A 55,056-nucleotide genomic window follows, 5' to 3' on the forward strand; every position below is an offset into this window, starting at 1 on the left:
AGGTCCGCGCGTTCTCGGGCGACCTGCACAACGTGCTCCTCGCCGGCAAAAAGTAAACAGCTGGAACGGAGTTCGTCATGTCGATGACCGTAGGCGCCGCCGACGAAGGCGAAGAGCAGATGAACTCCAGCATCAACACCATCCCGCTTGTGGATGCTTCGCGCGTTGACCGGCGCAGGCGCTGCTGCAGCAAGGCCAGCGCGAGGCCGGTGTGGCTGCTCTGAAGACGCTGCAGGGCAGCGATTGTGCGGCCGACTTGGCGGGGTTGTGGCCGCTGGCGGTGCGCTGAGCGAGCGTCAGGCCAGCATGACCAACTCGGAATACGGTGCCAGCATGGCATCGGCGGTCAGCAAGTGCAGCGGCTCGGCCATCGCCTGAGCCACCAGCAGCCGGTCGAACGGATCGTTGTGATGCAGCGGCAACTGGCCAACGCCGGCTGCATGCGAAGCTCGCACCGGCAATTCGGAGAAGCCGCTGCCAGAGATGGCGGCGGCGAGCGCTGGCGGATCGGCCTGCAGCTTTCCGAGCCTGGCCTTGATGGCAATTTCCCAGATCGACGCGGCCGAGACAAAGACCTCATCGGCAGATTCGATGAGACGCCGTGTGGCCGGCTTCAGCGAAGGCGAGTCGGTAACGGCCCACAGGTAGATGTGGGTGTCCAGCAGGAGCCGCATCAGCGGCCTTCGAAGCCGGCCAACACCTCATCGGGCAGCGGCGCGTCAAAGTCGGCGGCGACCTTGACCTTGCCTTTTAGCAAGCCGAACCTGATCTTGCCCTTGGTGCTCGACAGCTGGGTGATGCGCGCAATCGGTTTGCCGTGGCGACTCACGACCACGTCTTCGCCAGAAGCCGCCTGGTCCACCAACTGGGACAGGCGGGTCTTCGCGTCGTAGATGTTGACTGGGTTCATGGCTGGGCGACTCGGGAGGAATTCAGACCAAGTCTAGTCTATTTGGCCTGCCTCTCGCCACCGCCATGGGTTCAGATCGTCACCACCCATCCCCGCCGTTGCATCAGCTTCGCGACGGCCCACCACAGCGCCACGCCGGCCAGCGCCCACAGGTGAGACGGCCACAGCGGGCCGGTCCAGGGAGTCATCCAGGCGAAGCCGCTGGTGTACAGCCTGGCGCCCCAGCCGTTGCAGCGCGGGCATGCTCCAGCGGCCACCACACATGGCTCCAGTCACCGGGGTTGTTGACCAGGATCATCGCGGCAACGGCGCAGCCTCGGAGGGCGTCAATGGAGGCGAGGCGAGGATTGGGTCTTTGCATCGGTTGGTGCGAGATCAGGCCGCCGGGGTGTGTTGTTCCGCTCATGTCCTCCGGCCTGCGGCCTCCCCCTTTACTTCGCTACACAACACACCCCACCGCCCTGATCGGGTGCGCGTCTTGGCTGTTCAACAGTCGCGGTAAGACGCGGTTTCCAGCGCGGGTGTCGGGTGGTCGACGCAGTGAAGTAAAGGAGGAGCCGAAGGCGGGGGACATGAACGGAGTCGACTACCCGGCGACCGCGGCGCGCACGAACCTTAGCGAGTGCTTCAGATGTTGCAAGGACTGCTCAACGCAGGTTCAGGTGCAGGTACCTGATCCAGATGACTCACGCCCTCGCTTCTCAGCCGACGCACTTCGGCTTCGACCTGCGCTGGGCTCAGTTGCTCGTCCTTCGCATGGAGCACCCAGTCCACCTGCTGGCGCCAGATGCGCATGCCAGCGCTCGCTGGCAGCAGGCCCTCGGGTGAGAACCAGAGGTTGAAGCTGATGGCCATGGGCTGCACCGGGTGGTTGCGGCCGCCGTGGGTGGCGAGGGGCTGGCCGTCGAGGAAGAGGCGGGTGTTGGTGGCGTCCACCTGCATCATCAGCGTGTGCCAGCCGTCCAGCGCAGCGAAGTGTTCGTGGGCCTGGTTGTACGCGGCCCAGGGTTCGATGCGCACGGTCTGCCAGGCGATGCCGTAGAGCCGCGTCTTCTCGCTGCCCCAGCCGCCGTTGGCGAGGTATTCCCAGTCGAGTTCGCTGAACTCGGGGTCGAAGTCGAAGCGCAGCGGGGCGACGGCGTAGAAGGTCTGGATGACGGGGTCGCCGTCCGGGCCGCGCTCGGGCGTATCGTGGAAGCGGATGCGGGCGGCGTAGGTGCCGCGCAGGAACTTGCGCTGCTGGCAGAGCTGGGCTTGCGCGCTGTTGGCGGGCGTGCCGTCGGTGCGGGCTTCGAGTTCGAGCAGGCGACCACCGGTGGTGTCGGGGTCGGCCACCAGGCGCAAGGTGTGCGGGCCCCAGGCGGCGCCGGCGATGCCGGGATGGCCGGGTTCGTTGCGCACGACCCAACCGTTTTGGGTCAGGGCTTCGAGCGTGGGTTGGCTGAAGTCGTCGAAGAAGAGTTCGGTGGCTTGCGTGCTGCGGCAGGCGAGCAGCGCGGCGATCAGCAGCAGCGGCTTCATGCGGGAGAGCCTTCTGCGGCCGGCGTGGCCTGGCCGGCCGGCGCACCTTCGCGGCCCGGCAGCCTGACCCAGATCAGCAGCACCAGCGCCGGCACACCGCAGGCAATCGTCCAGTAGAAGAAGTGCTCGTAGCCCAGGGCGGCCTGCAGGTCGCCGCTGATGGTCTTGGAGAAGATGAAGCCCAGCTGCATCACGCCGGAACCCAGCGCGTAGTGGGCCGTCTGGAACGGGCCGGGCGCGACGGCCTGCATGATGTACAGGATCATGCCGACGAAGCCGAAACCGTAGCCGAACATCTCGATCGTCACGGCCATTGCGATGTCGCTCAGCGTGCTCGGCATGCCCGGCAGCGAGGCCAGCAGCGTTGGCAGCGCGATGCCGCTGTCCACTGCCGGGCGCACATGCGCAAGCCACGCGAAAGTCATGTTGGGCACGGCCATCGCGATGATGAGCAGCGGCATCGCGCGCTTCAGGCCCAGCCTGGAAGCGAACAGGCCGCCCAGGATGCTGCCGACCAGGAAGGCCGCGGTGCCGATGCCGCCGTAGATCGCGCCGATCTGCTCCGTCAGCAGGCCCAGCCCGCCGGCTTCGCGCTTTTCCAGCAGGAACAGCGGGCCAATGGTCTGCACCTGGCCCTCGGCAAAGCGGAACAGCACGATGAACAGGATGGCCAGCCAGATGCCGGGCTTGCGGAAAAACGCGACGATGACTTCCCGCAGCGTCTGCCACACGGCCTGCGCGCTGCGCGGCGCGTTTGCAGCCGAGGCCGGCGAGGGCAGGGCCCAGGCGTTGTAGCTGGCCAGCAGCGCCAGCAACACGGCCAGGCCACAGAAGATGGTGGACCAGGCGTTGAACACGCCGACCGACTTTTCCAGGTGCCCGGCCCACACGATCAGCGCGCCCAGCGTGAGGAACTTCGAGGCGTTGAAAAACGCGCCTTGCCAGCCGGCATAGGCAGCCTGCTGCGGCGCGCTGAGCGAGGCCATGTACAGGCCGTCGCAGGCAATGTCGTGCGTGGCAGAGGCGTAGGCCAGCAGGCACAGCACCGCGATGGTCAGCGCGAAGAAGGCGGGCGACTGCAGCGCCAGCGCCACCGCGCCCAGGCACACCGCGCCGGTGAACTGCATCGCCACGACGATGCGCTTCTTGCTGCGGAACAGTTCGAGGAACGGGCTCCACAGCGGCTTGATGGCCCAGGCCAGGCCCAGCACGCCGGTCCAGCGCGCAATCTCCTGGTTGCTCACGCCCATGTTCTTGAACATCAGCCCGGCGATCAGCATCACCACCCAGAACTGCATGCCCTGCACGAAGTACAGGCTGGGCACCCAGCGCATTGGCGAACTGCCAGCGCGAGAGGAAGAGGGGGCGTCAGACATCGCGGGCTCCGGGCAGGCGGTTCAGGGCAACAGGGGAAGGTCTCAGCGGATCGTTGGTTGCAGCTCCACCGGTGGCACGCCAGTCGCTTGCAAGCGGCCGGCCAGCCAGTCGGTGACGGCTTCCAGTGCGCCTTCTGCGTGGCCCCAGCTGACCAGCGACGGTGCGGGCACGTCCAGCACCTGGAAGGGGTTCCACAGCGCGATGTGCAGCGCGGGCTGCCACGTGGCGGCTGCGGCGGGGTAGCGCTTGCGATGGTTGGACACCAGCACCAGCGTGCGGCCATCGTCCGGCAGCGTGCCGAAGTCGAAGCTGGGCAGGTCCTCGACCAGCAGCATCGCCACGTCCGCGTCCAGCGCGAACAGTGCGCGCACCGCGGCGCCTGCCAGGCCGGCTTCGGAGACGCCGTCGCAGTCCACGCGAGCCTGGGTCAGCACGCGCAGCCGGGTGCCAGTGGCAGGCGGCAACGCACCGGCCAAGGCGGTCAGGCCACGGCGCCAGCCATCGCGGGCCAAGGCTTCGTCGGCGGCGCGTTGCTCGGGTGCGTAAGGGCGGGGTGTGGCCGGAAAACGGGCGGCCAATGCGTCCAGCCGCGCGGCGGAGCGTTGCAACTGTTCGGGCAGCAACTCGTCCTCGCGCAGCGCGAGTTCAATCGCCTGCACTGCGGCGGCCTGTTCCTGCGGCAGGCCTTGCGCCAGCGGCATGTCGGCACCGGCCTGCAGCGTGAGCACCGCGGCGCGGGCATGGCCGTAGCGCTCGTGGATGGCCTTCATCATCAGCGCGTCGGTCAGCACCACGCCGCCATGGCCCATGTCCTGCCGCAGCAGGCCGGTCAGGATGCGGTGCGACAGCGTGGCCGGGTGCTGGGCGTCCAGCTGCGGGTAGACGATGTGGGCGGTCATCACCGAAGGCGCATGCGGGGTCAATGCGCGAAACGGGATCAGCTCCAGCGCTTCGAGTTCTGCGAGCGACTTGTCCACCGTCGGCAGCGCGTGGTGCGAATCCACGTGCGTGTCGCCATGGCCAGGGAAGTGCTTGAGGCAGCAGGCCACGCCTTCGCTCAGCGAGCCGCGCATCCAGGCGGCCGTCAGCCGCGCCACGCGATGCGGGTCGGAGCCGAAGCTGCGTTCGCCGATCACCGGGTTGGCCGGGTTGTTGTTCACGTCCAGCACCGGGGCCAGGTTCCAGTTGATGCCCAGGCTGATCAGGCCGCGCGCCACGGCAGCGCCGGTGGCTTCGGCCAGGGCCTCGGCTTGGTCCGTGTCGGCAATCGCGCCAATTGCCATCGCGCCCGTCGCATGCGGCAAGGCGGTGAAGCGGTTCACCGAGCCGCCTTCCTGGTCGATGGCGATCAAGGCCCTGGGCCCCAGCACCTCGCGCAGTTCCGCGCAGAGCTTGCGCACCTCGGCCTCGGTGCCCAGGTTGCGGCGGAACAGGCAGACTGCGCGGATGCGGTGCCGGCGCAGGAACGCGGCCGTCTCCTCCGACAAAGAGGTGCCTTCAATGTCGACCATCACCAGATGGCCCGGGTGGAACTCGGCGTGCATGGGCTGGCGGGCTACAGGGTCTGGGTGACCTTGTTGAGGTGGCGCGGCTGGTCCGGGTTGGCGCCGCGGGCACGGGCCAGCGCTTCGACCATCGGGTAGAAGCTCTGGATCGCGGCGATCGGGTCCAGGTCCTCGTTCGCCGTGGGCGCCAGCGGCAGCTCGGCGCCGGGCGTGCCGGCGGGTGCGGCCAGCAGCACGCGGCCGCCGCGCTCGCGCATCTCGGCGGCCAGCGCCAGCAGGCCTTGCTGCGCCGGGCCGCGAGGCGCGAAGACCAGCAGCGGGTAGCCTTCGTCCACCAGCGCCATCGGCCCGTGCTTCACCTCGGCGCCGGAGAAGGCCTCGGCCTGGATGCCGCAGGTCTCCTTGAACTTCAGTGCGGCTTCCATCGCCACCGCCAGGCCGGTGCCGCGGCTGATGACAAACAGCTTGTCGGCGCCGGTCAGCGCCTCGACGGCCGGCGTCCAGTCCAGCGCCACGGCTTGCGACAGCGCTTCGGGCAACGCGTCCAGCGCGTGCAGCAGCGCGGCGTCCTGCTGCCAGTTGGCGACCAGGCGCGCGCCGGCCACCAGTTGGGCGATGTAGCTCTTGGTCGCGGCCACGCTGTTCTCGGGGCCGGCGTGCAGCGGCAGCACCCATTCGGCGGCCTGGCCCAGCGGCGAGTCGACCTGGTTGACCACCGCCACGGTGCGCGCGCCGCCAGCGCGGAAGAAGCGCGTGGGCGCGACCAGGTCAGGGCTCTGGCCGGACTGCGAAAACGCCAGCGACATCAGGCCCTCGCAGTGCAGCGAGGACTGATAGAGCGTCAGCAGCGACATCGGCAGCGAGGTCACCAGCCGGCCCATGCGGGCCATGGCCAGGTAGGCCATGTAATGAGCCGCATGGTCCGAGCTGCCACGCGCCACCGTCAGCAGGCCTTGCAGCGGTTGATCCCGCAGGCTGCGGGCCAGGGCTGCGTAGGTGTCGGCGTCGGCCGCCATCTGGCGGGCCACGGCGGCCGGGGCTTCGCGGGTCTCTTCAAGCATCCTGGAGTTCAATCGGCTCTCCTTCCACGACCACGCGCCGCAGGCTCAGCGCAGGGTCCAGCATCACGAGGTCGGCCATCGCGCCGGCCACCAGGCGGCCACGTTCGGCCAGGCCCAGGTAGTCGGCAGCGAAGGTCGAGGTGCGGGCCGAAGCCTCGGCCAGGTCCAGGCCCAGGCTGACGAAATTGCGCAGTGCCTGGTCCATCGTCAAGGCGCTGCCGGCCAGCGTGCCGTCGGCCAGGCGCACGCCGCCCAGGCACTTGAAGACCTTGTGCCGGCCCAGGTGGTACTCGCCATCGGGCATGCCGGCGGCGGCCGTCGAGTCGGTCACGCAGTACAGGCGCGGGATGGTGCGCAGCGCGACCTTCAGCGCTCCTGGGTGCACATGCAGCAGGTCCGGAATGATCTCGGCGTAATGCGCATGCGCCAGCGCCGCGCCCACCATGCCTGGCTCGCGGTGGTGCATGCCGGTCATCGCATTGAACAGGTGGGTGAAGCCACCGGCACCGGCCGCCAGCGCGGCCACGCCGTCTTCATAACAACCGGCCGTGTGGCCGACCTGCACGCGGAAACCTTCCGCCACCATCTGGCCGATCAGCTGCAGGTGACCGGGCAGTTCGGGGGCGACGGTGATGAGCCGGATCGGCGCCAGCGCATGCAGCCGGCGCACTTCGCTGATGGACGCTTCGCGGGCGAAATCCGGTTGCGCGCCCAGCTTGCCGGGGTTGATGTACGGGCCCTCCAGGTGCACGCCCAGCACACGCGCGCTGCCGCCCTGGCGCGCGGCGCAGATCGGCCCCATGGCCCGGAACGCGGCCTCGATCTCGTTGGCCGGCGCCGTCATGGTCGTGGCCAGCAGCGAAGTCGTGCCGTGGCGGGCGTGGGCGCGGGCGATGTGCAGCGCGGCGTCACCCGCGTCCATCGTGTCGTGCCCGCCGCCGCCATGCACGTGCAGGTCGATGAAGCCGGGCAGGATCAGGGGCTCGCCGCTGGCGCGTGCTTCGCGCTCGCTGACCGGCCGGCCGCTGATGGCCTGGATGCGGCCCTGCGCATGGCGCAGCTCGCCATGCACAAAGCCTTCGGGCGTGAGGATGTGGCCGTGCAGCGTGCCGTAGGGCTCGCCGTGGGCGTTGATGGTGGCGGCAATCGGCGCGTTCATGCCGCGGTCCTTTGCGTCAGGCCCAATGCGCGGCGGGCAAGGTGCAGCGCGCCGTCCGCGGCGTCGCCCTGGGGCGCCCTGCAGCGGCGGCGCAGCATCGGCGGCAGGTAGGGCAGCAGGCGCTGGGCGATGCTGCCGCTGCAGACCACCGGCAGTTCGCCGGCCGGGTCCAGCGCGCGCACCATGTCGCTCAAGGCGGTGGCGGCGTCGCGCAGCAGCGCGGCGGCCATGGGGTCGGCGGCTTCGTGTTCAAAGACCAGTGGCGCCAGCGCGGCATAGGCGCGCTGGCCTGCCTGCGCGCACCAGGCGCGCATCGCAGGAACGTCGGCGCCGGTGGCAGCCAGGATGGCCTTGGCCAGCGCACCGGCGGCCACCTGGCCGTCCAGCACGTGGTGTGCATGGCGCACGGCCTGCAGGCCCAGCCAGGCGCCGCTGCCTTCGTCGCCCACGCCAAAGCCCCAGCCGCCCACGGTGCGGTGGTGGCCGTCGGCCCACAAGGCTTCGGCCACGCTGCCGGTGCCTGCGACCAGCACCAGCCCGGGCTGGCCGCCGTGCGCGCCCAGCAGTGCGGCCAGCGCGTCGCTTTCCAGCGCCAGCGCTTGCAGGCCGGGGGCGTGCTCGGTCTGGGTCGCAATGAAGGCTTCGCGCAGCGCCGGCACATGCTCGCCGGCCAGGCCTGCGCCCAGCGCGCAGTCGGTCCACGGTGCATCCGGCGAACCCGCAGCGGCCAGCGCGGCGCGGCTGGCCAGCAGCACATGGCGCCAGGCCTGTTCCACGCCTTGTGACAGGCCGGACGGGCCTGCTTCGCCGAAACCCAGCACGCGGCCCTCGGGCGAGCAGACGCGGGCCCGGGTGCCGGTGCCGCCGCCGTCCACGCCAATGATGAAGCGCAAGCTCAACGCAATGCCCCTGTGTGCGGGGAAGCGGGGTCGGGCGCTGTCGCCTTGTCCACCCCGCTTCCGGTGTCGATCTTTTTGATACCAATATAGTACCAGAAGAAGACCAGCGTCAACGTGAACCAGGGTGAAGCAGGGTAAACCCAGCGCTTCTGCGGGGTCGTTTTCAGCGCGTCATGCGGTTGTGAGTTAGTACCAATATAGAACCAGGCGGGTGCTGGTCTACCGTCGCTCAGGTCGACCAGATCCGCGGTGGCGCGCCTTCCAGGCCCCACTGCAGTGTGCGCCAGCGCGCGCGCACCTGGCGCCACAGCCCGAACAGCGGCTCGACCCGCGGGGCCAGCGCGCGGCAGACCAGCACCTGCGCGTCCGGCGAGGTGGCGCCGGCAAAGCTGGCCAGCGGGTGGCCGGCAAAGACCTCGCGGGCCGCGTCGAGCAGGGCATTGCGTTGGGCGTTGGCAATCGGCGAGCCCGAAGCCAGCCAGAGCGTGCCCAGCACGCGCCGGCCGGCCATGCCCAGCGGCGAGTCCAGCAGCAAGGTGTCGCTGGCGTCCAGCCGGGCACGCTCCAGCCAAACACCGGGCAGTTCCATCTGCTGGGTGATGCGGCCGGCGTCGAAGGCCTGGTTGGCCGCCGGCAGGCCCAGCGCCAGCATGTCCCAGCCCATCATTTCGGCGCCGGGCGCCAGTTCGAAGCGCAGCCGGTTTTCGGCCAGGCAGCCGCGGTAGGCAATGGTTTCCAGCGGCAGCCATTCCAGCCGTGCGCCGGGTGCCAGCTGCGCATGCACCGTCTGCGTGGCGAGTTCGCCGGCGCTGCGGTAGAAGCGCGTGGCGCCCGGCGTGGTGATGACGGCGTGCGTACCCTCGGCCTGCTGGACCTCGATCTTCAGCTCGTCCCCGCCGACGATGCCGCCCGGCGGGTGCACCAGCACGTGGTGGCAGATGCCGGGGCCTTCGGGGTAGAGCCGCTGCAGCACGCGCAGCGGGCCCAGGTGGCGGTCCAGCGCGATGGTGCGTTCGCCATCGCGGGTGTAGTGCAGGTGCAGGTGGCCTTGCCAGCCCATGAGGTGAAACGCGGAGGAAGCGCGGAAATGCAGGAAGCGGCAGTGTAGAAGCTGCGCCGCCCGGCCTCTGTCAGCGTGCAGGAACTGTGGTGTGGTGCCTGCGAGCTGGAAACTCCAGAAGCCGGTCAGGCCGCACTGTGGCCTCGTGGCTTACGCTTGACTGGTTGTGTTGCCAGCCATTCTTTGAGTGCGGCGTTTACCCTTGTTTGCCAGCCAGAACCGCTGGCCCGAAGGGCGCTGACGACATCTTGATCCAGGCGAATGGCGACCTGCTCTTTCGCAGGCTTCTTGTTCGGGCCACGTGTTTTTCGCAGCGCGGCAATTGTTGCGCTCACGCCGCCACCAGGCGTGGCGACTGCGGCACTCCAGTCGACTTTGGTTTTCCCCGAAGGCTGAGAGACGGAATTTGCCTTTGCGGCGGCGATCTCGGCCGGGCTAAAGTGAGATGAAGTAGTCGTCGGTTTCTTTGCGGTCGGCATAGCGGCAGGAGATGAGATGCGCGGTGTCATCACCACGCGGGGTCCAGACCAGGAAAACGACGCTGCCTTGCCACATGCCCAAGCTTTGCAGCCGAAGTTCACCGTAGCGTTCGCGATCGTCTTCCACCGAGATCATCGGATGGTCGAAAACGGTTTCCAACTCAGCAAGATCAATCTTGTGCTTGCGGATGTTTTCCCGTCGCTTCGGCTCATCCCAGCTGACCATATGCAGAATGTATATGCAATCTAATGATCGGTCAATCAAACTGTAGATGCAGATTGAGAGATGCCAGTGCGCTGGACTGCCGATTCAAGCAGCGAATGCAGTGACCCAGCTTGAAGCGACACTGTGGGAACTTCAGCGCGTGTGCCAGAAACGCCGGTGCGGGGCGAGCAGTTCGTCGCGCAGCTCGGCCACCGGTCCGATCACTTCGACGGCCTTCTGCCCGCGCGCGAACAGCTCGCGGCAGGGCAGGTCCAGCGTGGGATTTTCGGCGTGGTTGCCGGTGAGGGCCAGAAGGTCTGCCTCGCTGGCGCCGTAGACCAGGCGGCCGATGTTGGCCCAGTACTGGGTGCCGGCGCACATCGCGCAAGGCTCCAGCGTGGTGACCAGCGTGCAGTCCCACAGCATGGCCGGCGCATAGCGCCGCGCGGCCTCGCGGGCCAGCACCGATTCGGCATGGTTCACCGTGTCCACATTGCCCTGCGTGAGCAGCACGGTTTCGCCGTCCGGCGCCACCAGCAGCGCGCCGAATGGGTGGTGGCCGCGCTCCATCGCCTGACGGGCGACAACATTGGCGGCGCGCAGGTGCTTGGCGGTGTGCTCGTCGGTCCAGCTTGTCATGAGGTCTCTCAATGTCCTTGCGAGCCGCGGTGGGCCCAGCCGGTGGTGCGCTTCTCAATGAACGAGAAGAATTCGTACATCACCATCGCCATCGCGCCGACCACCATCAGCCCGGCAAAGGCCAGCCCCATCTGCATCGACGAGCCGGCCGAGACCAGCAGGTAGCCGATGCCTTCGTTCGAGGCCGTCATCTCCGAAACCGTGGTGCCGACAAACGCGAGCGTGATCGCAACCTTCAGCGAGCCGAAGAAATACGGCATGGCGCGCGGCAGGCCGACCTTCATCAGCACGTCCCAGCGCCTGGCGCCCAGCACGCGCAACACGTCTTCCAGTTCTGGCTCCAGCGTGGCCAGGCCGGTGGCGATGTTGACGGTGATCGGGAAAAACGAGATCAGGAAGGCGGTGAGCACTGCCGGGCCGACGCCAATGCCGAACCACACCACCAGGATGGGCACAAACGCCGCCTTGGGCAGTGCGTTGAAGCCGGTCATCAGCGGATAGATCGCGGCATAGGCCAGGCGCGAGCTGCCGATCAAAAAGCCCAGCAGCACGCCGACCACGATGGCAAGGCCAAAGCCGGTCATCGTCACCCAGTAGGTGCGCCAGGCATGCTTCAGGATCTCGCCGCGGAATTCGACGATCTGCTCCCAGATCTTCAGTGGGCTGGGGAAGATGAATTCGCTGACCTGCAGGCCGGTGCACAGCGCCTGCCAGATGACCAGCGTGAGCACCAGCAGGATCCACGGCGAAATCGCCTCCAGCCGCCGCGCCTTTGCGGCTGCGGTCGTCATTGCGCCACCTCCGCGCCCGTCTTTCGCATCGCGCCAATGTGCCCGCGCAGCTCATGCACGATCTCCGAGAACGGTGCCGAGTAGGTCACCTCCAGGTCGCGCGGGCGCGGCAGTTCGATCTCGCGCTTCACGACGAAGCGGCCGGGGCTCCTTGACATGACGTAGACGGTGTCGGCGAGGAACACGCTTTCGCGCAGGTCGTGGGTGACCAGGATCACGTTGAACTTCTGCGCGGCCTGCAGGTCGCGCAACGTGCACCACAGCTCCTCGCGCGTGAAGGCGTCCAGCGCGCCAAAAGGTTCGTCCAGCAGCAGCATCTTCGGCTCGTGCACCAGCGCACGGCAGATGCTGGCGCGCTGCTGCATGCCGCCTGAGAGCTGCCACGGGAACTTGTCCTCGTAGCCGCCCAGGCCCACGCTTTGCAGCAGCTTGCGCGCCTTGGCCTCGTATTCGGCCTTCTTCTGCCTGAAGCTGCTGCGGTAGGGCTCGACGATCTCCAGCGGCAGCATCACGTTCTGCACCGTCGTGCGCCAGGGCAGCAGGCTGGGCGCCTGGAAGGCCATGCCGGTGATCTTCAGCGGCCCGGTCACTTCCTTTCCTGCAATTTCGACCGTGCCGCGGCTGGGCCGCTTCAGCCCGGTGGCCAGCTTCATGAAGGTGGACTTGCCGCAGCCCGAGGGCCCGACGATGGCGATGAACTCGCCCTCGTTCACCTGCAGGTTGATGTCCTCGACAGCGAACTTTTCTTCGGCCAGCAACTCGTCGTTGTAGGCCAGCCAGACGCCTCTGAAGTCCACAAAAGAGGGCATGCCGGTCTCACTTGCCGAAGATGTTGCGCTCCGCGGCGCTGGGCAGGAAGCTGCCGTTCCACACGGCGTCCGGGTTGATGCGGCCCTTGGTCGTGAAGGCGTCGGCCACCTGGCTGGCCATCAGTGCCAGGCGTGGCTTGTTGACCTCGCCGAAGCCTTCAGCCTTGGCGTCCGGCGTGGCGACCGAAGCCTCCAGCGCCATCTTCAGCCGGCGCTCTTCCAGTTCGGCGTTGATGATGCCGTCGCGTTCCTTGACCACCGCGATCGCGCCCTTCGGGTCGGCCATCACGGCCTTGGTGCCTTTGGAGAAGGCGCGCAGGAAGGCCTTCACTGCTTCCGGGTTCTTCTTGAGGAAATCTTCGCTGGTGATGATGGCGTTGCCATACAGCTTCACGCCGTATTGCGGGTAGCTCATCACCGTCACGTCGGCCGGCTTCACGCCGCGCGCTTCCAGGCTCAACAGCGAGGTGAACGAAAAGCCGGTGATGGCATCCACGTCACCCTTGGCGAGCATGGTCTCGCGCAGCGCCGGGTCCATGCTGACCCATTCGACCTGGCCTACGCCATTGGCCTTGGCGAAGATCGGGAAGCCGCGGCGGCCGGCGTCGAACACCGGGGCACCCAGCTTCTTGCCGGTCAGGTCGGTGGGGGTCTTGATGCCGCTTTTCTTCAGCGTCAGCACGGCGGCCGGCGTGTTGTTGTAGACCATCATCACGGCGACCGGCTTGTTCGGCGCCGTCGGGTTGTTGGCCTGGAATTCCATCAGCGCGGCCATGTCGGCAAAGCCCATGTCGTAGGCGCCGGAGGCCACGCGGTTGACCGCATTGCCCGAGCCGTTGCCCGCGTCCACCGTCACGTTGAGCTTCTCGGCTTTGAACAAACCCTTGGAGACAGGCACCAGGAACAGCGCGCTGGGACCTTCGTAACGCCAGTCCAGCTGGAACTTGATGGTGGTCTCCTGGGCCTGGGCCGAGGCGCAAAGCGCGAGCGTTGCGGCAGTGGCCAGCAGGCGGCGGCGGCTGGCGGAAAACAAGGGCGCGAACACGGGCATGGGATCTCCACTCAAGGCACAACGAGACGACGCAAGAACAAGGCCGCGGTAGACCGCATCTGTTCTGCATGCAAGCTGTGCAATTAGTGTGCGCACATTCCGCGCATACCGCACATGTCGCGCTGGACACGCAAGGCTGCTGGTGCCTTGCGTGTCGCCGGTTCGTCAGCCCAGCAGCTCGTGCAGCGCCGCGGCGACGACCTGCGTCGCGCGGCGCAGGTCACGCAACTGCAGGTGCTCGTCGGCCCGCTTGGCGTTGCTCTCCAACACGGTGCGCGGGCCCGCCCCGTAGATCACCGCCGGCACGCCGTGCTCCCCATAAAGGCGCACGTCGGTGTAGAGCGGCGTGCCGGAGGTGGGAATGGCTTCGCCGAAGACACGCTCGGCCTGGCGCTGCAGCGCTTGCGCAAGGCGTTCGTGGCCCGGCAGCGACTGCAGCGCGCGGGCCAGCAGCAGGCGCTTGAGTTCCAGCCGCACGCCGTGGCTGCCGGCGACGGTTTGCTCGATCAACGTGCGCAGCTCGGCCTCGACCTCGGTCGCGTCTTCCTCGGGGATCATGCGGCGGTCCAGCTTCAGCACCACCTTGCCGGGCACGACATTGGTGTTGCTGCCGCCTTCGATGCGGCCCACGTTCAAATACGGATGGCGAATGCCGGTGACGGCGGACGTGCGCTGGCGCAGCGTCGTGTCGCTGTGCTCGTACAGCGCGCTCAGCAGCCGGTTGGCGGCGCGCAGCGCGTCCACGCCGGTCTCCGGGTAGGCCGCGTGCGAGGCCAGGCCGTGCAGCGTGGCTTCCATCTGCAGGCAGCCGTTGTGCGCGGTGACGACCTGGTAGCTGAAGCCGGCAGCGATCAGCAGGTCGGGCTTGGTCAGGCCTTGGCGCAGCAGCCAGCCGGGCCCGAGTTCGCCGCCGAATTCTTCGTCATAGGTGAAATGCAGCTCCACCGCGCCTTGCGTGGGCCGCTGGCCTTCGGGCAGCGCGGCCAGCGCACGCAGCGCGAAGGTGTAGCTCGCGAAGTCGCTCTTGCTGACGGCCGAGGCGCGGCCGTAAAGCCGGCCGCCTTGCCCATCGTCGACGATCTCGCCGCTGTACGGCCCGTGCGTCCAGCCTTCGCCGGGCGGCACCACGTCGCCATGCGCGTTCAGCGCGATGGTCGGGCCGCCGGGGCCGAAGCGGTGCCGCACGATCAGGTTGGTGATGGACTGCATGCCTTGCGCCGCCACCTCGTCGGCCGGCACCGCATGCGCCTCGGCCTGCAGGCCCATGCCGGCCAGCAGTTCAGCGGTGCGTTCGGCGTGCGGTGCGTTATTGCCCGGCGGCGTGTCGGTCGGCACCTGAACCAGGGCTTGCAGGAAGCGGGTTTCGTCGTCGAAATGCTTGTCGATCCAGAGGTCCAGCGAGGCGAGGGCAGAAGTCATGATGGGGTGGCCTCGTCGGCCAAATCTTGCAGCAGCTTGGCAAAGGCTTGAACGGCCAGGTCCATGTCGTGCGCGGTGCTGCTTTCCAGCGGGTTGTGGCTGATGCCTGCGTTTTCGCCGCGCACGAAGAGCATGGCCTGCGGCATCGCTTCGTGCAGCTTCATCGCGTCATGGCCGGCGCCGCTGGGCATCGTGTGCACCGGCAGGCCCAGCGAGGCGACGGCGCGTTCCCAGCGCGCCTGCCAGGCCGCGGCGCTGGGCGCGGCGGGCGCTTCGAGGATGCCGTCCAGCGTGTAGCTCACGCCGCGGCGCTCGGTGATGCGGGCCAGCTCGGCGCGGATGTCGGCCACGCAGGCGTCGCGCACTTCGTCGGTCGTGGCGCGCACGTCCAGGCTGAACTTGCAGCGGCCGGGTACCACGTTGATCGAGCCTTGAGGCACCTCAAGTTGCCCAACGGTGGCGACCAGGTAGGGCTGTTCTGCCGCGCGGCGCTCCACGTACAGCGCCAGCTCGGCGAAGGCGCAGGCGGCATCGCGCCGGCGGTCCATCGGCGTGGTGCCGGCATGGCTGGCCACGCCGGTGATCTCGCCGAGGAAACGCCGGCTGCCGTTGATCGAGCTGACGACGCCCAGCGGCAGGTCCAGCTCATTGAGCACCGGGCCCTGCTCGATGTGCACCTCGACAAAGCCCAGGTATTGCGCCGGGTCACGCTGCAGCGACTCGATCGTGTCCATGCGGCCGGGCAGGCCGGCGGCGCGCATCGCGTCGCGCATGGTCACGCCGTCGGCGTCGGCCTGGTCCAGCCAGTCGTGGTCGAACTGGCCAACCAGCGCGCCAGAGCCCAGGAAGGTGGCCGGGTAACGCTGGCCTTCTTCCTCGGCAAAGCCGACCACCTCGATGCCAAACGGCAGGCGCTGGCCGCGCTGCTGCAGCTGCGAGACCACGGCGATGGGCACCAGGATGCCGAGCCGGCCGTCGTACTTGCCAGCATTGCGCACCGTGTCGTAGTGCGAGCCGGTCAACAGCCGCAGCGCGGTCGGGTCCTCGCCCTGCGCGTTCTGGCCGTGCGCAGCGTGGTAAAGGCCGATGACATTGCCCACCGCGTCCAGCTTCACCTCGTCGAAGCCGGCCTCGCGCATCCATTGCTTCAGCTGGCAGGCGCAGGCCTGGTGCGCGGCCGTGAGGTAGGTGACGGTCAGCTGGCCTTGCTCGGCAAAACCGGGGTCGCTGTGCACGGCCAGCGCCTCGGCCCAGTCCCACACGCGTTCGCCCTGGGTGGGCTGCTGGCCGAACTTGTCGGCCAGGCGCAGCTCGGCAATGCGGTGGATCTGGCGCAGGCTCTCGGCGCGCTCGATGTCCGGGTGATGTTTCAGCCGCCGCTCGAAGGCCGCGATGATGGCCGGGCGGCCCAGGCCGGTACCACGCGGGCCGCGCACCGCGAGCAGGAAGGGAAAGCCGAAGCGGGCGTTGTAGGCGGCGTTCAGCGCCTGCAGGTGGGCGAACTCTTCGGGCGTGCAGTGCGTGAGCCCGGCGCTTTGCTGCTCGCCAGTGGATTCGCTGGTCAGCGCCCTGGCCACCATGGCCTTGCCGGCCAGCTCCGGGTGGGCGCGGATCAGGCCCAGCTGTTCATCGCTGGATGCCTCGCGCACTGCCTGCACCAGCGCCAGCTTCAGCTGCGCCAGCGTGGCGAACGGACGAGCGGCCGCGGCGCGTTCGGCGATCCATGGCGAGTGTTCGTAGACGCCGTCCAGCAGCGTGGCGAACTGCGCGGGGCTGGCGTCGTTCAGGTCCGCCAGCGAGAGCCTGGAGGGTTCGGGGGATGCCATGGCTTCACTCCCAGACAAAGGCGGTGGCGGCGTCGAAAGGATGGATGGCCTTCCAATGCCGGGCAATGTCGATGCGCCGCGTGACCCACACGCGCTCGTGGGCCTGCACATGGTCGAGGAAGCGCTGCAGCGCGCGCATGCGGCCCGGGCGGCCCAGCAGCCGGCAGTGCATGCCGATGCTCATCATCGCCGGCCGGTCCTCGCCTTCAGCGTACAGCACGTCGAAGCTGTCGCGCAGGTACTGGAAAAATTCGTCGCCGTGGCTGAAACCCTGCGGCAGCGCAAAGCGCATGTCGTTGCAGTCCAGCGTATAGGGCACGACCAGCTGCGGCGCCAGCGTGCCGTCGGTCTTGCGCACCTGCAGCCAGAAGGGCAGGTCGTCGCCGTAGTAGTCGCTGTCGTATTCGAGGCCGCCGTGGTCGGCCACCAGGCGGCGGGTGTTGGGGCTGTCGCGGCCGGTGTACCAGCCCTTGCCGTGCGGGCTGTTGCCTTGCGGGTCGCCGCCGGTCAAGAGGCGCAGGCTGTCCAGCGCCAGCGCCATGTGGGCGCGCTCTTCGGCCTCGGGCGTGTTCTGGTAGTGGATCCAGCGCAGGCCGTGGCAGGCGATCTCGTGGCCCAGCTCGACGAACGCCGCGGTGACTTCCGGGCAGCGCTCCAGCGCCATCGTCACGCCGAAGACGGTCAGCGGCAGGCCACGCTTCTCGAACTCGCGCAGCAGCCGCCACACGCCCACCCGCGAGCCGTATTCGTAGATGCCTTCCATCGACAAATGGCGGGCCGGGAAGCTCGGCGGGTTGAACATTTCCGACAGGAACTGCTCGCTGCCAGCGTCGCCATGCAGCACCGAGTTCTCGCCGCCTTCCTCGAAGTTCAGCACGAACTGCAGCGCCACGCGGGCCTGGCCGGGCCATTGCGGATGGGGCGGGTTGCGGCCGTGGCCGTGCAGGTCGCGGGGGTAGCGCATGGAAGAAAGCTCTCTGAGGTTGCAGGGCTAGGGTTGCAGGGCGCTGGCCAAGTCGCTCATGCGCGGGTTCAGCCGCAGGTTGCGCTCGACGTTGCCGAGGTGTTCGCTCATCAGCGCAACGGCGGCGTCGGCGTCCCGCATGGCCAGTGCGTCCACGATGGCGACGTGCTCGGCCTGCGAGCCCTCGGCCGAGTGCGAGCTCTGGTACATCAGCGAAATCAGCGACGAGCGTGACAGCAGGTCGCCCAGCAGTTCGGCCAGCACCTCGTTGCCCAGCATGCCGGCCAGCACGGTGTGGAAGTCGGCCAGCAGCCGGGTGCGGCCGGGCACGTCGGTGCGCGCCACTGCCGCCTGCTCGTCGGCCAGGTGGCGGCGCAGCGTGGTGACCTGGGCCTCGGTGATGGTTTCGCAGAGCCGGCGCAGCATGGCCGACTCCAGCATCAGCCGCACCTCGAAAACCTGGTGCGCTTCTTCGACGCTGGGCTCGCGCACAAAAGCCCCGCGGGCCGGCGCCAGCACCACCAGCCGGTCGCGCGAGAGCTGGTTCAGCGCCTGGCGCACGAGGGTGCGCGAGACCTGGAAGATGTCGGCGATCTGCTGCTCGGCCAGTTTGGTGCCGGGCATCAGCCGGCGCTCGACGATGGCGGCGGTCACCGCGTCGACGATGCGTTGGGTCTGCGTCATCTGCGCGCTGTCATCCGCGGCCGGCACCTGCACCTCCGCCGCCGTCGTGCGGGCACGCGGCTTGCGAACAGAGGTGTCAGGGCTGGCGGTGCTGCGTCGGGTGGCCATGGGCGCGATGATGGAGGGTGCGACAGAAGCGGGCAGTCTAGGTGGCGCGCGGGCTTGTTTTGTGTATGCTGCAGTGTATACAATTTTCTCACGCGGCCATGGCTGGCTTGCCCTTTGAAACAAGCGCTGCAAAGCGCGCAGGAACCTCATGGGAAGACTCACCACCCACGTGCTGGACACGATGAACGGCTGCCCTGCGGCCGGCATGGCGGTTGCGCTGTACCGTCTGGCGGCAGACGGCGCGCCGCAGCCCCCTGTCCTGTTGGCCACGCTGCAGCTGAACGCCGACGGCCGCGCCGATGCGCCGCTGCTGCAAGGCGACAGCTTCCAGCCCGGCCGCTACCGGCTGGTGTTCGACGTGGCGGCCTACTTTCGCGCCAAGGGCGCCGAGCTGCCCGAGCCGCCGTTCCTGGATCAGGTGCCGCTGGACTTCGGCCTGGCCGACACCGCCGCGCACTATCACGTGCCTTTGCTGGCCAGCCCGTGGGCCTATTCCACCTACCGGGGCAGCTAGTCATGTCTGCCCCTCGCTCACTTTGTTCGCGGCCCCCCGAGGGGGGGCTCAGGCCGCTTCGGAGCGGCCGTGCACGGCCTGAGCTCAATAAAGTCTGAAAACGGAATGGATTACGTCTACCTGCTGGACTGGGCCAACCTGCTGCTGCGCTGGGCCCACGTCATCGTCGCCATCGCCTGGATCGGCTCGTCGTTCTACTTTGTCTTCCTGGACAACAGCCTCACGCCGCCGACCGACCCTGAGTTGAAGGCCAAGGGCGTGGACGGCGAGCTGTGGGCCGTGCACGGCGGCGGCTTCTACCACCCGCAGAAGTACATGGTCGCGCCCAAGGCGCTGCCCGAGAACCTGCACTGGTTCTACTGGGAGAGCTACAGCACCTGGCTGACGGGATTCGGGCTGTTCACCGCGCTGTACCTGTTCAATGCAGGCACCTTCCTGATCGACCGGAGCGTGCATCACTGGTCGCCGACCGGCGCGATTGCTGCTTCGCTGGGCTTCCTGGCCGGCTTCTGGGTGATCTACGATTTGCTGTGCCGCACCGTGGGCCGCAAGCCCAGTGGCGACAAGCTGCTGGGCGTGGCGGTCACCGTGGTCGTGGTCTTTGCCGCCTGGGCGGCCTGCCAGCTGTTCGCAGGCCGCGCGGCCTTCTTGCTGGTGGGCGCGATGATGGCCACCGCGATGAGCGCCAACGTCGCGCACTGGATCATTCCCGGCCAGCGCAAGGTCATTGCCCAGATGAAGGCCGGCCTGCCGGTGGACCCGGTGCACGGCCAGCGCGCCAAGCAGCGCAGCGTGCACAACACCTACTTCACGCTGCCGGTGCTGGTGGCCATGCTCAGCAACCACTACGGCTGGCTGTACCAGGCGAAGTTGAACTGGCTGGTGCTGGTGCTGCTGATGCTGGCCGGCGCGCTGATCCGCCACTTCTTCGTGGCCCGCCACAAGGCCAAGGTCAAAGGCGTCACGCCGCCGTGGCCGTTCTTCGCGGCCGGCTGCGGCGTGCTGGTGGGCCTGGCCATCATGCTGGCGCCGCCGCCGCGCCCGGCTGCTGTTTCGCAGGCACCAGTGAGCTTCGCCAAGGTCCAGGCCGTGATCCAGCAGCGCTGCGTGCTGTGCCACAACGCCAACCTGCAGAACAAGGGCGTGGCGCTGGACAGCGAGGCGCTGATCCGCCAGCACGCGCAGCAGCTCTACCAGCAGGCGGTGGTGCTGAAGCTGATGCCGCTGAACAACGCGACGCAGATCACCGAGGACGAACGCGCCTTGCTCGGTCGCTGGGTGCAGGCCGGCATGCCGTGACGGTCAACCGCGTCGCGTCAGCCGCACGAATTCCACTGGCGGCGAGCCCACGCTGAGCCGGGCTTCCAGCGTGAAGCCCATGCCTTCGTAGAGCGCCAGCGCCGGCTGGTTGGCCGCCCCTGTGCCCACGCGCAGCAGGCGCCCGGGCGCCGTGCGCCGCAGGGCTTCGGCCACCAGTTGGCGGCCCAGGCCGCGGCGCTGGCACGCGGGCGAAACGACCAGGGCGTTCAGGCGCAGTGCGCCGTCTTCCTCGTCGCCCAGTGCGGCTGCGGCGGCCAGCGTGTCGCCTTGCATAACGCCGAAGAACTGCCAGCCGCTGGCCTGCAGGTCGGCCACGGTTTTCTGCAGCGGCGGAAACTGGGCCGGTGCCAAGCCCAGCAGCGTGGCCTCTTGCGCATAGGCGGCGAGCCAGATGCGGTGCAGCGCCTGGGCAAGTGCCGGCTGCTGCAGATCGAGCGGTTGGACGTTGGGCACGATCAGTTCCACAGCGCCGCAAAGATGAAGACATTCATCGTGACGTTGAACGCGGCGTGGGAGGCGATGGCGGGCAGCAGCGAATCGCTGGCGCGGCGCAGCCAGGCGAACAGCAGCGCGGTGGCGAACATCAGCAGCACCCAAAGCGTTGCGGAAGCCGGCTGCAGTTGCAGGCCGCTGGCGCTGAGCACCAGGCCGTGGTGGCACAGGTGCACCAGGCCGAACAGGCCGGCTTCGATCAGCGTGCTGCGAGCCGGCGAGAAGCGCTGCTCCAGCGCGCGCTGCAGCAGGCCACGGAAAAAGAGTTCTTCGCCGATGGGGCTGAACAGCACCGCTGGCAGCGTGAAGATCAGGTGCAGTTGCAGCAGGCCCATGCCGCTGGTGTCCAGCGTGCGGCGGTAGCTGTTGGCGACGCTGACGAACCAGTGCCCGGCGCCGTGGCCGAACAGCGCAACCCCCAGCGCAAAACACAGCGCCGAGGCCAGCACACCAACGGTGATGCCAATCAACACGAAGCCCGCTCGGCGTGGCGCCTGCAGCCCGATGGCCCGCCGCCCGGCCGTCGTCAGCAGCAGCCACGGCAGCGCAGTCATCGCGACAAAGCCCAGCGGCAGCAGCCAGCGCACCGGCTGTTCGCCCAGCGTGCCGCTTGCGCGCAGGCCCATGAACACCGCGGCCAGCGCCAGCGAGGAGAGCCAGAGCTCGCTGTTCAGGGCCTGCCAGGGCGGGCGCAGCGACAAGGCGGCCGGCGCTGCCGGGGCCGCCGGCACTGGCGAGACGGCGGTGGAGCGCTCGCGCATCAGCGTTCCAGTTCAAACGCCTGCAGCACCTCGGCCACGTTGTCGCCGATTTCGGCCACCGCGTAGCCGCCTTCGAGGATGAACAGCGTGGGCAGTTGCAGGGCCGCGATTGCACGCCCGAGGCGGTGGAACTCGGGTGTGCGCAGCTGGAATTTCGAGATCGGGTCGTCGGCGAAGGTGTCCACGCCCAGCGAGATCACCAGCGCGGCCGGGCGGTAAGCGGCAATGCGCTCGCAGGCGGCGGCCAGTGCGGCGAACCAGGCCTCGTTGGTCGCGCCCGCGCGCAGCGGGTAATTCTGGTTGAAGCCCAGGCCGGCGCCGCTGCCGGTCTCGTCGGCATGGCCGAGGTAGAACGGGTATTCGGTCAGCGGGTCGCCGTGGATGCTCTGGAACAGCACATCGGCGCGCTCGTAGAAGATGGACTGCGTGCCGTTGCCGTGGTGGTAATCCACATCCAGGATCGCAACCCGCTCGGCACCCTGGTCCCGCCAGGCCTGCGCGGCAATCGCGGCGTTGTTCAGGAAGCAGTAGCCGCCAAGGAAATCGGTGCCGGCGTGGTGGCCGGGCGGACGGCTCAGCGCGAAGGCGGCGCGGTGGCCGGCGGCGATGTGGGCCTGGGCGGTCAGCGCGATGTCGGCGCCGGTGCGTGCTGCAGCCCAGGTGCCGGCGGTGAAGGGTGTGCCGCTGTCGAAGGAATACAGGCCAAGCCGGGCCATGAAGTTGACCGGCTCCACGTCGCTGCGAAAGCCGCGGATAGGCCAGACCGAAGGCAGGATGTCGCCCGTCTGTCCCATCGCCGTCCATTCGTCCCACGCGGTCTCCAGGAAACGCAGGTAGCGCGCGCTGTGCACGCGGGCAATCGGTTCCAGCGGAAACGCCTGCGGCGGCAGCACCGGGCCGATGCCACGCGCCTGCACGGCGGCCAGCACATGGTCGGCCCGCTCGGGCTTCTCGAAGCACGGCACCAGTTCGCCGCGGTAGAACTCCTGTGAGCCGGCGTGCGCGCGGTGCTGGTCGCTGTAGAAGACGTGCATGCCAGCACTTTACTGCCAGCGCTCTGTTCAGCCGACCGGCTGGCGCATCACGGCGCGCAGCGTGGCGATCAGCCGCGCCAGGTCAATCGGCTTGGCCACGTGCGCGACCATGCCGCAGGCCAGGCACTGGTCGCGCTCTTCCTGCAGCGCGTGCGCGGTCTGGCCGATGACGGGCAGCAGCGGGGCCAGCAGGCGGATGCGGCGCGTGGCTTCGTAGCCGTCCATCTCGGGCATCTGGATGTCCATCAGCACGGCATCGAAACCGTCTGGCGAGTCGGTCACGAGGTTCACCGCCTCGCGGCCATCGGCGGCCAGCGTGACCCGTGCGCCGGCACTGCTCAGCGCCTGCTTGATGACGATCTGGTTGACCGGGTTGTCTTCGGCGACCAGCAGGCGCAGGCCTTCGAGCGGCGCGCCGGCGGTCGGTGTCTCGTCCTCTGCCAGCGTGAGTTGCTGCCAGCGCGCCGGCACCGCGCGCAGCGGCAGCCGCAGCGTGAATTCGCTGCCCACGCCCAGCGTGGAATGCACCGTGATCTCGCCGCCCATCAGCTCGGCCAGCTGGCGGCTGATGGCCAGGCCCAGGCCGGTGCCGCCGTAGCGCCGGGTGGTCGAAGCGTCGGCCTGGCGGAAGGGCGCGAACAGCGCCTCGCGCTGGCTGGCATTCATGCCGATGCCGCTGTCCTGCACGCGGATGCGCAGCCACTCGCCATCGCTGTTGCCGTCCCGGTCGGCCAGCAGGTCAATGCCGCCGCGGTGGGTGAACTTGACGGCATTGGCGAGCAGGTTGGCCAGGATCTGCTGCAGCCGCGTCGGGTCTGTCATGCAGGCCAGTGGCAGCTCGGGCGCCAGGTGCACCCGCAGCGCCAGGCCTTTTTGCTGCGCGGTGTCGCGCAGCATGTCGGCAGTGGCCTCGATCAGCTGGCGCGGGCTGGCCGGGATGGATTCGACGTCCATGCGGCGCGCCTCGATTTTCGAGTAGTCCAGCACGTCGTTGACGATGGCCAGCAGCAGCTTGCCGGCCGACAGGATGCGGTTGTAGCCAGTCTGCGCCGAGCGGCCCTGGGTCTGCTCGAAGCCGAGCTGGGCAAAGCCGAGGATGGCGTTCAGCGGCGTGCGGATCTCGTGGCTCATGTTGGCCAGGAATTCGCTGCGGTGGCGGGCCTGGCGCTCGGCCTCTTCGCGCGCGGCCTCGCGCTCGGTTTCCAGCGCATGCCGCTCGGAGACGTCGCGCACCACCGCCACCAGGTCGCCGCCTGGCTCGGTGGGCACGATGCGGGCCTCGAAGGTCTTCTGCTCGCCCTCGGGCAGCGCCTGCGTGTATTCGACCGAGACCGGCTGCTGGCTGGCACCGACCTGGGTGATGGCCGCGGCAATGGTCTCGGCCGCGCGCGGCGGCAGCACCTGCTGCAGCGAGCGGCCCGGCACCTGCAGCGGCGCGTGGGGCAGCGGCACGTCCCGGCCGGGCCGGAAGTCCAGCACCACGCCTTCGGGCGAGAGGCGGAAGTAGGCATCGGGCAGCGCTGCGAACAGGCTGTTCAGCTCGGCACCGCGCCGCGCCACCTCATGCTCAAGCTGGTCGGCCTCTTCCTCGGCGCGGCGGGTGGCATGCTTTTGCAGCGTGATGTCGACAAACGAGGCCAGCAGGTGGTCCTGCCCGCCCAGCGGCGTGCGCGTGGCCGAGTAGGCGATGTCGACCTGCTCGCCGCTGCGCTTGCGCAGCCGCAGCTCGCGCCCGATGACGCGGCCGGTCTCCTGCAGCTCGGTCATCGCCGCGGCATGCTGAGCCGGGTCTGCCCACAGCGCCAGCGGCAGCGCGCCGGGGCCGATCACCTCGCTGCGCTGGTAGCCGCAAAGGTCCAGCCAGGCCTGGTTGACATCGGTCACCCGCCCGCCCGGCGAAGACTTCAGCAGCATGCCGACCGGGCTGGTCTGGAACATCAGCGAGAAGCGCGCCTCGCTGTCGCGCAGCGCGCTGACCACTTTCTGCCGCGCTGCTTCTGCCTCGTCGGCCGTGAGGCGCAGGCTGACCTGCATGGCGAGCCGCTCCAGAACGCCGACCTCCTCGGCGTCGAAACGCTCGGCCTGCTCGGCGCGCATGCACAGCACCGCGCGCACCTCCGTGTCGACCTTCAGCGGCATGGCCAGCCAGGCGCCGCCGGGCGGGCCTTCCAGGATGCCGGGCAGCACGGCCGGCGCCGGGTCCTCCCGCACCAGCGCCGTCTTGCCCTCCCGCCAGGCGCGCAGCGCTGCCGTGGCGCTGCTGCCGCCGCGGCCGGGTTCGTCGCCGGTCCAGCCGGGCCGCTGCTGGTTGCCAATGCGCAGCGGCGGCAGCGGCTGCAAGGTGTCGCCGGCCCGTTGCACCGGTCGCAGCGTCTCGCGCCGGTCGTCGGTACTGCCGATCCAGGCCAGGCTCATGCCACCTTCCTCGACCACCGCCTGGCAGATCGCCGCGTACAGGCTGCTCGGGTCGTCTTTCACATGCGCTGCGTCCTGCACCCGGCCCAACACGCGGTAGAGCTGGTTCAGCCGGCGCAGGCGCTGTTCGGCATGGCGGTGCTGGGTGACATCCCGCGCGATGCCCAGCACGCCGATCACCCGGCCACTGGCGTCGCGCATCGGCGCCTTGATGGTCTCGAACAAGGCCTTGTCACCGCCGGCGGCCAGCGTCAGCCAGTCCTCGGAGATCAGCGGCCGGTTGGCGGCCAGCGCGTCCAGGTCGTGCTGGCGCTGCGCGTCGGCCTGCTCGGGCGAGGCCAGCGCATGGTCGGTGTGGCCGATGATGCCGGCCTCGGGCTTGCCGAAGACCCGTTCGAAGGCCGGGTTGCACGCGCGGTAGACGCCCTTCAGGTCCTTGACGAAGACCAGGTCGGGCAGGGTGCTGACGAGGGTGTGCAGGCTTTGCCGCTGGTCCTGCAGCTCACGGGTGCGGCGCGCAACGGCGCGGCGCATCCCGACCGCCCAGGCCAACGCGGCAGCGCCCAGCAGCGCGACCAGGGACAGCAGCGTGCCGAGGTCACGCTGCCAGGCCGTGTCGTTTCCCACGCCAGCGGCTTGTGCAGGCAGGCAGCAGGCAAGCGCCATCGTCAGCGCGAAGGCCAAGGGCACGGAGGAACGTTTCACACAGGCATGCAGAGGCGTTGTGGCTGGGCAGCATAGCGCAGCGACGTTGCCATTCTGAAAATACCGGCAGCTACCCAGCAGCGCATGCCAATTGCTGGGCAAGCCGGTTGTGACGTGCCAACAGCGGGCCCAGTTCAAGGGTGCACAGCTGGCCCTCGCGCACCACGACGCGGCCATTGACCACGGTCCAGGCCGCGCTGGCAGGCGCGCACATCAAGAGCGCTCCCAAGGGGTCATGCACCGCACCGCCGGCCAGGCCCAGCGTGCGCAGGTCAAACAGCGCGAAGTCGGCCGCCATGCCGGGCGCGAGGTGGCCGATGTCGTCACGTCCCAGCACGCGCGCACCGCCGCGGGTGGAGATCTCCAGCACATTGCGCGCGGTCATCTCGGTCGGGCCATGGTCGCAGCCGAAAGTGAGCCCCTCAGTCGCTTCGCTCCGGTCCCCCGAGGGGACGCCGCCTGTCTTGGGGCGGCCCGGCGACAGGCTTGGTCCCAGGGATCGGCCCACGCGGGCCAGCAGCAGCGCCTGCCGCGCTTCGCCCAGCATGTGCGCGCCGTCGTTGCTGGCGCTGCCGTCCACGCCCAGGCCGACCGGCACGCCGGCATTCAGCATGCGCCGCACCGGTGCAATGCCCGAGGCCAGCCGCATGTTGCTGCACGGGCAGTGGGCCACGCCGGTGCCGGTGGCGGCAAAGCGGGCAATGCCGGCGTCGTCCAGCTTGACGCAGTGGGCATGCCAGACGTCGTCGCCCACCCAGCCCAGGCTTTCGGCGTACTGCGCCGGCGTCATGCCGAACTTGGCCAGGCTGTAGGCCACGTCGTGGTCGTTCTCTGCCAGGTGGGTGTGCATGCGGGTGCCCAGCGCGCGTGCCAGCCGGGCCGATTCGCGCATCAGCTCGCGGCTGACCGAAAACGGCGAACACGGCGCGGCGACCACGCGCAGCATCGCCAGCGGCCCGGCGTCGTGGTAGGTCTCGATCAGGCGCTGGGTGTCGGCCAGGATCGCGGCCTCGTTCTCGACCAGCGAGTCCGGCGGCAGCCCGCCGGCGCTCTCTCCCACGCTCATGCTGCCGCGCGCCGCATGGAAGCGCATGCCGATCTCGGCCGCCGCTTCGATGCTGTGATCCAGCTTCACGCCGTTGGGATAGAGGTACAGGTGGTCCGAGCTGGTGGTGCAGCCCGAGAGCAGCAGCTCGGCCATCGCCACCTGGGTCGAGACCTGGATCATCTCCGGCGTCAGCCCGGCCCAGAGCGGGTAGAGCGTGCGCAGCCAGCCGAACAGCTCGGCGTCCTGCGCCGCGGGAATGGCCCGCGTCAGGCTCTGGTACATGTGGTGGTGGGTGTTCACCAGGCCGGGAATGACGATGTGGCCGCTCGCGTCGATCTCCTCGTCCACGCCGTCCGCCGGCAGCCAGGGCCGCAGTTCCTCGGCGCTGCCCAGCGCGACGATCTGCCGGCCTTGCACCAGCAGGCTGGCATGGCGCAGTTCGCGGCGCTGGTCGTCCAGCGTGGCGATCAGCTCGGCGTTGCGGATCAGCAGGGTGCGGTGGGGAGCGGCAGGGGTCATGGCGCGCTGGTATCGTGAAGGCCCGCCATCGTTGCACAGCGCGTGCCCATCCAGGTCAGGTATGCCTCGTTTCGCTGCCAATCTTTCGCTGCTGTTCACCGAGGTGCCGCTGCCGCAGCGTTTTGCGCGCGCCGCGGCGGCCGGTTTCCGCTTCGTCGAGTGCCAGTTCCCATACGACTTCCCGGCCGACGCATTGCGCGCCGAGATGGACGCTGCCGGCCTGAAGATGGTGCTGCACAACCTGCCGGCCGGTGACTGGGCGGCGGGCGACCGCGGCATCGCCTGCGACCCGGCCCGCGTCGCCGAATTCCGCGCCGGCGTGCCGCGCGCGCTGGCTTACGCCGAGGCGCTGGGCGTGCCGCAGCTGAACCTGCTGGCCGGCCTGACGCCCACCGGCGTGCCGGCCGCCCAGGTGCGCGCCACCTTTCTCGACAACCTGCGCTTCGCCGCCGATCTCCTGGCCGAACACGGCAGGACGCTGCTGGTCGAGCCGCTGAACACCTTCGACGTGCCCGGCTTCTGGCTGCACAGCAGCCATGACGCGCAGGCGCTGATCGAAGAAGCCGCGCGGCCCAACGTCAAGATCCAGTTCGACCTCTACCACCTGCAGCGCATGCAGGGCGAGCTGGCCGGCACGCTGCTGCGCCAGTTGCCGCACATCGGCCATGTGCAGTTTGCCGACAACCCCGGCCGCCACGAGCCCGGTACCGGCGAGCTGAACTTCACGTTCCTGTTCGCTCACCTGGACCGCATCGGCTACGACGGTTTTGTCGGTGCCGAATACCTGCCGCTGGCCGGCACCGAAGCCGGCCTGGGCTGGCTGGAGCGCTTTCAAGCATGACGCCCACCGAACTTTTGCGCAGGCTTTACGACACGGCCGTTGCCGCAGCCTTGCCGGCCCAGGTGCTCGCCGCGCACCTGCCACCGCCACCCAAGGGCCGCACGCTGGTGCTGGGCGCCGGCAAGGCCGGTGGCGCGATGGCCGCAGCCGTCGAAGCACTGTGGCCGGCCGAAGCGCCGCTGAGTGGCCTGGTCGTCACGCGCTACGAGCACGTGCCGCCGGGCAGGACGGCGAATGCTCGCATCGAGGTCGTCGAAGCGGCGCACCCGGTGCCGGACGCGGCGGGCCTGGCGGCCTCGGCCCGCATGCTGGCGCTGGTGCGGGCCTTTCAGCCCGGGCCGGACGACCTGGTGCTGTGCCTGGTTTCTGGCGGCGGTTCGGCCTTGCTGAGCCTGCCGGCGCCCGGGCTGACGCTGGCCGACAAGCAGGCCGTCAACAAGGCCTTGCTGCACAGCGGCGCGGCCATCGACGAGATGAACTGCGTGCGCAAGCACCTCTCGGCCATCAAGGGCGGCCGGCTGGCGCAGGCCTGCGGCGCGGTGCCGATGCTGTCGCTGCTGATCTCCGACGTGCCTGGCGACGACCCCACCGTCATCGCCAGCGGCCCCACGGTGCCGGACCCGAGCACCTGTGCCGACGCACTGGCCGTGCTGCGCCGCCACCGCATCGCGCTACCGGCTGTCGCCCAGGCCGCGCTGGAAAGCGGCGCCTGGGAAACACCCAAGCCAGGCGACCCGCTGTTTGCGCGGCACGAAGTGCGTTTGATCGCCACGCCGCAGATGAGCCTGGACGCTGCAGCCGCCGAAGCGCGCCGGCTGGGCTTTGCGGCGCATGTGCTGTCGGACGAACTTGAAGGCGAGTCGCACACCGTGGGCCAGGTGCATGCCGCGCTGGCGCGCTCGGTGGCCCGCCGCGGCGCACCGTTCGGGAAGCCTTGCGTGATCCTCTCCGGCGGCGAGACGACCGTCACCGTGCGCGCCGACACGCCACGCCCGCTGGGCCGCGGCGGTCGGGCCGGCGAGTTCCTGCTGGGCTGCGCGCTGGCGCTGCGGGCCGAGCCGGAGGTGTGGGCGCTGGCGGCGGACACCGACGGCATCGACGGCGTGGAAAACAATGCCGGCGCGCTGGTCACGCCGGACACGCTGGCCCGCGCCGCGGCGCTGGGCCAGTCCGCCGCAGAGCACCTGGACCGGCACGACAGCTTCGGCTTCTTCGAGGCGCTGGGCGACCTGGTCGTCACCGGCCCGACCTACACCAACGTCAACGACTTCCGCGCGCTGCTGATCCGCTGATCCGCTGAGCAACTTTCGCTGATGCCGCGGGTCAGAGCTGGACCATGTCCCGCCTGATGCGCAAAGCCCTGCCCATGCTGCTCGCTGCGTGCACCGCTGCCGTGTGTGCGCAGTCGCCGCCGGGGGCTGAGGTGCAGAAGGTCACGGTGACCGGCGCGGCGCGGCATTCGGTCGAGAAGTCCTTCCGCAAGATGGTGCATGGCATGGACTTCTTCGAGCAAGCCAAGGCCAGCCTCGCGCCGCAGGCCGCGCTGCGTTTCAAGCTGCTGCCGCGCAAGCCCGGCACCGACATGGACCACATCGTGCTCGAAGTGATCGGCTCGTCGTTCGATTACAAGGTGCCTGTCGCGCCGGACCACACGTTCGTGCTGGAACGCAACCGCCTGGCGATGGAAGAGGACGCCGTCGTCTCGCCCAACCGCCGCAGGCTCAGCATGACCTGGCGCACCGACATCCGCACGCCGGGCCTGCCGCCCGACACCCGCCGCCTGGGCGACCTGCGGCTGGAATGCCTGGTCGGGCTGAAGGCGGACCTGGTGTCGAACAGCAACCCGTTTGCGCTGATCGCCGACCTGTTTGCCGACAGCCGGCGCTACTGCGAGCGCAAGGACGCCAAGTACCTGTTTTTTGCCGAGAGGCCGCTGTTCAGCGTGACGCTGGTGGCGGGCGCACGTCGCGAAGTCCTGCCCATTGACCAGCTCTACGCCGGCGCCAGCGACGACCCGGGCCTGAAGCAGGACCTGCCCTACTGCGACTGCGAAGTGCTGGTGGACCGCACCTACTTCCTGCCGCTGGGCGACCACAGCTGGCCGGACGACACGCGGGTCGAATTCGAATACATGGACGACAGGCCATGACGCGGTCTCTGTTGCCCCTGCTGCCCCTGTGGCTGTCGGCCTGCCTGTTCACCGGCTGCGCCGGCACCGGCCTGTTCGAACGTTCGCCGCAAGGCCCGGGCGCGGCGCACGGCATGGCCGGGCAAGCCCTTGCGCCACAGGCCGCGCTGGACTTGCTCAGCGTCGGCAGCAGCCGCAAGGCGGAGGTTTCCGCGGCGCTGGGCCCGGCCATCGTCATCCCGTTCGACAGCGGCGACGCGGTCTGGGTCTACCGTTGGCCGGGTGCCGACCGAACGCCGCGCGCCGCGACCGAACTGGTGCTGCTGTTCGACGCTTCCGGCCTGTTGACCAAGGCCCGGCTGCGGCCAGGCCATCCCGGCGTGTGAACAGGGCAAAGCTACCATCGCGGCTCCGCTTTGTCGTCGTGCCCGCCTCGCCTTTGTTCATGCTGATCCCAACGAACTCGATTCCCCCAGTCGCGGTTGCGCCATGAACGCAGCGGTTGTCATGCAATGGGTGGCTGCCGCGGTGTTTGCATTGGCCTTGCTGCACACCTTCTCGACCAAGTTTTTCGAGCGGCTGGCGCAGCGCTCGCCGCGGCATGCCGGCATCTGGCATTTGCTGGCCGAGGTCGAGGTGGTGTTCGGCTTCTGGGCCATGCTGCTGATGCTGGCGATGTTCGCGCTTCAGGGCAGCGAACAGGCCACCGCCTACATCGATGGCCGCAACTTCGGCGAGCCGATGTTCGTGTTCGCCATCATGGTGATGGCCGGCACCCGGCCGGTGCTGCAGGCCTGTGCGGCGCTGGTCAGGTTGCTGGCGGCGCTGCTGCCGCTGCCACGCGCGCTGGCCGGGTTTTTTGTCACCTTGTCCGTGGTGCCGCTGCTGGGCTCGTTCATCACCGAGCCGGCGGCCATGACATTGGCAGCGCTGCTGCTGCGTGACGGCAGCTGCAACGCCGCTGCATCGACCCGGCTCAAATATGCCGCGCTTGGCGTGCTGTTCGTCAACGTCTCGATTGGCGGCACGCTGACTTCTTTTGCCGCGCCGCCGGTGCTGATGGTGGCCGAAGTCTGGCACTGGGATTCGCTTTACATGCTGAGCCACCTGGGCTGGCGCGCGGCGCTGGCGGTGCTGTTCAACGCGGCGCTGCTGGCCTGGTGTTTCCGGCGCGAGCTGGTGGCCATGGCCAAGCCGGTGTCCGGGCCCGTCACCGCCGATGCACCGGTGCCGCTGGCGATGATGGCAGCGCATGGGCTGTTCCTGCTCGGTGTGGTCGTGTTTTCGCATCATCCGGCGGTGTTCATGGCGCTGTTCCTGTTTTTCCTCGGTTTCACCCATGCCTACGAGCGCCACCAGAGCCCGCTGATCTTGCGCGAGGCCCTGCTGGTGGCGTTTTTCCTGGCCGGGCTGGTGGTGCTGGGCGGGCTGCAGCAATGGTGGCTGCAACCGTTGCTGCTGCGCATGGACGACACCGCGATCTACTTCGGCGCCACGGCATTGACGGCGGTGACCGACAACGCCGCGCTGACCTACCTCGGCTCGCTGGTGCCGGGCCTGAGCGAGTCATTCAAGCTGGCGCTGGTGGCCGGCGCCGTGACGGGCGGTGGCCTGACGCTGATCGCCAACGCACCGAACCCGGCCGGTGGCGCGATCCTGCGAGACAGTTTCGAGGGCGGTGTGATCAATCCGCTGGGCCTGCTGCTGGCAGCGGTGCCGCCGACGCTGGTGGCGATGCTGGCCTTCAGATGCTTGTAGCCGGGGCTTTCAGCAGTGCCGCCAGGCCTGCGCCGGCCACGGCGATCATCAGCAGCGGCATGCCCCAGCCAGGCGCCAGGCTCAGTGCCAGTCCGCCCAGCATGGGCGCGGCCATGCCGCCCAGCGTGTAGCTCAGCACCAGCACGGCCGTGGTGTTGACCAGCGCCACGCCTTGCTCGCGGTGGCCGATGTCGACCATGGCCAGCGTGTACAGCGCGCCGCCGGCGCCGCCCCACACAAAGGCGATGGCATAGGCCAGCGGCGGCCAGCCCGGTGCCAGCGGCAGCAGGAGGCAGGCGCCCAGCGTGATCGCGGCGCAGCCCAGCAGCACGCCGCGCAGCGACCAGCGGTCCGCCAGTTCGCCTACCGGCACCATCACCAGCGCGCTGCCGGCCCCGCTGGCCGAGACCAGCAGCGCGGCCATGCCGGCGCCAAAGCCGGCTGACAGCCCGTACAGCGGCAGCAGGCCCGAGGTGCCGGCCTCGAAGAAGCCGCCCACCGCACCGGCCAGCATCAGCACCGGCCGCTGGCGCATCGCGCCGAGGATGCCGCGCCAGCCAGGCGGCGGCGCGTCTTCGTGGTGGTGGCTGGTCAGCGCCGGCACCGCGAAGCTCAGCAGCAAGCCCAGTGCGGACAGCGCCACCGCCGTCCAGCGCGCAAGCTGTGCCGCGGCGCCCTCGGTGCCGATGAAGGCCAACAAGCTGGGGCCGAGCACGAAGGTGCAGCCCACCATGGTTTCGTACAGCCCGACGATGCGGCCACGCCGCGCAGCGGGTGCCAACTCGGCGACCGTGGCTTCGGCGACGATCCAGCGCAGCGAGCCCGCCGCGCCGCCGATCACGCCCAGCAGTGCCCAGCCTGCCGGCCAGGGCGTGAGCACCGTCAGCGTGAGCGTGGCCAGCGGCACCGCTCCGCTGAGCAGCAGCGCGCCGCGCATGCCCAGCCGCGCGACCCAGCTGCCGGCAAACGGCGTGGCCACCGCCAGGCCCAGCCAGTTGGTGGCCGCCAGCAGGCCGACCAACGCGTCGTTCAGCCCCATGCCCTTGGCGGTGAACAGCAGCAGCGGAAAGAACATGAACAGCCCGCTCAGCTCGCAAAAGGTCGACGCGAAGATGGCGACCAGGCCGCGGCGCAGCTGGGCGGGCGAGACGGCGGGCGAGGGCAAAGGCGTGGTCAAGGTGATGGGGCGGCGGGTTGGGGCCGCGATCTTGCCAGCAAGGGCGGCGTGCCTGCCTCGGCCATGAAAAAAGGGACCCGAAGGTCCCTTTGGTGGCATTGAGCGGCGCTCAGACCGACAGCATCTTCACGGCGACCAGGCCCAGCACGATGGCGATCGCGTAGCGGATCAGCGTCAGCGGGGCACGCGTGCTGATCAGCGAGCCGATCAGCACGCCGGGGATGGAGCCCAGCAGCAGGCTGACCAGCAGGTCGTAGTTGACGTTGCCCATGCTCAGGTGGCCCAGGCCGGCGATCAGCGCCAGCGGAATCGCGTGGGCCAGGTCGGTGCCGACCAGCTTGTTCGAGCTCAGGCGCAGCGGATAGAGGTAGACCAGCATCACGGTGCCCAGCGCGCCGGCGCCGATGGAGGTCAAGGTGACCAGCACGCCCAGCACCACGCCGGCGACCACGGTCAGCACAGGCTGCACGTTCTTGAACTTCTCCGAGTCGCCGACGCGAAAGTTCTTGCCAATGGCGTGCAGCTTCTCCTTGAACAGCATGCCCAGCGCGGTGATGATCAGCGCGATGCCGACCGCCTGGATGATGAAACCGTTCTTGACCTGATGGCCGCCGCTGAAGGTCATCCAGGCCAGCGTCAGCGCAGCGGCGGGCAGGCTGCCCCAAGCCAGGCGCTTGACGATTTCCCAGTCCACCGTGCCGTGGTTGTGATGCACGGCGGTGCCGAACATCTTGGTGATGGATGCATACAGCAGGTCGGTGCCGACGGCGGTCTGCGGCGCGATGCCGAAGAACAGCACCAGGATGGGGGTCATCAAGGCGCCGCCACCGACGCCGGTGATGCCGACGATGGTGCCTACCAGCAGCCCGGCGATGGAATTCATGCCATCAATGTGCATCGCAGTACCTCGAAACCTTCGATCGATTCGGGGCCGCTGCACAGAGCGGCCAACTGAACTCATTCTCGCATTCGGCATCTGCAAATGCAGACCCCGAATAACGACCCCCCTAAAAGATTTAGTGACTGAATTGGCAAGCGATCCAGCCTTTTACCTTGCAAGGGGGCGGCGGCGATTCACGCCGATCCGCTGACATCGGCGTGTTTCGGCGTGGACTTAAGGCCGGAACAGTCCTGCCTACCGCGGCGCGCTCAGCTGCAGTAACTGAGCGGCGATAGCGATCGCGATGACCTCGGGCGCCTTGCCTTCGATGCCGGGCAGGCCGACCGGGCTGACCAGGCGGTCCAGCCGCGCTTCGGGCACGCCGCGCTCGCGCCAGCGCCGCAGGAAGCCGGCCTTCTTGCTGGCCGAGCCGATCAGGCCCAGGAAGCCGAAATCCCCGCGCCGCAGCACCGCCTCGCAGATGCGGAAGTCCAGCGCGTGGCTGTGCGTCATCACCAGGAAAAAAGCGCCAGCGGGCGCATCGGCCACTTCGGCCTCGGGTTGATCGCTGGCGCAGCAGCGCAGGTGGGCCGGCAGCGGCGTGGCCGGAAAGCCGTCCTCGCGCTCGTCCACCCACAAGGCCTCGCAGGGCAGGTCCGCCAGCAGCTTGACGATGGCACGGCCCACGTGGCCGGCGCCGTGCAACTGCAGGTGAAAGCGCGGCGGCTCGCTGGCCCAGTTGGCCAGGCTGGCGCCGTCCAGCGGGAAAAAGCGCAGCGTCAGCGCGCCGCCGCAGCACTGGCCGAGCGACGGGCCCAGCGTGACCGGCCAATCCCACGCGGCCAGCGGCCGGCCGACGGCTTCCTTCAGCGCCGCCTGGGCGCGCGCAATCGCCTGCCATTCCAGGTGTCCGCCGCCAATCGTGCCAGCCACTTCGGCGGCAGAAACCAGCATGCGCGTGCTGTCCTCGCGCGGCACCGAGCCTTTGACCCGGGCGATCTCCACCCACATCGCCGGGCGGCGCTGCTGCAGCCAGCGCTGGGCCAGTTCCCGCAACGCCAACGGACCCATGCTCAGTTCACGCTGCGCACTGCGCGCAGCAGCGCCTCGGGCGTGGCGGGCGCGCTCAGCGCGGGCTGGCAGCCCGGCGCGCCGCAGGCGGCGGCCGCGTCGCGCAGCGCGAGGAAGACCGAGAAGCCCAGCAGCAGCGGCGGCTCGCCCACGGCCTTGCTGCGGTGGATGCTGTCCTCGACGTTGTCGCTTTCGTACAGCCGCGTCGTGAACGCGCCTGCCGCGTGTGGCAGGTCGTTCGCGGTGGGGATCTTGTAGGTGGACGGCGCGTGCGTCAGCAGCTTGCCGCTCTGCGGGTGCCACACCAGCTCCTCGCTGGTCAACCAGCCCATGCCCTGCACAAAGCCGCCTTCGACCTGGCCGATGTCGATCGCCTGGTTCAGCGAGCGGCCCACGTCGTGCAGCAGGTCGGCGCGCAGAAGCCGCCATTCGCCGGTCAGCCGGTCCAGCAGCACTTCGCTGACGGCTGCGCCATAGGCGAAGTAGTAGAACGGCCGGCCGGTCAGCGTGTCGCGGTTCCAGTGCAGGCCGGGCGTGGCGTAGAAACCGTCGGACCACAGCTGCACCCGCGCCACGTAGGCTTGCTCGACGATGGCGGCAAAAGCCTCGTGCTGGCCGTCCGGCCCCAGCACCGCATTGCCCTCGAAGCGCACCTGGTCGACCGCCACCTGCCAGTGCGACGCGGCCACTTCTGCCAGCCGCTTCTTCAGCTTCTGCGCGGCGTCCAGCGCGGCCTTGCCGTTCAGGTCGGCGCCGGTGGAGGCGGCAGTGGCGGAGGTGTTGGCGATCTTGCTGGTGTCGGTGGCGCTGGCGCGCACGCGGGCCAGCGGCAGGCCCAGTTCGTAGGCGACGACCTGCGCCACCTTGGTGTTCAGGCCCTGGCCCATCTCGGTGCCGCCGTGGTTCACCAGCACCGAGCCGTCGCGGTAGATGTGCACGAGCGCGCCGGCCTGGTTGAAGTGGTTGACGTTGAACGAAATGCCGAACTTCACCGGCGTCAGCGCCAGGCCTTTTTTCAGCCACGGGCTGTTGGCATTGAACGCGGCCACCTCGGCGCGGCGCGCGAGGTAGTCGCTGCTGGCGACCAGCTCGTCGGTCAGTGGCGCGATGATGTTGTCGACCACAGTCTGCAGGTAAGGCGTCACGTCGCGCCCGCTGCCGGCCTGGCCGTACCAGTTGGCCTGGCGCACCACCAGCGGGTCCAGGCCCAGCTGGCGGGCGACCTGGTCGATGATGAGCTCGATCACCAGCGCGCCCTGCGGCCCGCCGAAGCCGCGGAAAGCGGTGTTGCTCTGCGTGTTGGTGCGCGGCAGGAAGCCGTGGATCGCCACGTCCGGCAGCCAATACGCGTTGTCCAGGTGGCAGATGGCGCGTGTCAGCACCGGAGGCGACAGGTCGGCCGAGTGGCCTGCCTGGCCCAGCATCGTGACTTCGACGGCGAGCAGCTTGCCGCTGTCGTCGAAACCGGCCTGCCAGTCGAACTCGAAGCCGTGGCGCCGGCCGGTGATCAGGAAATCGTCGTCGCGGTCCACGCGAAGCTTGACGGGTCGGTTCAGCTTCTTCGCGGCCAGCGCTGCCACGCAGGCGAACAGCGCCGACTGCGACTCCTTGCCGCCGAAGCCGCCGCCCATGCGCCGGCATTCGACCAGCACCTGGTTGGCGTCCAACTGCAGCGCATGCGCGACCATGGCCTGCATCTCGCTCGGGTGCTGGGTCGAGCAGTGGATCTTCAGCCCGCCGTCGTCCTGCGGCAGCGCGTAGCTGATCTGGCCTTCGAGGTAGAACTGCTCCTGCCCGCCGAGGCTGAACTGGCCGGAGCGCTGGTGCGGCGCCGCCGCCATCGCACCGGCCACGCCACCGGGGTGCGTGCTGCGGGTGAGGTGCATGGGCGGCACCACGTATTGGCCGGCGGCGTGCGCGGCCCGCAGGTCCAGCTGGGCCGGCAGCGGTTCGATCTGCAGCACGTCCTTGGCGCGGGCGGCTGCGCGGCGCGCTTCGTCGCGGCTGCGGGCGATCACCGCGAACACCGGCTGGCCGAGGTAATGCACCTCCCGGTCCGCCAGGATGGGATCGTCGTGCACGATGGGGCCGACGTTGTTGTAGCCGGGAATGTCGGCTGCGCTGTAGACCGCCACCACGCCCGGCATCGCGCGCAGCGCCGCGAGGTCGATGCTCAGCAGCCGGCCGTGGGCGACAGGTGACAGGCCGAGCGCCGCGTGCAGCGTGCCGGCGGCTTCGGCAATGTCGTCCACATAGGCCGCGCGGCCCTGCACATGCAGCGCGGCGGATTCGTGCGGCAGCGAAGTGCCAACGACGGTGGTGGCGGCGGACGAGAGGTCTTTCAAGTGCATGTGGCGCTCCTCAGGCCCAGACGCGCAGTTGGTCGACTGCTACCGGGTCGGCTGGCCGTGTGCTCAGCCACAGCCGCTCCAGCAGCCTGGCAGCGCCGAGGCGGCGGTAGTCAGCGCTGGCGCGCAGGTCGGTGAGTGGCGTGAAGTCCTTGGCCAGTGCGGCCTGCGCGGCGCGCAGCGTGGGTTCGGTCCAGGGCTGGCCGACGATGGCAGCCTCGACCGCCGCGGCGCGGCGCACCGTGGCCGCCATGCCTCCAAAAGCCAGGTGCGCTTCGGCCACGGTCTCGCCGTCCAGTCGCAGCGCAAAACCTGCGCTGACGGCCGAGATGTCGCAGTCGAAACGTTTGGACAGCTTGTGCGCCTGCACCTGCCAGCCAAGCTGCAGCGTGGTGAACGGCACCTGCACGGACTCGACGAACTCGCCGGGCTGCAGCTGGTTCTTCATGTAGTCCAGGTAGAAGGCCTGCAGCGGCAGCTCGCGCGTGGCCTCGCCACGGCGCAGCCGCAGGGTGGCGCCCAAGGCCATCAGCGCCGGCGGCGCGTCGCCAATTGGCGAGCCGTTGGCCAGGTTGCCCACCAGCGTGCCGGCATGGCGCACCGGCGGGCCGGCGAAGCGGCGGAACATTTCGGAGAGCGACGGCCAGCGTGCCACCAGCGCCGCCCAGCCGTCTTCCAGCGTGACGGCCGCGCCAATGCGCAGTCCGCCCGCGTCTTCTTCGATGCGCCGCAGCTCGGCCACGTCGCCCAGGAAGATCAGCTCGCCCAGGTCGCGCATCTGCTTGGTGACCCACAGGCCCACGTCGGTCGCGCCGGCCACCAGCCGTGCGGCGGGTTTGTCGGCGCGCAGCGTGGCCAGCTCGGTCAGCGTGCGGGGGCTGTGCGGCGCCGCGGGTGCTGCCTGCAAGGCCAGCAGTTGCTCGCGCAAACCAGCCAACGGCAGGCGCGGCGTGGGCTGCGCGAGCATCGCCTGCGCAGCGTCCAGGATGGGCCTGTAGCCGGTGCAGCGGCACAGGTTGCCGGAGAGCGCGTCGGCCAGCTCGACACGGCCAGGGCAGGGGCCTTGGCTCATGTTCTTGCAGGCCTGGCGTTCGTGCTCGGCCGAGAGGGTCATCACGAAGCCCGGCGTGCAGAAGCCGCACTGCGAGCCGTGGTGGTCCAGCATCGCCTGTTGTGCCGGGTGCAGCGTGCCGTCGGCCTGCGCCAGGTCTTCCACCGTCAGCAGCGCCTTGCCATGCAGCGTGGGCAGGAAGCGTATGCAGGCGTTGACCGGGCGGATCGCCAGGCCTTCGCTGAGGACGGCGCGGCTGCCGGCCGGCACGGTTTCGGCCAGTTCGGCAACCAGCACCGTGCAGGCGCCGCAGTCGCCCTCGGCGCAACCTTCCTTGGTGCCGCAGGCCTGGGCGTCTTCGCGCAGCCACTGCAGGACGCTGCGCGTGGCGGGCGCGCCGGTCACGCTGACCGGCTGGCCGCGGAAGACAAAGCGCAGTGGCGCGGAGTTTGAAGTTTCGGCAGTCATCTGGCGCAAGACCTTACGCCGGCGCGGCGCAGTTTGAATACGATCTGGCCCATGAGTTGCATATGTTGTGCCGTATGACGCGGCCGCCGGATTTCGCCAACATCGACCTTCATCTCGTGAAGGTCCTGCACACCGTGATCACCGACCGCAGCGTTTCGCGCGCCGCCCTGCGCCTGGGCAGCACCCAGCCCCAGGTCAGCGCCCAGCTCAAGCGCCTGCGGGTGCTGACGGGCGACGCCTTGCTGGTGCGTGCCGGCACCGGGCTGGTGCCCACCGAAGCGGCGCTGGCGCTGGTTGGCCCGGCCGAGCGGCTGCTGAAGGAGGCCGACACCTTGTTCGGCTCGGCCCGCGTCGGCCGCGGCTTCGATCCGGCCACCGCCGATGGCGTGGTCAACCTGGCCGCGTCCGATTACCTGGACCCGCTGTTCCTGCCGCGCCTTGTCGGCACGCTGCAGCAGCTCGCGCCGCGGCTGCAAGTCGCCTTGCATCCGCTGTCTGCCGACTCCGACTACCGCCGCAAGCTGGCCTCCGGTGAGGTGGACCTGGTGGTGGGCAACTGGCTGCAGCCGCCGGAGGAATTGCACCTGGGCCGGCTGATGTCCGACGAGGTGGTCTGCCTGGTGGCCGCGGAGCACCCGGCCGCGAAGAGCCCGCGCAGCTGGACGGCCGCGCGCTACCTGGACAGCGACCACATCGCACCGACGCCGCTGCACCCCGGCGCGCGCGGCGTGATCGACGATTTCCTGGCGCTGCAAGGGCTGTCGCGCCGCGTCACGGTGCGCTGCGCGCACTTCAGCCTGGCGCCGGCGATGGTGGCCGCGAGTCGCTTGGTGCTGACGACGGGCCGGCAGTTCTGCGAGCGATACATCAGTCAGCTGCCGCTGCGCATCGTGCGCTGCCCGGTGGCCTTTCCCGCCATGGCTTATTACCAACTCTGGCACGACCGCACGCATGCGTCTGCCGCGCAGCGCTGGCTGCGCGAGCAGGTGCGCGACACCGCCCGCGCACTGGCCGGCGAAGACAACCCCTCACGGAGCCGCGCATGAGCGTCCCTCAAAGGCTGGCGCTGCACGGCGACCTGCTGGACTTCACCGGCGCACCCGCGCTTGGCGAAGAGGCCTGTGCCGACGTGCGTTTCCGGCCGGACCACTGGCTGCTGGTCGAAGGCGGCCGCATCGTTGGCGCGCAGCCTGAGGCGCCGGACGGCAGCTGGCAACGCGAGCTGCACGCCGGTCGGCTGATCCTGCCGGGCTTCATTGACACCCACGTGCACTGCCCGCAGCTGGACGTGATTGCCAGCTATGGCGCCACGCTGCTGGACTGGCTCAAGACCTACACCTTCCCGGCCGAGCAGCGCTTTGCGGATCCGCAAGTCGCACGCGTCGGCGCCGAGCTGTTCCTCGACGCCTTGCTGGCCAACGGCACCACGGCGGCGGTGGTTTTCCCCACGGTGCACCCGGTCTCGGTGGACGCATTGTTCGAGGCCGCGAGTGCGCGGCAGATGCGCATCATCAGCGGCAAGGTGCTGATGGACCGCCATGCGCCGGCAGGACTGAGTGACGATGTGGAGGGTGCCCGGCGCGACTGTGAAGCCTTGATCCAGCGCTGGCACGGCCAGGGCCGCAACAGCTATGCGCTGACGGTGCGCTTTGCGATCACCAGCACGCCCGAACAATTGGCGATGGCCGGCGAACTGATGCGCGCCGACCCCAGCCTCTACATGCAGACCCACGTGGCCGAAAACACCGAGGAAGTGCGCTGGGTCGCCGAGCTGTTCCCGGAGGCGCGCAGCTACCTGGATGTCTATGACCAGGTGGGCTTGCTGACGCCGCGCGCCGTGCTGGCGCATGGCATCTGGCTGGACGACACCGACCGCGCATTGCTGCGCGACACCGGTGCCCACATTGCCTTTTGTCCGAGCAGCAATCTGTTCCTCGGCAGCGGCCTGTTCGACTGGCAGGCCGCGGTGGATGTGGGGCATGGCGTGTCCATGGCCAGCGACGTGGGCGGCGGCACCAGTTTGTCGATGCTGCGCACGCTGGCTGAGGGCTACAAGGTGCAGGCGCTGCGCGGCACCCGGCTCACGGCCTGGGCGGCGCTGCATGCCGCTACGCGCGGTGCGGCGCTGGCGCTGGGGCTGGAAGAAGAGATTGGCAGCTTCGAGCCCGGGCGCATGGCGGACCTGGCGATCTGGGATTGGGCGGTGGGCCCGGTTGCGGTGCACCGCGATGCGGTGGCACGCGGCGAAGTGGTGCCTTTGCCTGCACAAAGCCTGCACGCGCGGGTGTTCGCCTGGATGACCCAGGCCGACGACCGCAACTTGGCGGCAGCCTATGTCGCTGGGCAGCCCCGCTGGCGGCGGGGTTGATGCGCGGCGTTTGAGGCACCGCAAAACGAGGAGCGGTGAGGCAAGCAGCGCGGCATGGTCCTTGCGTTTGTATACACCTGCGCATACTCATTGCCCTTCAGCGGGTTGGGTGACTGACGCGGCCTCTGCGATCCGGGGGCCAGTGGCCACAGTCCCCGCCCGTTTGAACCCCGGTTTTCACTCCCCGTTTTCACCTTCCCTCTCACTGACAAGACAGGAACCCACCATGCAGTTCTCGACTTCCCGCCTGGCCCTTGCTGCGCTGCTGGCGCTGGCCACCGTTGGCGCCCGGGCCGCCGACTGGAGTGACACCTCGATCGGCTACCGCTACGGCAGCAAGTTCGCCGAGCCCTTTGGCGAGAACACCATCCACAAAAGCATCATCGACCTGAACCACGCCAGCGGTTACAGCTACGGCACGAACTTCTTCAACGCCGACTTCCTGGTCTCGGACAAGTCCGACCCGTCCAGCCCCGGCTCCAGCAATGGCGCGACCGAGGCCTACATCGTCTACCGCCACACGCTGGACCTGTCCAAGCTCAGCGGCAGCAAGCTGTCCTGGGGCGTGATCCGCAACCTGGGGCTGACGGCGGGCTTCGACGTCAACGTCAAGGACGACGCCGGCTACAACTCCAGGAAGCGCATGCTGGTGGCTGGCCCGACGATGATGTTCGACGTGCCGGGCTTCCTGAACGTGAGCTTGCTCGAACTCTGGGAAAGCAACGCGCCGTACAACGAATTCACCCGCAGCGGCGTGTCGCGCTACAGCTACGATGCCCACCCGATGCTGACGGCAGCGTGGAGCATTCCGCTGGCCAAGGGCGTGCCGCTGACCTTCGAAGGTTTCGCAAATTTCATTGCCGGCAAGGGCAAGAATGAATTTGGCGGCGAAACTGCACCCGAGACCAACATCGACGCGCAGATCATGTACGACGCCGGCACGCTGATGGGCGCACCGGGCAAGTTCAAGGTTGGTGTCGAGTACCAGTATTGGAAGAACAAGTTCGGCAACTCGTACAAGGGCGCTGCCGGTGACGGCGCCTTCGCGAAGACGCCGATGATCCGCGCGGAATACCATTTCTGATCGCCCACGGGCCGGGACCGGTTTTCGGTTCCCTGGCCCGTTTCTGGCTCAGGCGTCTTCATCATGCTTCGACTCGAACTCACCGGCATCACCAAGCAGTACCCCGCGGTGCGGGCGAACGACGGCATCCACCTGAAGGTGGCGCCTGGGCAGATCCATGCGGTGCTGGGTGAAAACGGCGCGGGCAAGTCCACGCTGATGAAGATCATCTACGGCGCCACCCAGCCCGACGCCGGCCAGATGCAATGGAACGGCCGCGAGGTGCAGGTCGCCAGCCCGGCCCAGGCGCGTGCGCTGGGCATCAGCATGGTCTACCAGCACTTCTCGCTGTTCGACACGCTGACGGCCGCCGAGAACGTCTGGCTGGGGCTGGACAAGGCGATGGCGCTGCCCGAGGTCACCGAGCGCATCGGCCAAGTCGCGCGCACCTACGGCCTGGACGTGGACCCGCTGCGGCCGGTGCATTCGCTGTCGGTCGGCGAGCGCCAGCGCGTGGAGATCGTGCGTGCGCTGCTGACCAACCCGCAGCTGCTGATCCTCGACGAGCCCACTTCGGTGCTGACGCCGCAGGCGGTCGAGAAACTGTTTGTCACGCTGCGCCAGCTGAGTGCCAACGGCACCAGCATCCTCTACATCAGCCACAAGCTCGACGAGATCCGGGCCTTGTGCCACCACTGCACCGTGCTGCGCGGCGGCAAGGTCACCGGCGAGGTCGACCCGACGCAGGAAACCAATGCCAGCCTGTCGCGCCTGATGATCGGCGCCGAGCCGCCGCAGCTGCGCCATGAGACGCGTGCCGCCGGCAACGTGGTGATGGCGGTCAAGGGCTTGTCGCTGCCGCAGCGGGACCCGTTTGGCACCACGCTGAAGGACATCGCGTTCGACGTGAAGGCCGGCGAGATCGTCGGCGTGGCCGGTGTCTCGGGCAACGGCCAGCAGGAATTGATGGCCGCGCTGTCGGGCGAAGACACACGCGCGCCGGCCGGCAGCATCACGCTGTTCGGCAAGGACATTGCCGGCCATTCGCCGCGCAAGCGCAGGCATGAAGGCCTGCACTTCGTGCCCGAGGAACGCCTGGGCCGCGGCGCGGTGCCCACGCTGAGCCTGGCGCAGAACACGCTGCTCACGCGCACCGAAGCAGTGTCCAAAAGCGGCTGGATCGCGACCGACAGGGTGCGCCAGCTGGCCGAAAACATCATCGCCCGTTTCAACGTCAAGGCCGGCGGCCCGGGTGCTGCGGCCAAGAGCCTGTCGGGCGGCAACCTGCAGAAATTCATCGTCGGCCGAGAGATCGACGCCGGCCCGAAGCTGCTCATCGTCAGCCAGCCGACCTGGGGTGTGGACGTGGGCGCCGCGGCGCTGATCCGCGGCGAGCTGCTGAAGCTGCGCGACGCGGGTTGCGCGCTGCTGATCGTCAGCGAGGAGCTGGACGAATTGTTCGAGATCAGCGACCGGTTGATCGTCATCGCCCAGGGCCGCATGTCGCCTCCGGTGCCCGTCGCGCAGGCGACCATCGAGCAGATCGGCGAATGGATGAGCGGGTTGTGGACCTCGGCGGACAAGCATGTCAAGGAGACTCGCCATGCTGAAGCTTGAAGCCCGGCCGCAGCCGTCGAAGCTGATGTCCTTTGCCAGCCCGCTGCTGGCGCTGGTCATCACTGTGGTGATTGGTGTGGGCCTGTTCGTGCTGCTGGGCAAAGATCCGCTGCGCGGGCTGCAGATGTTTTTCGTCGAGCCGGTGAAGAACCTCTATGGCGTGGCCGAGCTGTCGGTCAAGGCCACGCCGCTGATCCTGATCGCGCTGGGCCTGTCGGTCTGCTACCGCTCCAACGTCTGGAACATCGGTGCCGAGGGCCAGTACATCTTCGGCGCGCTGGGCGGCGGCTGGGTCGCCATGCAGGCGGGTGCCGGCACCGAATGGATGGGCCACTTCTACGTCGTGCCCATCCTCGCGGCCGGCGTGCTGGCCGGCATGTTCTGGGCCGCCATCGTGGCGCTGCTGCGGGACCGCTTCAGTGCCAACGAGATCCTGGTCAGCCTGATGCTGGTCTACGTGGCGGACCTGCTGCTGGGCTGGCTGGTCAACGGTCCCTGGCAGGACCCGGAAGGCCACAACTTCCCGCAGACCATCACCTTCCTTGCGCAGACCAAGATCCCGCGCCTGGTGCAGGGCCTGCGCGCCAACATCGGCGTCGTGGTGGCGCTGGTCGCCGTGGCGGGGTTCTGGGTCTTCCTGTTCCGCACCTACCGCGGCTTTGCGCTGCAGGTCGGTGGCCTCGCGCCCGCTGCGGCCAAGTACGCCGGCTTCTCGTCGCGCGGCGCGCTGTGGCTGGCGCTGCTCATTTCCGGTGGCATGGCGGGCCTGGCCGGTGCGCTGGAAGCCGCCGGCCCGCTGGGCCAGCTCACGCCGTATGTGCCGGCCGGTTACGGCTTTGCGGCCATCATCGTCGCGTATGTGGGCCGGCTGCACCCGGTGGGCATCATCTTCTCGGGCATCCTGATGAGCATGTTCTACATCGGCGGCGAGCTGGCGCAGTCGCGCCTGGGCCTGCCCAAGGCACTGACCGGCGTGTTCCAGGGCCTGCTGCTGTTTTCGCTGCTGGCCTGCGACACGCTGATCTTCTACCGCCTGCGCTCGCACCATCCCGCGCCCCATCCGACGCCGGCACCGCGCGGCGCCGCTGCAGTCACCAAGGAGGCATGAGATGGACGGCCTTGCACTCCTCCTGGCTGCCACGTTGAACGCGGGCACCGCATTGGCCATCGCCGGCATTGGACTGTTGATCAACGAACGTGCAGGCGTCATCAACCTCGGCGCCGAGGGCCTGATGCTGGTGGCCGCCATCGCCGGCTTCGCGACCACGGTGCACACCGGCAGCAGCTGGCTGGGCTTCGGCGCCGGCATGCTGTCCGGCGCGGTGCTGGCTGCACTGTTCGGCCTGCTGGTGATCTGGCTCAACACCAACCAGGTGGCGACCGGCCTCGCGCTGAGCCTGTTCGGCGGCGGCTTCTCGGCCTTCCTGGGCATCCGCTATGTGCAGGAAAAGCTGGGCGAGCAGCCGCAGTTCAGCATCCCGGTGCTGGGCGACCTGCCGTTTGTCGGCCCGGCGCTGTTCCGCCAGCATCCGATGGTCTACATCGCCATCGTGCTGACCGCGCTGTTGGCCTGGTTCCTCTACCGCACCCGGGCCGGCCTGGTGCTGCGCGCGGTGGGCGAGTCGCCCGAGTCGGCGCACGCGCTGGGCTACCCGGTGCGCCGCATCCGGCTGGCGGCGGTGGCCGTGGGCGGCGCGATGTGCGGGCTGGCGGGTGCCTACATCTCGGTCATCTACACGCCGCTGTGGGTCGAAGGCATGATTGCCGGCAAAGGCTGGATCGCGCTGGCGCTCACGACCTTCGCCACCTGGCGCCCGGCACGGGTGTTGCTCGGTGCCTACCTGTTTGGCGGCGTGACGATGCTGCAGTTCTACCTGCAGGGCAACGGCGTGCACATTCCCGTGCAGTTCCTCGGCATGCTGCCCTACCTGTCGACCGTGGTCGTGCTGGTGCTGATCTCCAGCAATGCGAACTGGGTGCGCGCCAACATGCCCGCCTCGCTCGGCAAACCGTTTTTCCCCGGCTCCTAGTCGGACCTTTTCTTCCCTGGCAACCCACTTCAAGAGAGAAGCGCCCATGACCCTGATGACCAAGCGTTCGCTGCTCCAGCTGTCCAGCTGGACGACCCTTGCCGCTGCTGCGGCCCTGGTCGGCTGCGGCAAGAAGGAAGAAACGCCGCCGCCTGCGGCTGCCGAGCCGGCTTCGGCTGCTGCACCGGCCCCCGCCAAGCCCGAGCCGCTGAAGATTGCCTTCGCCTACCTCGGCCCGGCCGGTGACCACGGCTGGACCTATGCGCACGACACCGCGCGCAAGGCCATCGAAGCCGAATTCGGCGACAAGATCCAGACCAGCTTCGTCGAGAACGTGCCCGAGTCGGCCGACGCGGAACGCGTTTTCCGCGACATGGCCACGCAAGGCAACAAGCTGATCTTCGGCACCAGCTTCGGCTACATGGAGCCGATGCTGAAGGTCGCGGCCGACTTCCCGGATGCGAAGTTCGAACACGCCACCGGCTTCAAGCAGAGCGCCAACCTGCGCAGCTACGACAGCCGCAGCTACATGGGCGCCTACATGGCCGGCATCATCGCCGGCAAGATGAGCAAGTCCAACGTGCTGGGCGTGGTCGGCTCCATTCCGGTGCCTGAAGTCATCCGCAACATCGACGCCTACACCCTGGGCGCCCTGAGCGTGAACCCGAAGATCAAGACCAAGGTGGTCTGGGTCAACAGCTGGTTCGATCCCCCCAAGGAAACCGAAGCCGCGCAGTCGCTGATCAACGGCGGCGCCGACGTGCTGCTGCAGAACACCGACTCCACGGCCGTGCTGCAGACCGCCGAGAAGAACAAGAAGTTCGCCTTCGGCTGGGACAGCGACATGTCCAAGTTCGCACCGACCGCCCACCTCGCCTCGGCCATCATCAACTGGACGCCTTACTACAAGAAGGCTGTCCAGGAGACGCTGGACGGCAGCTGGAAGGGCAGCACGGCGACCTGGTGGGGTGTCAAGGAAGGCGCCAACGACATCGTCGCGATCAGCGACCAGGTGCCGGCCGACGTGAAGGAACTGGTCGCCAAGACCAAGGCCGGCCTGGCCGACGGCAGCGTCGACATCTTCAAAGGCCCGCTGGTGGACAACACCGGCAAGGAAATCCGCAAGAAGGACGAAGCCAGCGACGACAAGTTCCTCGGCGGCCTGAACGTCTACGTCAAGGGCGTCGAAGGCAAGGTGCCGGGCGCGAAGTAAACGCCTGCGGTCTCGGCCACAGTCTCTGCAAAGCCGCCCGCGCAAGCCGGCGGCTTTTTCAATGGTGGCGGCACTTCGGCACTGGCGTGCCGATAGCATGCCGCTTCCTCTACTGCCCCTTCAACAGCCCATGCGCCTGCGTTTCTCCATCCGCCCGCTGTCCCTTGCTGCACTGCTGCTTGCCAGCACCGTCAGCCACGCCGCCGAGACCTGCGAGGCGCAGTTGCAGGCCCGCCTCGCGACCGACCTGGCATTGCCATTCCAGGCCTTCGACCAGACCGATGGCCAAGGCTTTCGTGCCCTGTCCGAGGCCGGTTGCCACAAAGAGGCCGGTGACCTGATCGAGCGCTACATCGCAGCGAACGGGCTGGTGCACCCGGTGCTCCCATGGCACTTGGCCCAATCTCGCGCGCAGGACGGGCAGTACGCCGAAGCCATCGCCGCCGCGCGCCAAACCCTCAAGCCCAGCGAAGACTTCGCGGCCAATCCCATGCGATGGAACGACTACGCGCTGGCCTCCATCGCCTTCTGGCAACGCGACAAGGCCGCGCTGATCGCGCACCGGGATAAGGTCGCCGAAGGCGCCGCGGACTTCATGCCCAACCAGCTCAACCTGCGCCTGCTGGACAACCTGATCGCCAACTTCGACCTGAGCTACAAGGACGCGCTGGCGAAGTTGAAGAAAAAGGCCTGAGCGAGCTCTGGCTCAGGCAATGGTCTGCACCAGCTGAATCGCCCGTTCAGGGCAGGCCACCACGCACAGGCCGCAGGCGAGGCATGCGTCCTGGCGTGGTGTGTAGGCCGTCTGCATGCCGTGCACGCGCACCTTCAGCCGGGCCATGAAGCCGAGGGCCTGGAAGTCCGCTGGTGCGATGGTGGTCACGTCGAACACGTTGTACGGGCAGACCTCCACGCAGTCGCCCTTGCCCTCGCACTTGGCGCGGTTCACGACCGGGATGTATTCGCCCGGCGCGGCTTGGCAGGCCTGGCCCGGCCGGTGCGGATGGGCGGCGGCACGTTTGACCTTGGCGGGGTTGGTGCGTTTGGGAGCGGGTGGGGAGGCGGGTGAGGGCATGTCGAATGGCAGTGGCGCCGCGCAGCGGCTTTGCCAAATTCTCGAGCTGCCCAGGGTGCTGCACGTAACGTTTGATGCCTCGCGCTGCAACGAAAGATTGCAGCGTTGAAACCTCAGCTCAGCCGCTTGCCCATCGTGTGCGACAGCACTTCGTAGCCCAGCTCTTCGTAAAGCTTGCGAGCCTGTTCGTTGAAGGCCCAGACGACCAGGCGCATGTCGGTGGCGCGGTGCTCGCGGGCCCAGTCATCGGCCTGCGCCATCATCGCCCGGCCCAGGCCCATGCCACGCGCCTCGGGGCAGACGCAGACCGAGTTGACGCGGCCGTAGCGCATCGGCTGCAGCAGGCTGTGGCGTTCCTCGATCAGCGACAGCGCGATGAAGCCCAGCGACTGGCCGAAGGCGTCTTCCACCACGAAGATGGCCCGGTCCGCGCCCAGCATGCTGTCCTGCCAGTGCAGGCGGTCGCGCGAGGGCGAGGCCGGCGGCGCAAACACGTCCGGCCAGGCCTGGTGGTGGATCACGTTCAGCTCCTGCGCCAGGTCGCAGACGAGGTCCAGGTCGGCCAGGCTGGCTTGGCGCAGCGTGATGCCTTCGAGCCGGGGTTTGTCGTGGAGCGCTTCCATGGCGTCAGGCCCTCGCGAACAGCATCGCCAGCCGCTGCACCGCGGCTTCGGCCACGGCGCGGTCCGGCGTGGTGTCCTCGTTGTCGAAGTCGCCGTCCACGCCGGCCTGCACCAGGAGCCCGTCGCGGCGCGAGACGACATTCAAGTTGTGGCCGCGCCAGTTCAGGCCATAGCGCACCTCCGGCTGCTGCACCAGGCGTGCGATCTGGCCGCGCACCGGCACCAGGCTGTTGTCGCCCAGCAGCTGGCGCGCGCCGTAGCCGGTGGCGTTGACCAGCGTGCGTTCCTTCAGCGCGGCGAACTGGCGCGGGCTTTCGAACTCGCGGTGCTGGAACTCGCCGCCGTCGCGCATGAACTCGTCCATCAGCATCTGGCTGTAGGCCGGCAGGTTGAAAACCATCTGCGTGTAGCGGCGCGCGAAGGGGACCGGGAACGGATGCTGGTCCGGCGTGAGCGCGACCGAGCGTGGGTGCAGGTCCTTCAGCAGCTCGCTTTCCATCTCGGCGTAGTCGGGCTCGGGGTGAAGCGGCGGCGTGCCGTCGTCCGGCAGGCCCTGGTCGAACGGGATGTCCGAGAGCACGTAGCCCTCGCGCCATTCCACCGGATCGCCCGGCAGGCCCATCATGCGCTGGTAGGTCTGGTGCGACAGCCGCGCCATGGCTTCCCATTGCTGGCGGAAGGCGGGCGTGGCGTGGGCTTCGTCGCAGATGCGCGAGTCCGGTGACCAGACGCCGGTGGCCTTGGACGAGCGCACCTCCGGCGGCAGCTCACGGCAGTAGATCGTCACCCGCAGTCCGACGCGCTGTGCGGCACGCGCGGTGGTCAGGCCGATCGCGCCGCAGCCGATCACCGCGAGGCGCTTTTCCTTCGTGGCGAGTGCCAGGTCCACCGCGAGCCTGGCCGAGCCCCAGGACAGCGACCAGCCGCTGCCGCCGTGGCCGTAGTTGTGCACGACAGTCTGCCGACCGATGCGCTGCGCTTCGATGCGGGGCCCCGCAGCACGGAACGGCCGGGTGCAGACGGTGATGTCGACGATGCGGTCGGTGCGCGCCTGGATCGGCGCCAGCAGCGGCGGCGGCGCAAACGGCGGCTGGCTGACGGCCGCAGCGGCCTGCGCGCTGGCGCGGCTGCTCAGCGAAGCGGTGGACAGGGCGGCCAGCGTGGCGCCGGTGGCGCCGATGAACTGGCGACGTTGCAGGGACATGGACGGGGCCCGCGGAGGAGGTGAGGCCGCGGATTATCTGCGGTACGCCGCCACCGGCGTGCCCACGTTTCATGCCAATGACAGCCCCTGCGTGGCCTGTTTCAACAGCCCGCGCACGGTGTCCAGGTCCGCGCCCACATGGCGGTCGATGCGGCGGATGAACGGGCAGGTCAGCACCGCCAGCGCGTGGCCGTGGGAGTCCAGGACGGGCATCGACAGGTCGATCACGCCAAAGGCCTGCTGGCTCTCGCCCTGCCAGTGGCCCTGCTCGTGCACCCGCGCCAGGATGGCTTGCAGCTCGGTCGCGCCGACGGGTACCTCACCGTCCAGCGCCACGTGCTCGGCCAGCATCTGCGCGCGCCGGGTTTCGGGCTGGAAGGCCAGCAGCACGTGGCCGGAGCCCGTGTCCGCCAGGCTCACGCGCACGCCCAGGCGGATCGACAAGCCCCAGGCGCTGGGCCCGTTGACCTGCGCGACCACGCTGATGTTGCCGCGGTCGTAGATGCCCAGGTGGCAGGACTGCTCTGCCGCCTTGGCAAACGCGTCCATGGCCGGCAGCGCGCGGGTCACCAGCCGCTCGATGGGCGGGTGGCGGTGGCCCAGCACGAACAGCTTCAGGCTCAGCGCGTAGCGGTCGCCCTCCTGCGAGCGGGTCACGTAGTGGCGCACCACCAGGCGCTCCAGCATGCGGTAGATCTCGCTCGGGCTGCGGCCCATGGCCTTGACGATCTCGGCGCGGGTCATGCCCTGCGGCTGCTCGGCCAGCAGTTCGAGGATGTCCAGGCCCTTGTCCAGGGCGGGGGCACGGTAGCGGTCGGTGGCGGGGTCGTTCATGGCGTGCGGCGGTCGAAGGGGCTGGGGTAAGCACTGAGGTCAAAACGCAATCGTATGACTACATTCATTCTCCAATGAACACATTGTTCATCAATGAACGTACTTCCGACAATCTGCCGAGGTTCTCATGGGCAACAGACTGCAGGGCAAGACCCTCTTGATCACCGCCGCCGGACAGGGCATTGGCCGCGCCAGCGCGCTGGCCTGCGCCGCCGAGGGTGCGCGTGTCTTCGCCACCGACATCAATGGCGCGCTGCTGGAATCGCTGGCTGCCGAGGGCCCCGGCATCGACACGCGCCTGCTGGACGTGCGGGACAGCGCTGCCGTCGCCGCGCTGGCGGCCACGCTGCCGCCGCTGGACGGGCTGTTCAACTGCGCCGGCTTCGTGCACCACGGCACGGTGCTGGACTGCGATGAAGCCGCCTGGGACTTCAGCTTCGACCTGAACGTCAAGGGCGCCTACCGGCTGGTCCGCGCCTTCCTGCCGGGCATGCTGGAGAAGATGAAGCAGGACGGCAGCGCCGGCAGCATCATCAACATGGCCTCGGTCGCCTCCTCCGTCAAAGGCCTGCCGAACCGCTTTGTCTATGGCACGACCAAGGCCGCCGTGATCGGCATGAGCAAGGCCATCGCGGCGGACTACGCCAGGTTCGGGCTGCGCTGCAATGCGCTGTGCCCTGGGACGGTGGACACGCCGTCGCTGCGGGGCCGCATCGCCGGTGCCGCAGACCCGGTGCAGGCCGAGAAGGACTTCATTGCGCGGCAGCCGCTGGGCCGGCTGGCCACGGTCGAAGACATCGCGCCGCAGGTCGTCTACCTGCTGAGCGACGAGTCACGCCTCGTCACCGGCCAAGCGGTGATGGTGGACGGCGGCATCTCCATCTGAGCCTCATGCCAGCTGTATGAATCGCACAGACGCGCACCAGCATTTCTGGCGTCCGGCCCGTGGCGACTATGGCTGGCTGCAAGGCGACGAGCCGGCGCTGGCGCCGTTGCGGCGTGACTTCCTGCCCGAGGAACTGCAGCCGCTGATGCTGGCGGCCGGTGTCGGCAAAACGGTGCTGGTGCAGGCGGCAGACAGCGTGGCCGAAACCGAGTACCTGCTGGACCTGGCCTCGCAGCACGACTTCATCGCCGGCGTGGTCGGCTGGGTGGACCTGAGCCGTGCGGACGCGGTGCAAACGCTGTCGCGCCTGGCCTTGCACCCGAAGTTCAAGGGCGTGCGGCCGATGCTGCAGGATCTGCCAGAGGCGAACTGGATCTGCCGCGCGCCGCGGCCCGAAGCCATCGCGGCGCTGGTCTCGCTGGGCTTGCGCTTGGACGTGCTGGTGCACCCGTTGCAACTGCCGTTTGTGCTGCAGTTCCTGCGCGACTGGCCCATGCTGCCCGCGGTCATCGACCACGCCGCGAAGCCGCCGCTGGCCGAAGGCTGGGACGCCGGTTGGGTCGCGCCGTGGCGCCGCCTGATGGGCGAGATGGCGCAGCTGCCGAATGTCAGCTGCAAGTTCTCGGGGCTGATGACGCAGCTGCCGGCGGCTGAGCGTGGCTCTGTGGCCGATGCCGTGGCCGCACTGCGCCCGCTGTGGCACGAGTTGCTGACCCTGTTCGGCCCCGAGCGCCTGATGTGGGGCAGCGACTGGCCGGTGCTGACGCTGGCGGGCACACATGCCGACTGGGTGAGCGTCAGCCAGCAGTTGATTGCCGAGCTGCTGCCCGAGGCTCAGGCAGACGTCTGGTCTCGCAATGCACAGCGTTTCTACGGCCTGTGAAGGAGATGCTGTCGTGACGCCGTTGGTTGAGATCCGTAACCTGTGCAAATCGTTTGCCGGCGTGCGCGCGTTGCAGGACATCCAGTTCCAGCTGCTGCCCGGCGAGGTGCATGCGCTGATGGGCGAAAACGGCGCCGGCAAGTCCACGCTGATGAAGGTGCTGGCGGGCGTCTACCCGCGCGACGCTGGCGAGATCCTGGTCGATGGCCGTGCGGTCGAGATCGAAAGCCCGCGCGCCGCGCAGGCGCTGGGCATCGGCATCGTGCACCAGGAGCTGAACCTGATGAACCACCTCAGCGCCGCGCAGAACATCTTCATCGGCCGCGAGCCGCACGGCCGCTTCGGCTGGCTGGACGAGGCCGCGCTGAACGCCAAGGCCGAGCAGCTGTTCCAGCGCCTGAACCTGAAGCTGGATCCGCGCACGCCGGTCGGCGAGCTGACGGTGGCGCGCCAGCAGATGGTGGAGATCGCCAAGGCGCTGTCTTTCGACTCGCGCGTGCTGATCATGGACGAGCCCACCGCGGCGCTGAACAACCAGGAAGTGGCGGACCTGTTCCGCATCATCCGGCAGCTGCAGGCCGAAGGCGTGGGCATCGTCTACATCTCGCACAAGATGGGCGAGCTGCAGCAGATCGCCGACCGCGTCACCGTGATGCGCGACGGCCAGTACATCGCCACCGCGCCGATGGCCACGACCAGCGTCGACAGCATCATCGGCATGATGGTCGGCCGCCAGCTCGATGCGTTCACCAAGCACTTGCCGGACACCACGCGCAACGAGGTGCTGCTCCAGGTGCGCGGGCTGAACCGCGGCCGCGCGGTGCGCGACGTTTCGTTCGAGCTGCGTGCCGGCGAGATCCTCGGCTTTGCCGGGCTGATGGGCGCCGGCCGCACCGAGGTCGCGCGCGCCATCTTCGGAGCCGACCCGCTGGACTCGGGCGAGATCCGCGTGCGCGGCAAACCGGTCACCATCCGCTCTCCGCAGCAGGCGGTGGCGCTGGGCATCGGCTACCTGTCCGAAGACCGCAAGCACTTTGGCCTGGCAACCGGACTGGACGTGGCGACCAACATCGCGCTGGCGTCCATGGGCCAGTTCAGCTCGGCCGCAGGATGGGTCGACGACGCGACGCTGCGCCAGACGGCCGAGCAGCATGTGCGGCAGCTGGGCATCAAGACGCCTTCGGTCGAGCAGCCGGTGCGGCTGCTGTCGGGTGGCAACCAGCAGAAGATCGTCATTGCCAAATGGCTGCAGCGCGACTGCGACATCCTGTTCTTCGACGAGCCCACGCGCGGCATCGACGTCGGTGCCAAGGCCGAGATCTACAAGCTGCTGAACCAGCTCGCGGCGCAGGGCAAGGCCATCGTCGTGATCTCTTCCGAACTGCCCGAAGTGCTGCGCTTGGCGCACCGGGTGCTGGTGATGTGCGAAGGCCGCATCACCGGCGAGCTCTCGGCCGAGCAGGCCACCCAGGCCACCCAGGCCAGCATCATGCAGCTGGCCACGCGGCGTGAAGCCGCCCCCGCCTGAGGGCGCCACGAACACCGACTGCCATGCCACCCATCACCACTTCTCCCTTGCCGGCAACCGAAGCCGCCGTGCCACGCCGCCGCGTGTGGCTGCGCCCCGCAGCGCGCCAGAAGCTGCTGGCCTTTGCCAGCCTGCTGGCGCTGATGGTCTTCTTCAGCTTCGCCTCCGGCAGCTTCCTGCAGGTGGACAACATGGTCAGCATCCTGCAGGCCACCGCGGTCAACGGCGTGCTGGCGATTGCCTGCACCTTTGTCATCATCACCTCGGGCATCGACCTGTCGGTCGGCACGTTGATGACCTTCTGCGCGGTGATGGCCGGTGTGTTCCTGACCTACCTCGGCCTGCCGCTGCCGGTGGGCGTGGCCGCGGCGCTGTTCTTCGGCGCGCTGAGCGGCTTCGGTTCCGGCCTGTTGATCGCCAAGCTGAAGATCCCGCCTTTCATCGCCACGCTCGGCATGATGATGCTGCTCAAGGGCCTGTCGCTGGTGATCTCCGGCACCAAGCCGATCTACTTCAACGACACGCCAGGTTTCTCGGCCATCTCGCAGGACTCGCTGATCGGCGAGCTGATCCCGGCGCTGCCGATTCCGAACGCGGTGCTGATCCTGTTCATCGTCGCCATCGTCGCCAGCCTGATCCTCAACAGGACCATGCTGGGCCGCTACACCTTCGCGCTGGGCAGCAACGAAGAAGCGGTGCGGCTCTCCGGCGTGAACGTGGACTTCTGGAAGATCG

At 68.7% G+C, this 55,056-nt stretch carries 54 protein-coding genes (1 of these 54 only partly in view); 20 read left to right on the forward strand and 34 right to left on the reverse strand.

The window, feature by feature from the left end; all coding sequences use genetic code 11:
• The first annotated feature begins 77 nt into the window (after positions 1-77).
• On the forward strand, positions 78-224 hold the full coding sequence (locus tag ACAH41_RS07230) for a hypothetical protein (protein ID WP_325649167.1): 147 nt from the start codon (positions 78-80) through the stop codon (positions 222-224).
• A gap of 72 nt (positions 225-296) precedes the next feature.
• On the opposite strand, the gene ACAH41_RS07235 is transcribed toward ACAH41_RS07230, so the two are convergent.
• From ACAH41_RS07235 to ACAH41_RS07330, 20 genes are all read right to left on the reverse strand, one after another.
• Positions 297-674, reverse strand: coding sequence for a type II toxin-antitoxin system VapC family toxin (locus ACAH41_RS07235; RefSeq protein ID WP_325649169.1), 378 nt, complete (start codon positions 672-674; stop codon positions 297-299).
• Positions 674-910 (reverse strand): type II toxin-antitoxin system Phd/YefM family antitoxin, encoded by a 237-nt coding sequence (locus ACAH41_RS07240; RefSeq protein ID WP_325649171.1) that lies wholly within the window; start codon positions 908-910, stop codon positions 674-676. Before ACAH41_RS07240 ends, ACAH41_RS07235 begins: the two co-directional genes overlap by 1 nt.
• 71 nt (positions 911-981) lie before the next feature.
• Positions 982-1,167, reverse strand: a complete 186-nt coding sequence (locus ACAH41_RS07245) for a hypothetical protein (protein ID WP_325649172.1) — start codon at positions 1,165-1,167, stop codon at positions 982-984.
• Between the two features lie 370 nt (positions 1,168-1,537).
• Positions 1,538-2,431, reverse strand: a complete 894-nt coding sequence (locus tag ACAH41_RS07250) for a glycoside hydrolase family 16 protein (protein WP_325649173.1) — start codon at positions 2,429-2,431, stop codon at positions 1,538-1,540.
• Positions 2,428-3,807, reverse strand: a complete 1,380-nt coding sequence (locus ACAH41_RS07255) for an MFS transporter (protein ID WP_325649175.1) — start codon at positions 3,805-3,807, stop codon at positions 2,428-2,430. The genes ACAH41_RS07250 and ACAH41_RS07255 overlap by 4 nt, the downstream gene beginning before the upstream one ends.
• 42 nt (positions 3,808-3,849) lie before the next feature.
• Positions 3,850-5,352, reverse strand: coding sequence for a beta-N-acetylhexosaminidase (nagZ, locus tag ACAH41_RS07260; protein WP_325649177.1), 1,503 nt, complete (start codon positions 5,350-5,352; stop codon positions 3,850-3,852).
• 11 nt (positions 5,353-5,363) lie between these two features.
• Positions 5,364-6,374: an SIS domain-containing protein gene (locus ACAH41_RS07265; protein ID WP_325649179.1), complete on the reverse strand. Its 1,011-nt coding sequence runs from the start codon at positions 6,372-6,374 to the stop codon at positions 5,364-5,366.
• On the reverse strand, positions 6,367-7,533 hold the full coding sequence (nagA, locus tag ACAH41_RS07270) for an N-acetylglucosamine-6-phosphate deacetylase (RefSeq protein WP_325649180.1): 1,167 nt from the start codon (positions 7,531-7,533) through the stop codon (positions 6,367-6,369). The genes ACAH41_RS07265 and nagA overlap by 8 nt, the downstream gene beginning before the upstream one ends.
• Positions 7,530-8,432, reverse strand: coding sequence for a BadF/BadG/BcrA/BcrD ATPase family protein (locus ACAH41_RS07275; protein WP_325649182.1), 903 nt, complete (start codon positions 8,430-8,432; stop codon positions 7,530-7,532). Before ACAH41_RS07275 ends, nagA begins: the two co-directional genes overlap by 4 nt.
• A gap of 229 nt (positions 8,433-8,661) precedes the next feature.
• Entirely contained in the window at positions 8,662-9,492 is an 831-nt protein-coding gene (locus tag ACAH41_RS07280) for an urease accessory protein UreD (protein ID WP_325649184.1), read from the reverse strand.
• A gap of 125 nt (positions 9,493-9,617) precedes the next feature.
• Complete coding sequence (locus ACAH41_RS07285; protein ID WP_325649187.1) at positions 9,618-9,971, reverse strand: BrnA antitoxin family protein; 354 nt, start codon at positions 9,969-9,971, stop codon at positions 9,618-9,620.
• Positions 9,928-10,197: a BrnT family toxin gene (locus ACAH41_RS07290; protein ID WP_325649188.1), complete on the reverse strand. Its 270-nt coding sequence runs from the start codon at positions 10,195-10,197 to the stop codon at positions 9,928-9,930. The genes ACAH41_RS07285 and ACAH41_RS07290 overlap by 44 nt, the downstream gene beginning before the upstream one ends.
• A 132-nt stretch (positions 10,198-10,329) precedes the next feature.
• Positions 10,330-10,815, reverse strand: coding sequence for a nucleoside deaminase (locus ACAH41_RS07295; RefSeq protein ID WP_325649190.1), 486 nt, complete (start codon positions 10,813-10,815; stop codon positions 10,330-10,332).
• Between the two features lie 8 nt (positions 10,816-10,823).
• The gene (locus tag ACAH41_RS07300; RefSeq protein WP_325649192.1) at positions 10,824-11,606 is read right to left on the reverse strand and encodes an ABC transporter permease; all 783 of its coding nucleotides are present in this window, start codon (positions 11,604-11,606) and stop codon (positions 10,824-10,826) included.
• Positions 11,603-12,415, reverse strand: coding sequence for an ABC transporter ATP-binding protein (locus ACAH41_RS07305; protein WP_325649193.1), 813 nt, complete (start codon positions 12,413-12,415; stop codon positions 11,603-11,605). Before ACAH41_RS07305 ends, ACAH41_RS07300 begins: the two co-directional genes overlap by 4 nt.
• A 7-nt stretch (positions 12,416-12,422) precedes the next feature.
• Positions 12,423-13,466: an ABC transporter substrate-binding protein gene (locus ACAH41_RS07310; RefSeq protein WP_325649194.1), complete on the reverse strand. Its 1,044-nt coding sequence runs from the start codon at positions 13,464-13,466 to the stop codon at positions 12,423-12,425.
• Positions 13,467-13,631: 165 nt separating this feature from the next.
• Positions 13,632-14,885, reverse strand: a complete 1,254-nt coding sequence (locus tag ACAH41_RS07315; protein WP_325649196.1) for a M20/M25/M40 family metallo-hydrolase — start codon at positions 14,883-14,885, stop codon at positions 13,632-13,634.
• Positions 14,882-16,711 carry a 2-oxo-4-hydroxy-4-carboxy-5-ureidoimidazoline decarboxylase gene (gene uraD / locus ACAH41_RS07320; RefSeq protein WP_325649198.1) on the reverse strand — a complete coding sequence of 610 codons (1,830 nt, stop codon included), beginning with the start codon at positions 16,709-16,711 and terminating at the stop codon, positions 14,882-14,884. The genes ACAH41_RS07315 and uraD overlap by 4 nt, the downstream gene beginning before the upstream one ends.
• 4 nt (positions 16,712-16,715) lie before the next feature.
• Positions 16,716-17,675, reverse strand: coding sequence for an allantoinase PuuE (gene puuE, locus ACAH41_RS07325; RefSeq protein WP_325649200.1), 960 nt, complete (start codon positions 17,673-17,675; stop codon positions 16,716-16,718).
• 27 nt (positions 17,676-17,702) lie between these two features.
• A complete protein-coding gene (locus tag ACAH41_RS07330) occupies positions 17,703-18,359 on the reverse strand; it encodes a GntR family transcriptional regulator (protein WP_325649424.1) in 657 nt (218 codons plus the stop codon).
• A 256-nt stretch (positions 18,360-18,615) separates the two neighbouring features.
• On the opposite strand from ACAH41_RS07330, the gene uraH reads away from it, so the two are divergent.
• Complete coding sequence (gene uraH, locus ACAH41_RS07335; RefSeq protein ID WP_325649201.1) at positions 18,616-18,981, forward strand: hydroxyisourate hydrolase; 366 nt, start codon at positions 18,616-18,618, stop codon at positions 18,979-18,981.
• Between the two features lie 105 nt (positions 18,982-19,086).
• The gene (locus tag ACAH41_RS07340; RefSeq protein ID WP_325649203.1) at positions 19,087-20,280 is read left to right on the forward strand and encodes a urate hydroxylase PuuD; all 1,194 of its coding nucleotides are present in this window, start codon (positions 19,087-19,089) and stop codon (positions 20,278-20,280) included.
• A 3-nt stretch (positions 20,281-20,283) separates the two neighbouring features.
• Here ACAH41_RS07340 and ACAH41_RS07345 read toward each other — a convergent pair whose 3' ends face one another.
• From ACAH41_RS07345 to ACAH41_RS07365, 5 genes are all read right to left on the reverse strand, one after another.
• On the reverse strand, positions 20,284-20,754 hold the full coding sequence (locus ACAH41_RS07345) for a GNAT family N-acetyltransferase (RefSeq protein ID WP_325649204.1): 471 nt from the start codon (positions 20,752-20,754) through the stop codon (positions 20,284-20,286).
• A 2-nt stretch (positions 20,755-20,756) separates the two neighbouring features.
• Positions 20,757-21,554 (reverse strand): type II CAAX endopeptidase family protein, encoded by a 798-nt coding sequence (locus tag ACAH41_RS07350; protein WP_325649206.1) that lies wholly within the window; start codon positions 21,552-21,554, stop codon positions 20,757-20,759.
• Complete coding sequence (locus ACAH41_RS07355; protein WP_325649207.1) at positions 21,554-22,588, reverse strand: histone deacetylase family protein; 1,035 nt, start codon at positions 22,586-22,588, stop codon at positions 21,554-21,556. Before ACAH41_RS07355 ends, ACAH41_RS07350 begins: the two co-directional genes overlap by 1 nt.
• A gap of 27 nt (positions 22,589-22,615) precedes the next feature.
• Positions 22,616-25,708, reverse strand: a complete 3,093-nt coding sequence (locus ACAH41_RS07360) for a PAS domain-containing protein (protein ID WP_325649209.1) — start codon at positions 25,706-25,708, stop codon at positions 22,616-22,618.
• A 70-nt stretch (positions 25,709-25,778) separates the two neighbouring features.
• On the reverse strand, positions 25,779-27,275 hold the full coding sequence (locus ACAH41_RS07365) for an 8-oxoguanine deaminase (RefSeq protein ID WP_325649211.1): 1,497 nt from the start codon (positions 27,273-27,275) through the stop codon (positions 25,779-25,781).
• A gap of 61 nt (positions 27,276-27,336) precedes the next feature.
• Between ACAH41_RS07365 and hyi the strand changes: the two genes are divergently transcribed.
• From hyi to ACAH41_RS07390, 5 genes are all read left to right on the forward strand, one after another.
• A complete protein-coding gene (gene hyi, locus ACAH41_RS07370; protein WP_325649212.1) occupies positions 27,337-28,116 on the forward strand; it encodes a hydroxypyruvate isomerase in 780 nt (259 codons plus the stop codon).
• The gene (locus ACAH41_RS07375) at positions 28,113-29,408 is read left to right on the forward strand and encodes a glycerate kinase (RefSeq protein WP_325649213.1); all 1,296 of its coding nucleotides are present in this window, start codon (positions 28,113-28,115) and stop codon (positions 29,406-29,408) included. The genes hyi and ACAH41_RS07375 overlap by 4 nt, the downstream gene beginning before the upstream one ends.
• Before the next feature lie 44 nt (positions 29,409-29,452).
• Positions 29,453-30,265, forward strand: coding sequence for a hypothetical protein (locus ACAH41_RS07380; protein ID WP_325649214.1), 813 nt, complete (start codon positions 29,453-29,455; stop codon positions 30,263-30,265).
• Complete coding sequence (locus ACAH41_RS07385; protein WP_325649215.1) at positions 30,262-30,630, forward strand: hypothetical protein; 369 nt, start codon at positions 30,262-30,264, stop codon at positions 30,628-30,630. Before ACAH41_RS07380 ends, ACAH41_RS07385 begins: the two co-directional genes overlap by 4 nt.
• A gap of 103 nt (positions 30,631-30,733) precedes the next feature.
• Positions 30,734-32,002, forward strand: a complete 1,269-nt coding sequence (locus ACAH41_RS07390) for a putative Na+/H+ antiporter (RefSeq protein ID WP_325649216.1) — start codon at positions 30,734-30,736, stop codon at positions 32,000-32,002.
• Here the strand turns inward: ACAH41_RS07390 and ACAH41_RS07395 are convergent.
• From ACAH41_RS07395 to xdhA, 5 genes are all read right to left on the reverse strand, one after another.
• Positions 31,989-33,179, reverse strand: coding sequence for an MFS transporter (locus ACAH41_RS07395; protein ID WP_325649217.1), 1,191 nt, complete (start codon positions 33,177-33,179; stop codon positions 31,989-31,991). The two genes, ACAH41_RS07390 and ACAH41_RS07395, sit on opposite strands and share 14 nt — an antisense overlap.
• 109 nt (positions 33,180-33,288) lie before the next feature.
• A complete protein-coding gene (locus ACAH41_RS07400; protein ID WP_325649219.1) occupies positions 33,289-34,062 on the reverse strand; it encodes a sulfite exporter TauE/SafE family protein in 774 nt (257 codons plus the stop codon).
• Between the two features lie 252 nt (positions 34,063-34,314).
• A complete protein-coding gene (gene xdhC, locus ACAH41_RS07405) occupies positions 34,315-35,130 on the reverse strand; it encodes a xanthine dehydrogenase accessory protein XdhC (RefSeq protein WP_325649221.1) in 816 nt (271 codons plus the stop codon).
• A 2-nt stretch (positions 35,131-35,132) separates the two neighbouring features.
• The gene (gene xdhB / locus ACAH41_RS07410) at positions 35,133-37,481 is read right to left on the reverse strand and encodes a xanthine dehydrogenase molybdopterin binding subunit (protein ID WP_325649222.1); all 2,349 of its coding nucleotides are present in this window, start codon (positions 37,479-37,481) and stop codon (positions 35,133-35,135) included.
• Between the two features lie 10 nt (positions 37,482-37,491).
• Positions 37,492-38,997, reverse strand: coding sequence for a xanthine dehydrogenase small subunit (gene xdhA, locus ACAH41_RS07415; protein ID WP_325649223.1), 1,506 nt, complete (start codon positions 38,995-38,997; stop codon positions 37,492-37,494).
• A 62-nt stretch (positions 38,998-39,059) separates the two neighbouring features.
• On the opposite strand from xdhA, the gene ACAH41_RS07420 reads away from it, so the two are divergent.
• The 8 genes from ACAH41_RS07420 to ACAH41_RS07455 all read left to right on the forward strand — a co-directional run bounded on the left by ACAH41_RS07420 (position 39,060) and on the right by ACAH41_RS07455 (position 47,982).
• Positions 39,060-40,043, forward strand: coding sequence for a LysR family transcriptional regulator (locus ACAH41_RS07420; protein WP_370538238.1), 984 nt, complete (start codon positions 39,060-39,062; stop codon positions 40,041-40,043).
• Positions 40,040-41,365 carry a guanine deaminase gene (gene guaD, locus ACAH41_RS07425; protein ID WP_325649227.1) on the forward strand — a complete coding sequence of 442 codons (1,326 nt, stop codon included), beginning with the start codon at positions 40,040-40,042 and terminating at the stop codon, positions 41,363-41,365. The genes ACAH41_RS07420 and guaD overlap by 4 nt, the downstream gene beginning before the upstream one ends.
• 226 nt (positions 41,366-41,591) lie before the next feature.
• Positions 41,592-42,449: an outer envelope protein gene (locus tag ACAH41_RS07430; RefSeq protein ID WP_325649229.1), complete on the forward strand. Its 858-nt coding sequence runs from the start codon at positions 41,592-41,594 to the stop codon at positions 42,447-42,449.
• 63 nt (positions 42,450-42,512) lie between these two features.
• Positions 42,513-44,045 carry an ABC transporter ATP-binding protein gene (locus ACAH41_RS07435; protein ID WP_325649231.1) on the forward strand — a complete coding sequence of 511 codons (1,533 nt, stop codon included), beginning with the start codon at positions 42,513-42,515 and terminating at the stop codon, positions 44,043-44,045.
• Positions 44,032-45,153, forward strand: a complete 1,122-nt coding sequence (locus tag ACAH41_RS07440; protein WP_325649233.1) for an ABC transporter permease — start codon at positions 44,032-44,034, stop codon at positions 45,151-45,153. The genes ACAH41_RS07435 and ACAH41_RS07440 overlap by 14 nt, the downstream gene beginning before the upstream one ends.
• 1 nt (position 45,154) lies before the next feature.
• Positions 45,155-46,075 carry an ABC transporter permease gene (locus tag ACAH41_RS07445; RefSeq protein ID WP_325649235.1) on the forward strand — a complete coding sequence of 307 codons (921 nt, stop codon included), beginning with the start codon at positions 45,155-45,157 and terminating at the stop codon, positions 46,073-46,075.
• A gap of 46 nt (positions 46,076-46,121) precedes the next feature.
• Positions 46,122-47,288, forward strand: coding sequence for a BMP family ABC transporter substrate-binding protein (locus ACAH41_RS07450; RefSeq protein ID WP_325649237.1), 1,167 nt, complete (start codon positions 46,122-46,124; stop codon positions 47,286-47,288).
• A 130-nt stretch (positions 47,289-47,418) separates the two neighbouring features.
• Complete coding sequence (locus tag ACAH41_RS07455; RefSeq protein WP_325649239.1) at positions 47,419-47,982, forward strand: hypothetical protein; 564 nt, start codon at positions 47,419-47,421, stop codon at positions 47,980-47,982.
• A gap of 12 nt (positions 47,983-47,994) precedes the next feature.
• Here ACAH41_RS07455 and ACAH41_RS07460 read toward each other — a convergent pair whose 3' ends face one another.
• The 4 genes from ACAH41_RS07460 to ACAH41_RS07475 form a co-directional block, all read right to left on the reverse strand.
• A complete protein-coding gene (locus ACAH41_RS07460; RefSeq protein ID WP_325649241.1) occupies positions 47,995-48,363 on the reverse strand; it encodes a 4Fe-4S binding protein in 369 nt (122 codons plus the stop codon).
• Between the two features lie 113 nt (positions 48,364-48,476).
• Entirely contained in the window at positions 48,477-48,986 is a 510-nt protein-coding gene (locus ACAH41_RS07465; RefSeq protein ID WP_325649243.1) for a GNAT family N-acetyltransferase, read from the reverse strand.
• A gap of 4 nt (positions 48,987-48,990) precedes the next feature.
• Positions 48,991-50,190: an FAD-dependent oxidoreductase gene (locus ACAH41_RS07470; protein ID WP_325649244.1), complete on the reverse strand. Its 1,200-nt coding sequence runs from the start codon at positions 50,188-50,190 to the stop codon at positions 48,991-48,993.
• A gap of 69 nt (positions 50,191-50,259) precedes the next feature.
• On the reverse strand, positions 50,260-51,024 hold the full coding sequence (locus tag ACAH41_RS07475) for an IclR family transcriptional regulator (protein ID WP_325649245.1): 765 nt from the start codon (positions 51,022-51,024) through the stop codon (positions 50,260-50,262).
• 127 nt (positions 51,025-51,151) lie between these two features.
• Between ACAH41_RS07475 and ACAH41_RS07480 the strand changes: the two genes are divergently transcribed.
• The 4 genes in view from ACAH41_RS07480 to ACAH41_RS07495 are tightly spaced (at most 23 nt apart) and all read left to right on the forward strand, a layout consistent with a single transcriptional unit that may run on beyond the window.
• Complete coding sequence (locus tag ACAH41_RS07480; protein ID WP_325649246.1) at positions 51,152-51,910, forward strand: SDR family oxidoreductase; 759 nt, start codon at positions 51,152-51,154, stop codon at positions 51,908-51,910.
• Between the two features lie 16 nt (positions 51,911-51,926).
• A complete protein-coding gene (locus ACAH41_RS07485) occupies positions 51,927-52,793 on the forward strand; it encodes an amidohydrolase family protein (protein ID WP_325649248.1) in 867 nt (288 codons plus the stop codon).
• Positions 52,768-54,321: a sugar ABC transporter ATP-binding protein gene (locus ACAH41_RS07490; protein ID WP_325649250.1), complete on the forward strand. Its 1,554-nt coding sequence runs from the start codon at positions 52,768-52,770 to the stop codon at positions 54,319-54,321. Before ACAH41_RS07485 ends, ACAH41_RS07490 begins: the two co-directional genes overlap by 26 nt.
• A gap of 23 nt (positions 54,322-54,344) precedes the next feature.
• Positions 54,345-55,056, forward strand: partial view of an ABC transporter permease gene (locus ACAH41_RS07495; RefSeq protein ID WP_325649251.1) — the 5' portion only. It continues 311 nt past the right edge of the window; 712 of the gene's 1,023 nt are visible here — the first part of the coding sequence; the start codon lies at positions 54,345-54,347; its stop codon lies off the right edge, out of view.

This window comes from Ideonella sp. (genome assembly GCF_041287625.1).
Lineage (GTDB): Bacteria > Pseudomonadota > Gammaproteobacteria > Burkholderiales > Burkholderiaceae_C > Ideonella.

Excerpts from the sequence above, each read along its gene's own strand:
- guaD (WP_325649227.1), top strand. The coding sequence starts at position 40,040 with ATGAGCGTCCCTCAAAGGCTGGCGCTGCACGGCGACCTGCTGGACTTC.
- nagZ (WP_325649177.1), bottom strand. The coding sequence starts at position 5,352 with ATGCACGCCGAGTTCCACCCGGGCCATCTGGTGATGGTCGACATTGAA.
- ACAH41_RS07470 (WP_325649244.1), bottom strand. The coding sequence starts at position 50,190 with ATGTCCCTGCAACGTCGCCAGTTCATCGGCGCCACCGGCGCCACGCTG.
- ACAH41_RS07485 (WP_325649248.1), top strand. The coding sequence starts at position 51,927 with ATGAATCGCACAGACGCGCACCAGCATTTCTGGCGTCCGGCCCGTGGC.
- ACAH41_RS07305 (WP_325649193.1), bottom strand. The coding sequence starts at position 12,415 with ATGCCCTCTTTTGTGGACTTCAGAGGCGTCTGGCTGGCCTACAACGAC.
- ACAH41_RS07300 (WP_325649192.1), bottom strand. The coding sequence starts at position 11,606 with ATGACGACCGCAGCCGCAAAGGCGCGGCGGCTGGAGGCGATTTCGCCG.
- xdhB (WP_325649222.1), bottom strand. The coding sequence starts at position 37,481 with ATGCACTTGAAAGACCTCTCGTCCGCCGCCACCACCGTCGTTGGCACT.
- ACAH41_RS07490 (WP_325649250.1), top strand. The coding sequence starts at position 52,768 with ATGCACAGCGTTTCTACGGCCTGTGAAGGAGATGCTGTCGTGACGCCG.
- ACAH41_RS07230 (WP_325649167.1), top strand. The coding sequence starts at position 78 with ATGTCGATGACCGTAGGCGCCGCCGACGAAGGCGAAGAGCAGATGAAC.
- ACAH41_RS07390 (WP_325649216.1), top strand. The coding sequence starts at position 30,734 with ATGAACGCAGCGGTTGTCATGCAATGGGTGGCTGCCGCGGTGTTTGCA.
- ACAH41_RS07310 (WP_325649194.1), bottom strand. The coding sequence starts at position 13,466 with ATGCCCGTGTTCGCGCCCTTGTTTTCCGCCAGCCGCCGCCGCCTGCTG.
- ACAH41_RS07330 (WP_325649424.1), bottom strand. The coding sequence starts at position 18,359 with ATGACGCAGACCCAACGCATCGTCGACGCGGTGACCGCCGCCATCGTC.
- ACAH41_RS07280 (WP_325649184.1), bottom strand. The coding sequence starts at position 9,492 with ATGGGCTGGCAAGGCCACCTGCACCTGCACTACACCCGCGATGGCGAA.
- ACAH41_RS07385 (WP_325649215.1), top strand. The coding sequence starts at position 30,262 with ATGACGCGGTCTCTGTTGCCCCTGCTGCCCCTGTGGCTGTCGGCCTGC.
- uraH (WP_325649201.1), top strand. The coding sequence starts at position 18,616 with ATGGGAAGACTCACCACCCACGTGCTGGACACGATGAACGGCTGCCCT.
- ACAH41_RS07350 (WP_325649206.1), bottom strand. The coding sequence starts at position 21,554 with ATGCGCGAGCGCTCCACCGCCGTCTCGCCAGTGCCGGCGGCCCCGGCA.
- ACAH41_RS07255 (WP_325649175.1), bottom strand. The coding sequence starts at position 3,807 with ATGTCTGACGCCCCCTCTTCCTCTCGCGCTGGCAGTTCGCCAATGCGC.
- ACAH41_RS07475 (WP_325649245.1), bottom strand. The coding sequence starts at position 51,024 with ATGAACGACCCCGCCACCGACCGCTACCGTGCCCCCGCCCTGGACAAG.
- ACAH41_RS07465 (WP_325649243.1), bottom strand. The coding sequence starts at position 48,986 with ATGGAAGCGCTCCACGACAAACCCCGGCTCGAAGGCATCACGCTGCGC.
- ACAH41_RS07420 (WP_370538238.1), top strand. The coding sequence starts at position 39,060 with ATGTTGTGCCGTATGACGCGGCCGCCGGATTTCGCCAACATCGACCTT.
- ACAH41_RS07355 (WP_325649207.1), bottom strand. The coding sequence starts at position 22,588 with ATGCACGTCTTCTACAGCGACCAGCACCGCGCGCACGCCGGCTCACAG.
- ACAH41_RS07315 (WP_325649196.1), bottom strand. The coding sequence starts at position 14,885 with ATGACTTCTGCCCTCGCCTCGCTGGACCTCTGGATCGACAAGCATTTC.
- ACAH41_RS07450 (WP_325649237.1), top strand. The coding sequence starts at position 46,122 with ATGACCCTGATGACCAAGCGTTCGCTGCTCCAGCTGTCCAGCTGGACG.
- ACAH41_RS07365 (WP_325649211.1), bottom strand. The coding sequence starts at position 27,275 with ATGACCCCTGCCGCTCCCCACCGCACCCTGCTGATCCGCAACGCCGAG.
- ACAH41_RS07295 (WP_325649190.1), bottom strand. The coding sequence starts at position 10,815 with ATGACAAGCTGGACCGACGAGCACACCGCCAAGCACCTGCGCGCCGCC.
- uraD (WP_325649198.1), bottom strand. The coding sequence starts at position 16,711 with ATGGCATCCCCCGAACCCTCCAGGCTCTCGCTGGCGGACCTGAACGAC.
- ACAH41_RS07430 (WP_325649229.1), top strand. The coding sequence starts at position 41,592 with ATGCAGTTCTCGACTTCCCGCCTGGCCCTTGCTGCGCTGCTGGCGCTG.
- xdhC (WP_325649221.1), bottom strand. The coding sequence starts at position 35,130 with ATGGGTCCGTTGGCGTTGCGGGAACTGGCCCAGCGCTGGCTGCAGCAG.
- xdhA (WP_325649223.1), bottom strand. The coding sequence starts at position 38,997 with ATGACTGCCGAAACTTCAAACTCCGCGCCACTGCGCTTTGTCTTCCGC.
- nagA (WP_325649180.1), bottom strand. The coding sequence starts at position 7,533 with ATGAACGCGCCGATTGCCGCCACCATCAACGCCCACGGCGAGCCCTAC.
- puuE (WP_325649200.1), bottom strand. The coding sequence starts at position 17,675 with ATGCGCTACCCCCGCGACCTGCACGGCCACGGCCGCAACCCGCCCCAT.
- ACAH41_RS07235 (WP_325649169.1), bottom strand. The coding sequence starts at position 674 with ATGCGGCTCCTGCTGGACACCCACATCTACCTGTGGGCCGTTACCGAC.
- ACAH41_RS07340 (WP_325649203.1), top strand. The coding sequence starts at position 19,087 with ATGGATTACGTCTACCTGCTGGACTGGGCCAACCTGCTGCTGCGCTGG.
- ACAH41_RS07265 (WP_325649179.1), bottom strand. The coding sequence starts at position 6,374 with ATGCTTGAAGAGACCCGCGAAGCCCCGGCCGCCGTGGCCCGCCAGATG.
- hyi (WP_325649212.1), top strand. The coding sequence starts at position 27,337 with ATGCCTCGTTTCGCTGCCAATCTTTCGCTGCTGTTCACCGAGGTGCCG.
- ACAH41_RS07240 (WP_325649171.1), bottom strand. The coding sequence starts at position 910 with ATGAACCCAGTCAACATCTACGACGCGAAGACCCGCCTGTCCCAGTTG.
- ACAH41_RS07440 (WP_325649233.1), top strand. The coding sequence starts at position 44,032 with ATGCTGAAGCTTGAAGCCCGGCCGCAGCCGTCGAAGCTGATGTCCTTT.
- ACAH41_RS07400 (WP_325649219.1), bottom strand. The coding sequence starts at position 34,062 with ATGAATTCCATCGCCGGGCTGCTGGTAGGCACCATCGTCGGCATCACC.
- ACAH41_RS07290 (WP_325649188.1), bottom strand. The coding sequence starts at position 10,197 with ATGGTCAGCTGGGATGAGCCGAAGCGACGGGAAAACATCCGCAAGCAC.
- ACAH41_RS07380 (WP_325649214.1), top strand. The coding sequence starts at position 29,453 with ATGTCCCGCCTGATGCGCAAAGCCCTGCCCATGCTGCTCGCTGCGTGC.
- ACAH41_RS07460 (WP_325649241.1), bottom strand. The coding sequence starts at position 48,363 with ATGCCCTCACCCGCCTCCCCACCCGCTCCCAAACGCACCAACCCCGCC.
- ACAH41_RS07375 (WP_325649213.1), top strand. The coding sequence starts at position 28,113 with ATGACGCCCACCGAACTTTTGCGCAGGCTTTACGACACGGCCGTTGCC.
- ACAH41_RS07445 (WP_325649235.1), top strand. The coding sequence starts at position 45,155 with ATGGACGGCCTTGCACTCCTCCTGGCTGCCACGTTGAACGCGGGCACC.
- ACAH41_RS07250 (WP_325649173.1), bottom strand. The coding sequence starts at position 2,431 with ATGAAGCCGCTGCTGCTGATCGCCGCGCTGCTCGCCTGCCGCAGCACG.
- ACAH41_RS07435 (WP_325649231.1), top strand. The coding sequence starts at position 42,513 with ATGCTTCGACTCGAACTCACCGGCATCACCAAGCAGTACCCCGCGGTG.
- ACAH41_RS07285 (WP_325649187.1), bottom strand. The coding sequence starts at position 9,971 with ATGCCGACCGCAAAGAAACCGACGACTACTTCATCTCACTTTAGCCCG.
- ACAH41_RS07480 (WP_325649246.1), top strand. The coding sequence starts at position 51,152 with ATGGGCAACAGACTGCAGGGCAAGACCCTCTTGATCACCGCCGCCGGA.
- ACAH41_RS07455 (WP_325649239.1), top strand. The coding sequence starts at position 47,419 with ATGCGCCTGCGTTTCTCCATCCGCCCGCTGTCCCTTGCTGCACTGCTG.